A 57671-nucleotide genomic window follows, 5' to 3' on the forward strand; every position below is an offset into this window, starting at 1 on the left:
GCGCGACTACACCCCCATCGGTGCCCGCTGACCCGCAACGAACACCCGACGACGATCCCGGAGTCGAGGCTCGCGAACCGCGGTTCGCGAGCGACGGCTCCGGGATCGTCGCGTGTTCGGGGCAGCGGGGCGGGCGGGTTCGCCCGCCCCGCGCTCAGCCGTTGGTCCCGGCCGACGGGCCCTTGCCGGTGACCGCGTCCAGGACGTACAGGTGGCGGTCGGCGCTGCCCACGAAGAGCAGGCCGTCGGCCACGATCGGGGACGTCACCCGACCGCCGGTGGTGAACCGCCAGCGGGGCTCGCCGCCCATGCCGACCGCGAGCACCGAACCGTTGCTGCTGCCCGCGTACACCATGTCCTCGGCGACCACGGGCGAGGTGACCCAGCCCTCGGCGCCGTAACGCCAGACACAGCGCGTGGTGTTGACGTCGACCGCGTACAGGCCGCCGTCGCCGCTGCCGAAGAAGGACAGGTTGCCCGAGGTCGCCGGTTGGGCGACCGGGCCGCCCGCGCCGAACCAGCCGCGCATCGCGCCGTCGCCGGCGTTGAGCAGGTACAGGTACTGGTCGGTGCTGCCGACGTGCACGATCCCGTTGGCCACCGTCGGCGAGGACACCCAGCCGCCGGTGGGGAAGCGCCAGCGACACCAGCCGGTGGCCGCGTCCAGCGCGTAGACGCAGCGGTCGCTGGAGCCGAAGTACACCGTGCCGTCCACGACGGTGGGCGAGGTGGCCCAGCCGCCGGTGGGGAACCGCCAGCGACAGCGCCCGGTGGCGGCGTCCACGGCGTAGAGCGCGTTGTCGCTGGACCCGAAGTAGACGGTGCCGTCGGCGACCACCGGGGCGGCCACGACCTCGCCGCCGGTGGGGAAGCTCCAGCGCCACTGCCGCGAGGTCAGCTCCAGGGCGTAGACGTGGTTGTCCTGGCTGCTGAGGTACATCAGCTCGCCGTCCACGGCCGGCGGGTGCGACCAGCCCGAGGAGTCGAACCGCCACTCGCGTGTGGCCAGATGCAGGGTGTGCAGCCCGTTGTCGTTGCTGTGCACGTGTACGCGGGCGGTCCGCCCGGAGCCCGCGCGCACCGGCGGGGTCAGGATCTCGCCGGTCGCGGCGAACCGCCACACCGGTGCGGCCTCCATGCCGCCGGTGGGGGTGCGCGGCGGCGTGGGGTGCTGGCGGGGCACGTCGGGACCGCTCTCCGGCCACGTGACCGGAGAGTTGGGTATCGGGGCGGGCGGCCGGGCCACCCGCTCGGTCGGCAGCGCCGGCGAGGGGGAGGACGTGGACACCGGTCGTCCCGAGACCGGTCGCGAGCCGCCCGGCGGGCCGCCCGTCGGCGAGTTCGTCGGCGGGGCCGGCGGCCGGGGCGGCGGCTTGCGGGTCGGGTTCGTCGGCGGACGTTGTGGCGGCGGTGGCCGGTGTGTCTCCGGGCGCGGCGCCGGACGCGACTCCTGGCGCACCTGGTTGGGCAGTTTGCCCATGTTGTTCGGGTCCGGGCGCACGTTCTCCGGCAGTTCGGGCGGCTGCCCCCCGTCGGGCTCGACGAGTTCGCGGACCGGCGGCGTGCGCGGGCCCATCGTCGGTCGGTACTGGCTCTCGAACCGCTGCACCATCGCCGACGCGTTGTCGGGCAGCTGGCTGTCCGCGTCGCTGTCGTCCAGGAGCGGGGCGAGCTGGTTGAGCAACTGGGTCGGGCTCGGCCGGTGTTCGGCGGCGCGCTGCATGCACAGGTTGACCAGGCCGGTCAGCTCGGTCGGCAGCCCTTCCAGGTCCGGCGAGCCGGTGACCAGGCGCAGCAGCGCCTCGGCGGGCTTGCGGTCGGGGTAGGGCGAGTGCCCGGTGGCCGCGTACACCAGCGTGGCGCCGAGCGAGAACATGTCGCTGGCGGGGGTGATGTCGCGCACGCCCTGTGCCTGTTCGGGCGACATGTACGCCGGGGTGCCGACGGCGACGCCGGTCATGGTGAGCGAGCCGAAGTCGGCGGCGCGCGAGATGCCGAAGTCGATCACCTTGGGGCCGTCGCTGGCGACCAGCACGTTGGACGGCTTCAGGTCGCGGTGCACCAGGCCGGCGGCGTGTACGGACTCCAGCGCCTCGGCGATGCCGGCGGCCATCCAGCGCACCGCGCGCGGCGGCAGCGGGCCGCAGGCGCGGACCAGCGACTCCAGCGAGGGCGCGGGTACGTACGCGGTGGCCAGCCACGGCACCGCGGCGTCGGGATCGGCGTTGACCACGGCGGCGGTGAACACGCCGCTGACCCGGCGGGCCGCGGCCACCTCCTGCGCGAAGCGCGCGCGAAAGCCCGGATCGCCGCCCAGCTCCGAGCGGATGGTCTTGATCGCGACCAGTCGCCCGAAGGGCGAACGCCCCAGATAGATACGGCCCATGCCGCCGGCACCGAGTCGGCCGAGCACCGCGTAGGGGCCGATCCGTTCCGGATCCCCCTTGGCCGGTGGCTCACCCGGCCATCCGTGTTCCGTCACAATCCCCCCGAAGTCGCTCCACCGCCCATCATCCCCGCCGAGCGGCTGTTTCGACAGGAACAGGCGGGAGGAGTGCCACGGCGCCGGTCGTCCCGTCGTCGCGATAGAGGTGCCCCGGGGCGGAGCACCCGCTGCCTGTCGCAGGGTACCCGCCTGCTCGCTCCGCCGCCCACGCCGCGTCCCGCTTGGACCGAAACACGGGGGAATCCCCCAGGCGTCGATCACGAAGAGTGGCCGCCGAAGCGGAAATTACTCCATTGATCGGTTCTTTTCGGGCGTGTCGTACTCCCGGACCGCGAACACCCGGGCCGGTTCGCGGGAACCGGTCCGGGTGTCGAGGTGTCGACGGGCGAGCGGAGGACCGCCCGGCGACGACGGCTAGTGCAGGCCACCGGTGGTCTCGGCGGGCAGCTCCGACTTGTCGACCCGCAGCACCGCGACCGCGATCACCGCGGCGACGGCGAGCAGGATGCCGGCGGTCATGAAGCCCGCCGTGTAGCCCTCGGTGAGGGCGACCTTGATCGTGTGCAGATCCGGGGCCTTGCCGCCGAGCTTGGCCACCTCGTCCCGCAGCTTGTCGTCCTTGGCGCTGGAGTAGATCGTGGTCAGCACCGCGATCGCCACGGCGCCGCCCACCTGCTGGGTGACGTTGAGCATCGCGGAGCCGATGCCCGCGTCCTCCGGGGCGATGCCGGCCACCGCGGTGGCCATGATCGCGACGAAGATCAGGCCCATGCCCAGACCGAAGATGATCATCGCGGGCAGCAGGCCGGTGACGTAGCTCGAGTCGACGTCGAGCATCGCGTAGTAGAACAGACCGACCGCGGCCAGGACCGGACCCACGGTCAGCAGCACCCGCGGGCCGATCTTCGGCAACATCACGCTGGTGAACTGGGCCGAGACCATCACGCCCGCGCACAGCGGGAGATAGGCGAGACCGGACTTGATCGGCGAGTAGCCCGCGACGAGCTGCATGTAGAGGGTGATGAAGAAGAACGAACCCATCATGCCGCCGGCGGCGAGCGCCATCACCACGTAGCTGGCGGAGCGGTTGCGGTTGTGGAACAGCCGCATCGGCATGAGCGGTCGCTCGACCTTGAGCTCGATCACGATGAAGGCGGCGATCAGCACTGCGGACAGGGCCAGCGAGCCGATGGTCAGCCCGTCGCCCCAACTCTTGTCCGCGGCCCGGATCACGCCGTAGACCAGCGCGGTCACACCGAGGGTGGAGGTGAGCGCGCCGGGGATGTCCAACCGGCCGCGCCAGATGGCCTTCTCGCCGGTCTTCGCGTCGTCCGGGATGGCCAGCGGCAACGCGGCCACCAGGGCTATGCCGATCGGCACGTTGACGAACATGACCCAGCGCCAGGACAGGTACTCCACGAGCAGGCCGCCCATGAGCAGACCGACCGCCGAACCCATGCCCGACACCGCGGCGTAGACCCCGAACGCCTTGTTGCGTTCCGGCCCTTCCTCGAAGGTGGTGGTCACCAACGACAGGACCGCGGGGGCCACCATCGCGCCGCCCACGCCCTGGAGGGCCCGCGAGGCGAGCAGCATGGCCTCGTTGCCGGCGAACCCGCCGAGCAGGCTCGCGACCGTGAACACGATCAGGCCGAGCGCCAGGAGGCGGCGTCGGCCGAAGAGGTCACCGAGCCGACCACCGAGCAGCAGCAGGCCGCCGAAGGTCAGCATGTAGGCGTTCATCACCCAGGAGAGCGATGTTTCGCTGATGTCGAGCGCCTTGCCCATGTCGGGAAGCGCGATGTTCACGATGGTCGCGTCGAGCACGATCATCAACTGGGCCCCTGCGAGCAGGGCCAGGGCCAGTCCGCGACGCGCGTGCGGCGCCTCGGCGGACGGGGATCCGGTCGAACCGGCCACCTCGGGAGGTGCCGTCGTCATGGATTGCCTCGCATTACTAGTGGACGTGAGCGTTCTCTACGTGAATCTAGAGCTTATGCCTTAGAGAACGCAAACGTTTTCTGTAGCATGGCAGCCGGAGGTGACAGTGAGCACAGGAGTACGCGCCGGTCAAGTCGAGACAGCCCTGCTGGTCACCGACTACCGACAGCGCCCCCGCAAGCGCGGCGTCACGCTGGAGCGGGCGATCACCGAGGCCGTGGTCGCCGAGCTGGGCGAACGCGGCTACGCCGGAGTCACCTTCGAGGGAGTCGCGGCCCGGGCCGGGACCGGCAAGTCGGCGCTGTACCGGCGCTGGCCGGACAAGGTGGGCATGGTCGCCGACGCGCTCTCCGCCACGCTGCCGGACCCGGAATCCCTTTCCTTCCCGGGCGTGTTGCGCGGCGACCTGATCGTCTACCTGGAGGCCATCGCACGCAGCATGCTCGGCCCGCTGGGCCTGGGCACGCGCATGCTGTGCGGCGAACTGAGCCGGCACCACGAGTTCGCCGAGATGTGGGAGCAGCGGGTGGTCGCCCCGTGGACGTCGCTGCTGACCGACGTGATCGCCGACGCCATCGCCCGCGGCGAGGCCCGCCAGGGCGCCCTGGCCCCGGAGTGCGTGCTGGCCGGACCCACGTTCCTGTGCCAGCGCTTCACCGTCTCGGGCATACCGATGACCAGCGCCGAGATCGAGTCCCTGGTGGACAACGCGCTGATCCCGATGCTGGCCTTCCGCGACTGAGGACGGTCGTGTCCCCGGCCGGCGACACGACCGCCGGAAGGCGCCGACCGGATCGATGGTCGACGCCTTCCCTTGTCGCCGCGCCGCGGGCGCGGACCGCACGCCCCGGCTACTTCGCCGGGTCGACCCCGAACGTGCGGGCCAGGTCGTCCAGGATCACGTCCGCGCCCTGGAGGGACACCGCGGTCATCCAGCTCTCGTCCTTGACCTCGTACACGTGCCCGGCCTGTACGGCCTTCAGGCGCTGCCACAGCGGGTTGGCCAGGAACTTGTTCTTGCGCTCCTCGCCGCCGGAGAAGGTGGTCATGAAGATGTGGTCGGCGTCGGCCTGCCCGATCTGCTCCTCGCTGAGTTCGATGTTGAACTTCTCGGGGTCGCGCTGGTTCTCGGGGCGGGCCAGGCCCATGTCGCTCAGGATGATGCCGCTGAACGTCTTGCCGAGGTAGATGCGCGTCGGGCCGTCCACGAAGCGCACGATGGACACCGTCGGCTTGTTTGCCTTCGCGTTGATCGCGTCGCCGACCCTGCGGGCCCGCGTCTCGTACGCGGTGAGCTTGGCGTTGGCCTTGTCGTCCTCGCCGAGCGCCCGGCCGACGAGCTTGACGTTGTCCTAGCTCCTGGCCCTCGGCCTGTGCGGGCGGCTCAACGCCCTCGCCCTGGGCGACGACCTCGCCTCGACCCTCGGCGTCAAGGTCGGCGCCACCCGCGCGCTCGGCGCCCTCGCGGTCATCCTGCTCGCCGGCGCCGCGGTCGCCGCGGCCGGCCCGATCACCTTCGTCGGCCTGGTCGTTCCGCATGTGGTGCGGGCCTTCACCGGCCCGGACGCGCGCTGGCTCGTGCCCTGTTCCGGCCTCGCGGGCGCGACCCTCACCATCGGCGCCGACGTCATCGGGCGGGTGGTGGCGCGCCCCGGCGAACTCGAGGTGGGCGTGGTCACCGCGATCCTCGGCGCGCCGTTCCTGATCGCGCTGGTCAAGCGCGGCAAGCTCAAGGAGCACGCCCGATGAGAGTCGAACTCGGCCCCGTCGGCCTGTCCGTACGCCCGCGCGTCGCGATCGTCACCACCACGCTGCTCGCGGTCATCGCGTGCACCCTGGTCGCGTCGGTGTCCATCGGCACCTACTCCATCCCGATCCGCGACGTCGTCGACTCGCTGCTCGGCGTCGGCTCCGGCGACGCCGACCTGATCGTGCGCGAGCTGCGGCTGCCCCGCGCCCTCACCGCACTGCTGGTCGGCCTCGCGTTCGGGCTGGCCGGGGCGATCTTCCAGGCCGTCACCCGCAATCCGCTGGCCGGACCGGACCTGATCGGCATCTCCGCCGGCGCGAGCGCGGGCGCGGTCGGCACGATCCTGCTCGGCGGCGTCACCTCGGCGGGCGCCGCGTCCTTCGGCGCCGTGCCCTTCGGCGCGCTGGCCGGGGCGCTGCTGACCGCGGCCCTCATCTACGTGATGGCCTTTCGCGGCGGCACCATCACCGGCTACCGCTTCGTACTGGTGGGCCTGGCGATGCACGGCGTGCTGATGGCGCTGACCCGCTGGATGCTCGCGCGCGCCGACATCGACCAGGCGTCGCGGGCCATGGTGTGGCTCACCGGCAGCCTCAACGGGCGCGACTACGCGCACGTGCGCTGGGTGGGCCTGGCGCTGCTGGTCCTGGTTCCGCTCGTACTCGCGCTGGCCCGCCCCTACCAACTCCTCCAGTTCGACGACGACACCGCGCTCAGCCTCGGCATGCCGCTGCGGCGCGCCCGGATCGCGCTGCTCGTGGTGGCCACGTGCCTGGCGGCGGTGGCGGCGGCCTCGGCCGGACCGGTCGCCTTCGTCGCGCTCGGCGCGCCCCAGATCGCCCGCCGCCTGACCGGCACCGCCGGCATCCCGCTGATCGCGAGCGGACTGGTCGGCGCCGCGACCCTGCTCGCCGCGGACCTGGCCGCCAGACTCGCCTTCTCGCCGACCGAGTTGCCGGTGGGCATCGTCACCGGCGCGGTCGGCGCCCCGTACCTGATGTGGCTGCTCGCCCGAACCAACCGGGCCGGAAAGGGAGGCTGACATGACCGCCGGCGCACTCGACACCACGGGACTGTCCGGCCGCGGCCTGCGGCTGGGCTACGGCGACCGCGTCGTCGCCGACGACCTCGACCTGCGCATTCCCGCCGGCAAGGTCACCGCGCTCGTCGGCCCCAACGCGTGCGGCAAGTCCACCGCGCTGCGCGCCCTGGCCCGCCTGCTCAAGCCGGCGGCCGGTGTCGTCCACCTGGACGGGAGCGACATCGCCGACCTGCCCGGCCGCGAACTCGCGCTGCGCCTGGCCCTGTTGCCGCAGACGCCGAGCGCGCCCGACGGGATCGCCGTGCGCGATCTCGTCGCCCGCGGCCGGACACCCCACCAGCGCTGGTGGCGGCAGTGGTCCTCGGCCGACGAAGCCGTGGTCGATCGTGCCCTCGCGGTCACCGGCGCCGCCGCCCTCGCCGATCGCTCCATCGACGAACTCTCCGGCGGCCAGCGGCAACGCGTGTGGATCGCGATGGCGCTCGCCCAGGACACCGAGGTGCTCCTGCTCGACGAGCCCACGACCTATCTCGACCTCGCCTACCAGGTCGACGTGCTCGAACTCGTCGCCGACCTCAACCGCACCGACGGGCGCACCGTGGTGATGGTCCTGCACGAGCTCAACCACGCGTGCCGCTACGCCGACCATCTCGTCGCGATGCGCGCCGGCCGGGTCGTGGCGGCGGGCCCGCCCGCCGACATCGTCACCCCCGAACTGGTCCACGAGGTGTTCGACCTGCGCACGTCGGTGATCGCGTGCCCGGTCTCGGGTGTCCCGCTGGTGATCCCCCTGGGCGGTCGCCGAGAGGTCGCCGAACCGCCCGGCGAGGCGTAGGGCTCGGCCGCTACTCCCAGGGCAGGTCGGCGAGGGCCGGGGCGGCGTCGCCGCGCCGGACCGTGCCCTCGATCAGGCCGTACGGCCGGTCCGTGACCTGGTACACCTCCCCCGGGTTGGGTTGGCCGAACGGGCTCAGGTCGACCTCGACGTGGTGGTGGTTGGGCAGCGTCAGGCGTACCTCGGCCAGGTGCTCCTGCTCCGCCAGGACCGCCTCGCCCATCGTGTACAGGGTCTGCTGGAGCGAGAGGCTGTGCGTCTCGGCGAAGGTGCGCAGCAGGGTGTCCCGGGCGGCGCGGAACGAGGCGTCCCAGTCGGCCGGTGCGGCGCCGTCGCGGCGATGGCGCCAACCCGCCCGCACGGTCGTGGCCAGGATCCGGTCCCGGGTCGGCGCGAGCGTCGTGTAGCGGTCCGTCGAAAAGCCGTGGAACTCGGACCCGGTGGATTTGAGCACGGACACGTCCGCCAGACCGGAGCAGACCTCGACGCCCTCCGGCCCGCGCACGACCCCGGCACGGCGCACCCCCGCCGCCCGGGTCCACGCGTGCGGGTGCGGACCGTGCGTGCCGGCGATTCGCACCCAGGGGTATTCGAGCAGGCGCACCCTCGCGGTGTCGATCGAGGCGTGCGCGTCCACGAAGTGTCGGGCCAGGCGCAGGCCGAACTCCTCGATCGCGGGCAGCGGTCGGTCCTGCGCGAAGGCGTACACCACGGCGCGCATCGTGTCCGTGGGCACCACCCGGGCGTTGTCGCCGCGCAGATGGGTGTCGGCGAGGTCGCCGGACAGGGACACCGAGACGTCGAGATCGCACAGTTCGTGATCGGTCGCGGTGGTCCGGGTCACCCGGGCCACGCGCACCTCCGCCTTGCCATATCGATTCGGCCCCAGAACGATCGCCATCGGTCCGACTCCCTCGTCGCATCGGCGTGTGGTCGCCGCGAATCCAGTGTGCCCACTCGGGCCGGCAGAACGGTGGAAGCCGGACATGTCCCGGTGTTCCGGCGCCCGTCCGGAGTCGGTAACAGGAGATCGACGGGGCGGTCCGGGTCCTCGGTGACACCTCGACCCGAAGGGTAGGCTGCGGCGAAGTCCGCGGGGAGGCGAGACCGACAGGGCCGTCGGCATGCCCTGGGGCCACTCCCTGCCTTGGCACAGAACGCACGTACGTGGAGGGGGCGGCAGTCATGGATCCGCTGAAGCCGGGCGATCCCGGGGTTGTCGGGCGGTACCGACTGTCGGCCCGGCTCGGTCGGGCCGGCCTGGGGACCGTGTTCCTCGGTCGAGCGCCCGGTGGTGAGCAGGTCGCGGTCAAACTGGTGCGGTCGGACCTGGCGGCCGACAAGAAGTTCCTCGAACGATTCCGCACGGACATGGCGGCCGCGCGCGAGGTCGGCGGTACGCATGTCGCCCACGTCCTGGACGCCGACGCCGACGGCACGCCGCCGTGGCTGGTGGTCGAGCATGTCGCGGGCCCGTCCCTGGAGGCGGCCGTCGAGGCGCACGGGGCGTTTCCGGAGCGGACGTTGCGCGCGCTGGGCGCCGGGTTGGCCGAGGGCCTGGCGGCCGTGCACGAGGCGGGTCTGACGCACCGTGACCTGAAGCCGGCCAATGTCCTGCTCGCCGCCGACGGGCCCCGGGTGGCGGACTACGCGCTGGCTCGGGCGCTGGGTACGGCCGGGCTGAACCGGACCGGCGTGGTGGAGATACCGGGGCTGCCGGCGCCGGAGCAGGTCACCGGCGGGTCCATCGGTCCGGCGATCGACGTCTTCGCCCTCGGCGGCGTGCTCTGCCATGCGGCGGGCGTGGCGCCGTTCGGCACGGGGTCGGCGGCCGAACTGGCCCAGCGGGTGGTCCGGGAGACGCCGGACCTGACCGAACTCCCGGACTGGCTGCGCGAGATCGTCGCCGACTGCCTGAAGAAGCGGCCCACCGCACGGCCCGACGCGGCCGACCTGGTGGCCCGCTTCGCGGCGGCCGACCCGGCGACGGACTGGCTGCCGAAGGCGACGGCGGCCCTGCTCGCGACCCACGCGGCGGAGGCGGCGTCGGCCTCGGCCAAGCGGGTGGAGATACCGGACGCCGACGAGGCGGACACGGTGGAACCGGGCGACGCGGACGGCGCGGACGCGGACGGCTCGGACCCGGCGGAGGAGCCGGAAACGGCCGAGGTCGCGGCGTCGGCCGCGCTCGCGACACCCGCGGCGGCGCCGGCCGTGGTGGCCTCCGGGGCCAAGGCGACCAAGAAGACCAAGCCGCGCACCGGCACGGCGGCGGCTCGAAAGACGGACGCGGCCGGCGCGGACGACGAGGCGGATCGGTCCGAGACGGCGGCCGACGACACCGAGGCGAAGCCCGCTCGACCGGCGGCCGAGGGCACGAAGGCGAAGCCGGGCGGCCCGGCGACGACCGACGGCGACGCGGACGACGCAACTCCCGTGACCACCCCGGCGATCCGCGGCGCCAAGCCGGGCAGGCCCACGGCGGCCGCGCGTTCCGCCGCGGACACTCCCGAGGACGACGCGACGCCGGTTGCCACCCCGGCGGCACGGGGCGGCAAGGCCAAGGCCACCACCGACGCGGGCTCGGCCCCGGAAGCCCCCGAGGACGACGCGACCCCCGTATCCACCCCGGCGGCACGGGGCGGCAAGGCCAAGCCCGCCACCGAGGCACGTTCCGACACGGACGACGCCGAGGACGACGCGACGCCCGTGGCCACCCCGGCGGCACGGGGCGGCAAGGCCAAGGCCAAGTCCACCACCGACGCGGGCTCGGCCCCGGAAGCCCCCGAGGACGACGCGACCCCCGTATCCACTCCGGCGGCGCGGGGCGGCAAGGCCAAGCCCGCCACCGAGGCACGTTCCGACGCCGACGACGCCGAGAACGACGCGACACCGGTGGCCAACCCGGCGGCGCGGGGCGGCAAGGCCAAGCCCGCCACCGAGGCACGTTCCGACGCCGACGACGCCGAGGACGACGCGACACCCGTGGCCACCCCGGCGGTACGGGGCGGCAAGGCCAAGCCCGCCAAGCCCGCCGCCGAGGCGGGCTCGGACGTGGACGACGCCGAGGACGACGCGACCACCCCCGTAGCCGTGCCCGCCGCCCGCGACGACAAGCCGAAGGGCAAGGCGGGAGCCAAGGGCGCGCCGAAGGCCGCCGAGGTGGCGGAAGACGACGTGACAACCCCCGTGGCGGTGCCCGCCGTCCGCATCGGCAAGGACGAGGACGACGCGCCGGCCGCCGATCCCGCGCCCGAGTCGGGCAAGCCGGAGGAGCGCTACGACGGTGGCGCGCCGGTCAAGGTGCCGGTCATCCGGCGCGGCGGCAACGCCGAGACGGTCAAGGTCCCGCGCAAGCCGGACGGTCCCGCGCCGGCGGGGGCCGGGGCCGAGACGGTCAAGGTGCCGCATCCGGCCGCGAGCCCGGTCGGCGCGACCACGGTGCTGCCCGCCCCCGCGGCGCCGATCGCCGCACCGCCGCACCCGACCACGACTCCCGCGGCCGCCGCGACGGCGGCCCCGCAGCCGGGCTCCGGCATACCCTTCCCGCTCGGTCTGACCGAGCAGCGCCCCACCCCCGAGCAGCGCCCGGCCAATCCGCTGCTCTGGCACGCGGTGATCGCGCTGCTCGGCGTGACCGCCGTCGGGATAGGGCTGTTCCGGCTCACCGACTCCGCGTGGCGCGACGCCCAGAACATGATCCTGGGCGTGGTGCTCCCCGGCATCTCGGTGCTGGCCGGCCTCGCCGGCCTGGGCACGCTCGTCCTGGCCGTCGTCGACGCCCGCAAGCCCACCCCCCAGGGCGCGCCCCCGCTCGGCGCCACCCCGCAACACCTCCCCGCAGAGGCGGACTCACCCCGCTAGCCACACATCGCCCACGGTCCGCCGGTCGTCCACCCGACGACCGGCGGAGCCGGTTCCGGGCTCAGTACGATCCGGCACAACTGCCCGACATGTCCTGATAGCTGCCGGCGTTGTAGCTCTTGCCCAACGTGGGGTTGTAGCCGCTGCTCGGGTCGTACGAATTCCGACCGCCCTCGTGCGCCGGGCGCTTTCGGCGTTTCCCCTCCCGCAGCCGCCGGATCCGCAGGTCGGACACCCGGAAGGCGGCGCCCGTGTCGGCGTCGTGCAAGGCGCGTCGCCCGAACAGCGCCGCTGCCCCGATCACGTCGGGCGGGCCCTCCGCCGCCCAGTCGGCCCGGCCCCACTCCCGGCGTGCCGCCCCCAGGCACCGCACACCGGCCGGCGTCACCGTCGCCGCCCGCCGGGCGAACGGTCGCGGCACCCGCCGCATCAGTCCGGCCGCCACCAGCCCGTCCCGCACCGCGAGGATCGCCGGATCCCGGGCCGCCGCGAGCCGTACCTCGGTGAGATCGGCTCCGCTCTCGGCCGGCACCAGGGCCAGGATCGTGTCCTCGATCGGCCCCTCCCCCGTGCGCGCCGTCGCGGTCAGCCGGCCGTCCCGGGCCACGAGCAGCAGTTCCCGCACCCGCAGGCCGACGATCGTGGTGTCCACGACCCGTTCGGGGCCACCGGCCAGGAAGGCGAGTTCGCGGACGCCGACAAGGACGGGAACCGACACGGAGGGCTTCATGGATCAGGTGTACCGCGTCGATCGCCGTTCTCGGACATGCGATCGAGCATCGTGGGCAACTCCCTCACCGTGCCCACGCGTTCAGGCGCGGGCCGAGCCCGGGGGCCACACCACGTGGACCCGCCTGCCGGCCGCGCGGGCCCGGGTCACCGCCTCGGCGGTACTGCCTCGGTTGTCGTCGGGCCTGCCGTCCCAGACGGCGAGGAGCACGTCGGCCGCCGCGACCAGGCTCTCGTTGGCCGCCGCGTAGGCGTCCCGGGAAGCGTGCGGGTACGGCATCACCCGAACCTCGTCGGCCGCCGCGAGCAGGTGGTCGAAGGTCGTGCGATAGGCCGCGCCGACCCTGGACTCGCCGTAGTCGGCCGACGGGAGCAACACCACCAGTCGGCCGCCCAGATCGAGCACGACCCGGGCGAAGATCGCGTCCGCGCCGGCCGCCAGGCAGCTGTAGCCGACCAGTTCGTCCGCCGCGACACCGGCGAGCAGATCCCGGAGCGCACGGTCGACCAACGGCGCGGTCCCCGCCGCGAGGTTGATGTGCCCGGTGATGCCATAGCTGGTCACACGTGCTCCAAAGTAGATCGATCACACCGAGGGAACCCCCCATTGTTTGGGCAACCGGTCCGGATTTCCGGCGGATCCGATCGATAATCGGACCGCACCGGCACTCGGGAACACCGGCTTACGGGGAGTGGCATGCACTGGGGAGCCCGCCGCACGGCGACCGCGGCAGCAGCCGTCGCCCTGGCCGTCACACTGGCGGCCTGTACCGGCTCGTCCGGCGCGCCGCCGGCCCGGGTCCGTACCGCCGCCGACCCGGTCGTCTCGGGGGCGCATCCGGCCGGCCCGGACGACTACCCGAAACCTTCCACCGCCGCGCCGTGCGACCCGCGCCGGAGCCTGACCCCGCCCGACCCGCTGCCCGCCGGCGGTCGCATGCCCGCCGGGTCCACGATGGAGACCATCCAGCGGCGCGGCTACCTGATCGTCGGGGTGGACCAGAACACCCGCTACTTCGCCGAGTTGGATCGGCGCAGCGGCGAGATCCGGGGCTTCGACATCGAGATGGCCAAGACCCTCGCGCGGGCGATCTTCGGCGGCCCCGACGACTCCGCGCACATCCGGTACAAGGTGATCACCCAGGCCCAGCGGCCCGAGGTGCTCCGGTCCGGGGTGGTCGACGTGGTGATCGACACGATGACCATCACGTGCGAGCGCAAGCTGGACGTGGCGTTCAGCAGCGACTACTACACCGACGGCCAACGGGTGCTGGTCCGCCGCGACTCCGACGTGCGCACGCTCGCCGATCTGCGCGGCAGGCGGGTGTGCACGGTGCGGGCGACCACCTCGATCGTGTTCCTGCGCGACGATCCGGCGGGCGTGCTGCCCTACGCGGTGGAGAACTGGACGGACTGCCTGGTCGCGTTGCAGCAGGGCGAGGTGGACGCGGTCTCGACGACCTCCGCGCTGCTGCACGGACTTCGCGCGCAGGACTCGGACACCGTCGTGGTCGGGCCGGCGTTCAGCGACGAACCGCACGGCATGGCCTTCCCGTTGGCGCACGAGGACTTCGTGCGCTTCGCCAACGGGCTGCTGGAGCGGATGAAGCGCGACGGTTCGTGGCAGCGGTTGTACGACATCTGGCTGGCCGCGCCGTTGGGCCCGCAGTCGCCGCCGCGCGCGTCCTACGCGGGCTGATCGCGACATCCGGGTCCGCCGGGCCTACTCGTCGACGAGTGTCGGTCGCAGGGCGTCGAGTACGGCGGGATCCTCGATCGTGGACGGCGGTTCGGGGTGTTTGCCGTCGGCGATGTCGCGCATCGTGCGGCGCAGGATCTTGCCGGACCGGGTCTTGGGCAGCGCGGGGACCACGTCCACCCGGCGCAGGGCGGCCACCGCGCCGATCGTGTCCCGGACCCGGCGGACCAACTCCGCGGCCACCTCGGCCGGTTCCCGGTCCACGCCGGCCTTGAGCACGACCAGGCCGCGCGGCACCTGGCCCTTCAGCTCGTCGGCCACCCCGATCACCGCGCACTCGGCCACGTCCGGATGGCCCGCCAGGACCTCCTCCATCGAGCCGGTGGACAGCCGGTGTCCGGCCACGTTGATCACGTCGTCGGTGCGGCCCATCACGTAGACGTAGCCGTCGGCGTCCTTGCGCCCGCCGTCGCCGGTGAGGTAGTGCCCGGGGAAGGCGGTCAGGTAGGAGGCGACATAGCGCGCGTCGTCGCCCCACAGGCCGGTCAACGTGCCCGGCGGCATGGGCAGTTTGAGCACGACGGACCCGTCCGTGCCGGGCGGGACCTCGACGCCGTCCGCGTCCAGGATCCGCACGTCGTAGCCGGGTACCGGCAGGGTCGGCGAGCCGGGCCGGGTCGGCTGCGGCTCCAGGCCGATCGGGTCGGCCACGATCGGCCATCCGGTCTCGGTCTGCCACCAGTTGTCCACCACCGGCACGCCGAGCAGGTCGCCGGCCCAGCGGTAGGTCTCCGGGTCGAGGCGTTCGCCGGCCAGGAACAGGGCGCGCAGGGCGGACAGATCGTGTCCGGCGAGCAGTTTCCCCTCCGGGTCCGCCTTGCGGATCGCGCGGAACGCGGTCGGCGCGGTGAACAACATCGTGGCCCGGTGCTCGGCGGCCACCCGCCAGAACGCGCCCGCGTCGGGGGTGCCGACCGGCTTGCCCTCGTACAGCACGGAGGTGCAGCCGGTGAGCAGCGGCGCGTAGACGATGTACGAGTGGCCGACCACCCAGCCCACGTCGGAGGCGGTCCAGCTCACCTCGCCCGGCCGCACGCCGTAGATGTTCTCCATCGACCAGCGCAGCGCCACCGCGTGCCCGCCGTTGTCCCGGACGATGCCCTTGGGCGGGCCGGTGGTGCCGGAGGTGTAGAGGATGTAGAGCGGGTCGGTGGCCGCCACCGGCACACACGCGACCGGCTCGGCGCTCGCCATCGCGGTGTCCCAGTCGACGTCGGTGTCCGTCGGTTCGGCGGTGAGTGGCGGGCGTTGCAGGATCACCACGTGGTCCGGGCGGTGTGTGGCCTCGGCCAGGGCGGCGTCCACGAGCGGTTTGTAGGCGATGGTGCGGGTCGGCTCGATGCCGCAGGACGCGGCCACCACCACGGTGGGCCGGGCGTCGTCGATCCGCACCGCCAACTCGTGGGCGGCGAATCCGCCGAACACCACGGAGTGCACCGCGCCGAGCCGGGCGCAGGCGAGCATCGCCACCACGGCCTCGGGCACCATCGGCAGGTAGAGCACGACCCGATCGCCCCGGCCGACCCCGAGTCCGCGCAACACGCCGGCGAACCGTGCGGTCAGGTCGAGGAGTTCGGCGTAGCTCAACCGGCGCCGGGTGTCGGTGACGGGCGAGTCGTACAGGATGGCCGCCTGGTCGCCGCGGCCGGCCGCCACGTGCCGGTCCAGGGCGTTGAAGCAGGTGTTCAGCTCCCCGTCGGGGAACCAGCGGTACAGCGGCGCGGCGGAGTCGTCCAGGGCCCGGGTGGGCGGGGTGATCCAGTCGATCGCCTCGGCCGCCGCCAACCAGAATCCTTCCGGGTCGTCGAGGCTTCGCCGATACGCCGACGCGTACGCCCCGCCCTGGTCGCGACTCATCCGCGGTTCCTCTCGGTGGTTGCGGCAGGGCGCGGTGTGACGATGCCGCCCCGCCGGCAGGATCCCGACGGAGCGGCACGAAGTCAAGACGCACGAACGGGCGTTCGGACGCACGTCGGCGGGTCGGGGCGGCCGGCTTGGGCGACCGGCTCGGGTCGCCCGTGCGAGCCGCCGGTTCGGGCCGCTTCGGGTCGCCGGTTCAGGCCACCGGGTTCAGCGTGGTGACGATGCTGGACGGGGTCGGCATGGCGTCCTTCCCGCTCTGCTTGCCGGCGTCGATCGCGGCGTCGAGGTCGTAGCCGTCGCGCGCGCCGAGTTCGTTCTCCACCAGTTGGGACAGCAGTTCGTTGGCGGTGCCTTCGAGGGCGGCGACGGCGGGTGCGGTGGCGATCTCGATCACCCGGGCCATCAACTCCTCCTCGAGTTCCTTGAAGATGCGTTTGACCGCGGTGCGCACGATGGCGACCTCGGCCAGGCCGGCGATCGCGGACAGGCCGAGGGTGAAGGTGGCCGCCGCCGCGGCGGCGGCGATCGCCTCGGCCAGGATGATCAGTTGGGCGATGGCTCTGCCCTTGGCCACCTCGATCACCACCGCGGCCGCGTCCAGCGCCTTGGCCAACATCCGGGCGCCCTCGGCCAGATCGTGCAGATGTTCGTTGTTCAGCTTGCCGTAGTGCGCCTCGAACGCCTCGGCGGCCATCCCGCTGGTGCCGGAGAGGATCCAGGCCGCGCCGTTCTTGCCGTCCGCCCGCGCCTCGTCGATTTCGTCGGCGAACTCGCGGTAGGCGACCGCCAGTTCCTTGAACTCGTCCTCGTCGAGGTTGGGCCAGTCGACCCCGATGACGTCCAGTGCCGTGTCCAGATAGCCCGGTACGGTGATGCCCACAGTCGACCCCCGTCGTCGTCGCCCACGCCCGAACCGGCCGGGCGCGTCCTGTCGACGCTACGCACCGATTCCGGGCTTGTACATCTTTTTCGGGCCCGATGGGCCCGTCCCGCGCCCGCGCCCGCGCCCGCGCCGAACATCCGAGCATCCGTCATCCGGCGGGTCGTTCGAGGCGGAGGCCGATCACCCCCGCGGCCGTGCCCAGCACGATGTGGCCCTCCACCGACACCGCGATCCCGGTCACCGGCAGACCCGGGTTCAGGTCCACCGTCGTGTCGTCGCCCGGTCGGCGCAGTCGGACCGGGCCGTCCGCCCAGGCCACCGCGATCAGCAGGCCCTCGGTGGTCTGTTCGCAGGCGAGCGCGGTCACCGGGGCGGCGCGCGCGTCCAGCGCGTCCGGGCCCGGCTCGGCGCCCGGGCTCCACATCCGCACCCGGCCGTCGCGCCCGCCGCTGATCACCAGCGTCGGCGCTCCGGCGGTGCCGGTGCGGACCGCGCCCAGCGCGGTGACCGGGCCGGCGTGCAGCGGCGCGGAGAACACGCCGCGCGGCGGCGGCTCGTCGCCGGCCGGGGTCGAGGTCGGGGTCGGCGCCGGGGCGTAGCACCACACGGCGCCCTCGGCGTCACCGAGCGCGGGCAGCGGGTGCGCGCAGAGCACGGTCGGTTCGGCCCCGCAGGTGTTGACCAGGCGCCGGAATCCGGCCTCCAGGGCGCCGCGCGGGCCGTGATAGGCCGCGTCCAGGACGTCCACGCCGCCCCATCGGTTCAGCGTGGCCACCCGGCCGCCGTAGGTGCTCGCGAGGGCGCGCAGCGGAATCGGCCCGAAGGAGGCGCCGACCCGGCCGACGATGCCGCCGTCGGCGCCGCGCACGGTGCGGATCGTGCCGGTGTCGTCGACCAGGAGTGCCTGTCCCGCCAGCGCGCCGCGGCCCGATGCGGCGGCGAGCACCGGTCCCGGCCAGCGGTCGGGCCGCAGCGGGTCGCCCTCGCCCCACCGGGCCCACTCGGCCCGCCAACCCGGTGCCGCGGCCCGGGCCGCGAGTCGGCGCGCGGCGTCGTCGTCGCGGCCGAGTCGGTGCATGGCGAGCAGGGCCGCCCGCGTCCCCGGCGCGGGCTCCGCGACCAGCGTGCCGTACGCGCCGCGAAACGCCGCCTGCGCCGGGTCCGCCCACTGCCCGGTGGCCACCAGCGCGCCGGCCACCACGTGCGGCCGGGCCAGCGCCTGCACGATCGGGTCGACCGCGAGCGCCGCCGCGTCCCCGATCCGCACGCTGTGCTCCAGGATCGCCGAAAGCCGCTCCTCCCCCGCGTCGTGGAGCCCGGCCAGGTCCACGATGCCCGCGTCCGCGTCCCGCCGCAGTGCCGCGTGCACCCGGGCCGCCCGGCCGGGATCGAGGCATTCCCCGCGCCGTCCCGCCACGAAGTCGGCGAGCGGCCCGGCCGGCAGCGCCCAGGTGTCGCCGCCGTCGAGCAGCGGGGGCAGCGCGCGGGTCGCCGCCGCGATCGGCGCATCCGTCGCGGCGCCGTCGGGACCGGGCGCCGGACCCGGATACAGGGTCGAACAGGCGATCGCCCACTGCCGGGCGGTCAGCGGCAGGTCGAGCCCGTACAGGGCGGCCACGGCCGAGCGCACGTCCTCGCCCAGGCCCGCCCACCACGCCCGGTGGATCCGGGCGAACCGCTCCGACGGGCCGCCCGGGTCGGCCGCCGAGACGGGCGCGGGGTCCGGGGCCGCCGACGGCGACGACGCCGAGGCCCCGTCCACCCGGGCGGCGAGCCGGGCCAGGCCGGGGTGCGGGTAGGCCGCCTCGGCGGCCGGGGGCGACGTGCCGGGCGCGGCGACGAGCAGTTCGGCGTACCAGCGGGCGAACCGGCCCGGGTGGGTCCACCTGGGTTCGTCGAGATCGAGCGCGGCCGGCCCGGCGACCCGGGTGAACGCGGCCCGGGTCGCGGCGTCCGTGCACTCCACCAGGAGTCGTACGTGCGGCAGGTCGAGCAGCGGGTCGAGCAGGTCGGTGACGATCCGGGCGCCCTCCCCGGGGCTTCCCGGCACGCCGGCGTGGTCGAGATCGGCGATCGTGATCACCGTGCGCCGGGGGTCCAGGGCCGCCCAGGCGACGAGGTGGCGGGGTGTCCGGGCCGCGACCCCCAGGTGCCGGGCCAGTTCGACGGTGACTCCGGGCAGGGTCGATCCGCCGGCCGGGACGAACGCGTGCAGTCGGCGGGCGGGCGGCGTGCCCTCCCCGGCGGTGGCCGCGTACAGCCAGGCCAGCAGGTGCGACTTGCCCGCCCCCGGCGAGCCGCCGACCAGGCACAACCGGGGCGAGCGCGGATCGTCGAGCCACCCGAGCAGCGCGCGGGCGGCGAGGTGCCGCCCACCCGTCATGTGCGGCAGCCGATGCCCGTCCTGGTCGACCACGGTCTTCCGTCCCCCGATTCCTACCGCTCGTGCCGTGCCCGGTCGATGTGGCGCTCCGTCAACGGTTTCCCGCCTGCTCGGCGATGTGCGTCATCAGCGCCCGCACGCCGTCCTCCCGGGACTGCGCGGTCGCCCCGTAGCCGAAGCCGTGGGTGAACTCGGCGTCGGGGAACAGGCGGCCCATCCAGAGCGCGCAGTAGTGTCCGGGCATCAGGCAGGGTTCGAGTTCGCAGTAGACCCGCCGGACGTCCTCGGCCTCCACTCCCCCGGCCGCCAGCCGGTACCACAGCAGTTCCTCCGGATGCGGCAGCCCCGGGCGCGACGACTCGGTCAGGATCCGCGGTTCGCCGCCGGCGTCCACGACCTCGAAGGCGGCCGAACTGCCGATGTTCAGCGGGAGTCGCACGTCGTCCAGGACCCTGGGCCACCAGGCCTCGCGCTCGACGAACGCGGCGGGATCGGCCGCCGTCAACGCCTCGCGCAATTCCCGGTACAGCGGGAACCCCTCCACCGGCTCGTCCACGGCGGCGATCCGGGGCAACATCTGATCGAGCGTCAACAACCCGTCGGCGAACGCCTCCACGCTGCTCGCCACGGCCATCGCGGGCAGGTCGACGCCGAGGAACAGGGCCCGCACCGACCCGTCGCCGGCGACGTACAGCTCCGCGCCCTGATCGGTCCCGAGCCGAACCCGGTCGCGCAGTCCGGCATCGGGCAGCGTCTCACCGACCGCGTCGGCGAACGCCCCCATCGTGAGCGGGTGTTCGTCCTCCGCGGCGATGAAGTACGCGCCGACCTGCACGGGCATCGGCAGGCCGTCCAGGTGCGGCGACGCGTACGTGCGCAGTCCGTCCCGGCCGAAGCGCTGGTGGAGGGCGGCGGAGAGGTCGACGTTCATGGTGGTGCGGGTTTCCTTCCCGATCGCTCGGCGCGGTCGCTCAGCTCAGTGGATACAGGCCGTCGACGTACGAGCCGAAGTAGAAAACCCACAGGCCGTCCCCCTGAAAGGGAAGCGGGTCGCGCGGCTCGATCCGGGCCCGGACGGAGTCGGCCACACGGGCGTATTCGTCGTTGCTCGGCCCCCGGGTGCCCGGTGCGGTGCGCGGAGTCTCCTTTTCCAGCAGGCACAACATGGTGCACAACGAGGAAAGATCCCCGTTGATCGTGCAGTATTCCGCCCCTTCCTCCGGAAACGCGTGGATCCGGCCGGTTTCCAGGTGCAGGAAGACGTACCAGTGCTGGATTCCGCCCAGGAGGAGTACCGGGCCGACGCCGTCCAGCTCGGGCAGGTCCACACCCTCGTCCGGGTCGCCGAGATCCAGCAGCCGCGACGGCTGCGCGCCCTCCTCGCCGGCCAGCGCGGGGGCGATCTGGAACAGCCCCTGCGGCAGACCCGCGTCGCACAGGAAGTCCAGATCCTCGGCCCGACCCTCCACCTCGGCGAGTGCGGCGCGCGAGGCACGCACGACCCGCCGCTCGGGAAACGCCTCCAGGAGCCGGCCCCGGTCGATGTCGAAGATCATCCATTACTCCAGCGTCGGGCTCAGGGATACCGGTACGTGTATACACCGGCGAGCGGACTCGTGTTGCCGGCCCGGTGGTGCTGCTCCAGGTCGAACATGTAGCGGTTGAACGGGCCGTTGCGGTCCGCGCCGTCGAGCCGACTCGAATCGAAGTCCGCGACGTGGCTCACCTCCAGCGGGGAGTTGCGGCCCGGGCCGTTGAGGTGCATGTCGACCCACAGGTCACAGCCCGCCCCGCCGGTCTGCGGAAAGACCTGGCAGGGCGCGCGTTCGGTATACAGCCGGGTCACGTCGTTCTGCATGCCGTTGTGCACCATCGGCAACCCGATGGCCCGTTCCGAGTGACCGCCGTTCTGGCCGCTGCTGCCCACCAGGATGAAGTCGCCGCCGGCGTGTCCGGAAGGGTCCTGATAGTACAGCGACGCGTAGTTGTTCCCGCCGTAGTCGTTCCCCGCCCGGCGCACGTCCTCCACCGCCTGGGACAGGTCCGTGGGGTGTTGCAGGGGCTGCGATTGCACGGGAGTGCGCGGACTGGCGCTGTCGTTGTCCGCCTGCTCCTTCTTCGAGAATCGGTCGTATCTCCCCTTGCCGCCCGGCACCGGGACCCGTTTCGGTTTTCCCTTGGGGGTGACCTCGGGATTGCCCTTGGCGTCGGTCTTGATGTTGACCCTGATCGTGCCGTCCGGATTGAGCACCCGGTCGATACCGCTGTTGGTGCCTCCGTGGGTGACCGGCACGAGTTGGCCGTTCACCAACTGGTGGACCCGGCCGTTCTCGTCGACGAAGTACACCGGTGTGCGGTTCGGGCCGGGCTTTTGCGCGGCGTTGCCCGATGGGCCCTTGCCGTCGCGGTCGGCGTCGCCGATCTTCTTCGGGTCGCCGTCGATCCGCTGCCCGAACTTCTTGAGGTTGGCCTCCTCGGTGGCGGCCGTCTTCTTGGCGCTGACCCGCACGTTCCCGGCGGTCTTGGCGACCGCCTGCTGGAGCGCCCCGCCGGCCCGGGTGTGGCCGGTGGACAGCGGCTCGAAGACCTTGCCGAAGGTCTGCCCCAGGCTGTCCTTGTTCCAGAACGAACCCTTGGCCTGGAGGACGCCCGACAACTTCGTGTGCGCGGCCTCGATCCGGGCGGCGGAGGCGTCGATGCCCCGGGCGCCCGACTCCACGTGTTCCGGTTTGTGGCTGAAGCCGTTGCCGCCCCTGGGCGGCGGCCCGGCGGGCCCACCGGTCTTGGAGGTGGTGGTCGCCGGCGGGCCCCCGGGTGGGCCGCCGGTGTCGCCGCCGGGACGTTTGGGCGCCTTCGGCACGGTCGCGGTCGGTGCCCCGCCGCTCGGCTTGGTCGTGTCGTGGCCGGTGCCCGAGGCGCCCGAATCGCCGCCTTTCGGGCCGGTCTTCGTCTTGCCCATCCCCGATCGCCTCCCCGTAGGACGTCGTGTGCGTACGACGTTCCGGGAGAAGGCGAACCGAGGCCGCCGGGGCCGACGCGAGGCGCGCCCGCCCGTTCGATGCGGGGCGACCCGCGTGCGGTCGCCGCGCGCCACTGCCCCCGTAGTGATCGAACGACGTCGACCAACCTACGTTCGGTGCGCGCCGGAACCAACCGGATTCGGGTCAAGTAATGGAAATCCTGGGGCAGTCGAGGGTGTTCCCGCAGGGCCGCGTCGATCGACCCGGCGGGGTTGCGACCTCAACCGCGCTCTCCCGCCGGGCGGTTCATCAGGACCAGGGCCGCCGCGACGGTGGCCGCGCCGATCAGGACGAGCGCGAACACCGTGGTTCCGGTACGCAGGCCCACGGCGTCGCCGAGATAGCCGACGGCGACCGGGAGCAGGCCGGCGGGCAGGTAACCGCCCACGCTCAGCGCCGCGTTGGCCTCGGCGGCGCGCTCGCGCGGGACGTGCGCGCCGAGGAGGGTGAGGCCGCCGAGTTGGCCGAGGCCCTGACCGGCGCCGGCGAGGATCGCGGCCGTGATCAACAGGGGCGCGGACGCGAGGTATACGGCGGCGAGCAGCACGATCATGCCGGCGGCGATCGTGGCGGCCCCGGCGAGCAGCACCGTCCGCACCGCCCATCGGCGCACCGCGAACTGCACGCCGGTCGCGGCGGCGAACATCACGAACGCCGTGGAGCCCGCGACGATCCGGCTCGACGTGTCGAGAAGGTCGGCCAGGAGGGCGGGGCCGAGCGAGAGCACGAACGAGGTGGCCGTGATACCGGGGGCGAACACCGCGATCCCCAGGAGCAGTTGACCGCGATTGGCGGCGGGCACGGAGGGCACGCGGAACCACCGGGCGGCGGTGGTGGGGGCGGCGGCCGGTCGGGCGAGCGGCAGCCGGTACACGACCACGAACGCCGTGGCGAGCAGCACCGCCTCCACCGCGAACACGGTGGTGGTCGGCCCGGGCGCGGTCTCGGACAACACGCCCGCGAGCATCGGCCCGAGTCCGGCGCCGAGCACCATCGCGGACGAGGCCGCCAACGCCCCGAGCCGCCGGTGCGCGGCCCCGGCGACGTCGGCGACCGCGGCCATCCCGGCCGACACGGTCGCGCCGACGGCGATGCCGGTGAGCAGGCGCGCGACGACGAGCGCGGGCACCGACGCGGCGGTGGCGAAGAGGAGGCAGGCGAGCGCGGCCAGACCCAGCGCGGGCAGCAGTACCGGTTTGCGGCCGATCCGGTCGGAGAGCGCGCCGGCGACGGTGAGCGCGCCGAGCAGGCCGACGATGTAGGCCGCGAAGATCACGGTCGACGTGCCGGAGGAGAAGCCGAGTTCGCGCCGCCAGACGACATAGAGCGGGGTCGCGGCGTTGGAGAGCACGAAGACGGCGGTCACCGGCCAGGCGGCGAGCCGGATCCGGGCGGGCGACCCGGACGCGGGTGACCCGGGCGCGGGCGGGCGGGAGGTGGGCGCGGCGGGCACGGGCGCGTGGCGGACGTCGGTCGGTGGCATGGAACCCCCAGGACACGGCTGTACGAATCGAGTCGTACTGACTGTACGAGTCGATTCGAACATGAAGTGCAGTACGATGCAACTCGTACAGCAGCGGCCGGCGGCGGTCGCCCACGGCGAGGAGAGATGCCCAGTGGCCCACAACGCGGTCGTCCGCCCGGTCCCCGACGACGCCCCCGAGCCGCTGCCGGAGCCCGCGATCGGGGAGTTGCGCCTCGAAACGGTCATGGGCGCGCTCGGCACCCCGCTCCGGATGGGCATCGTGCGCACGCTGCTCCTGGACTCGACCGAGTTCGACCACACGTGCGGCTGGTTCGGCCTCGGCCGACCCAAGTCCTCGCTCACCCACCACTTCCGCGCCCTGCGCGAGGCCGGCCTGATCCGGCAGCGCCAGTACGGCCTGGAACGCCGCAGCCACGTCCGCGTCGACGACCTGGACCACCGCTTCCCGGGCCTGCTGGACCTGGTCGCCGCCTGGACCCCCGCCCCCGAACCGACCGACGCCTGAACCCGGGCCGGGACCGGCTCTTCGCGGAAGGGCCTCCGGCCGGAGAATCGGGTGGGCCTCCGGCCGGAGAATCGCGGGGCGGGCGCTCGCCGCGTCGCCCCGCGCATACGCGCACGGACGAGCCGCCTCGGCCGGCCGCGACCGTACCACCACGCCCTAGAGGCGGTCGTACCAGCCCGGGTGGCTGTTGTGCAGGGCCGCGAGGGCCAGGAGTATCCGGCAGTCGGCGTGGCCCGGCGGCAACTCGTAGGAGTCCGTGGTGCCGACGCTGCCCAGGTATTCGAAGACGCGCCTGCCGTCGTGGCGCCAGATGGTGCGCAGCGGCAACCTCGGTGCCTTGCCGCCCAGTACGGCCACCGCCGTCATCAGCCCCCACAGCGGGGACAGCGCCCACCACGCGATCCACCCGAACGTGGTGCCCTTGGCCGCGTGCAGCGTCGGCCCCTCGGCCGGGCGGATCGTCCAGGACGTGCGGCGCAGTCGGCGGATGCTGCCCTGCTCGCGGTGCACCGTCGCCAGGTGTTCCCCGGCCGGTCCGGTGATGCTGTAGACCGCGTAGTCGGGTGCGGCGGAGTAGGTCCCCACCGCGGCGATCCGCTGTCGGCGGGCGCGGTCGGCCCACAGGACCAGATGCCGCGAGGGTGAGCTGCCCATGCCGTCGGTGGACGCCGCGTCGATGTACGCGATGTCCTCGTAGTGCCGTTCGCCCTGCGGGCGGACCCGGACGATCGGGCCGACCCACGTATGGGCGGGCACGTCCCTGGCTTCATCAGCCTGGAGTGCGCGGCGTACCTCGATTGCGGCACCCGCGCCGGTGTGAAGCGCGACGGTCATGTGCGTCCAGAGTTCGGTAAACGGCCGGTCTGGACAGCAGGGTAGACAGCACGGAGGCCCTGTGGGGAACGTGGGAGCGAGATCCCCACCAAAGCGTGCACCGGTCGGGCGGAATGTCCGCCCGACCGGTGGGTCTGTACCCATCTGGGCCTCTGTGCAGGGGACTTACCCGAGCGGGGCGGCGAGTCCGGCGAAGTCCTCGCGGTGGTCCAGGGCCCAGGTGCGGAAGCTGCGCCCGGGCCGGCCGGTGATCGCCTCGGTGGTGCCGGAGACGGGCTCGGGGTCGACGGCGTGCTGCCACAGGTCGAGAAGGGCGTCGGCGTAACCCTCGTTCATGTGCCGGGTCAGACCCGCCAGCGCCTCCTCGCGGCTCACCTCGGTGAACGGCAGCGCGTGGCCGAGGACATCGGACAGGATCGCGATCTGCTCGGCGAAGGACATCGACGCGGGGCCGTTGAGGTCGAGCGTCTCGCCGAGGCGGTCGCCGGACAGCAGCACGGCGGCGGCGACGTCGGCGATGTCGTCCTCGTGGATCGGGGCCAGTTGGGCGTCGGGATAAGGGAGTTGGATGCTCCCGGCGCCGAGCAGCTGGTACTTCCAGCCGATCGTGTTGCCGGCGAACGCGCCGGGGCGCAACACCGTGTACGGGATGCCGGATTCGGCGACGGCGACCTCGACCGCGTGGTGGCTCGCGGCGAGTGGGTTGGCGGTGGGGTCGGGCGCGGCGGCCGAGGCGGAGGACAGCAGCACGATGTGCCGGACCCCGGCGGTGCGCGCGGCCTCCAGGAAGTCGGCGATGCCGGCGGCCTCGGCGTAGAGGAAGACGCCGTACACGTCGCGCAGCGCGGCGGCGGCGTCGGCGACGGGCTCGCGCAGCGACAGCCGGACGGCTTCGACGCCGGGGGGCGGGTCGAGGGCGGTCGGGTCGCTGCTCGCGATCCGCACGTCGCGGCCGGCGGCGAGGAGGCGGGTGACGACGCCGCGGGCGACACTGCCGCGGGCGCCGGTGACGAGGGTGGTCATGGTGATCGATGTCCTTGCGTACGTGTGGGGCGGGCGTGGCGCGTCGGCCTGGGGCCCATGCGCTCCGAACAGTGTTCGTTACGAACAACGTACGTTCCGAACAGTGTTCCGTCAAGGCGTTATGCTCGGACCATGTCGAACCCTCCCGGCGCACCTCGACGGTCCGCCCCCGCCGCCCCGGTCAGCCGCCGTACCCGCCCGGCCAAGGCCGCGCTCAGCGCCGACGCGCTCGTGTCCGCCGCGCTCGCGATCCTGGACGCCGACGGGCTGGACGCGGTGACGATGCGGCGGGTCGCCCAGGCGCTCGACACGGGCGCGGCGTCGCTGTACGTCTATGTGGCGAACCGGGACGAACTGCTGGCGCTGGTCTACGACCGGGTGGTGGGCGAGATCCCGCTGCCCGACGTCGGCCCGGTCGGCGCGCCGGTGCCGCACTGGCGGGCGCGGCTGACCACGCTGATCGGCGACGCGGTCACCGTCCTCGGCGGCCGGCGCGGCATCGCGTCGGTGGCCCTGGGCGACGTCCCGACCGGCCCCAACGCGCTGGCCCTCGCCGAGACGATCCTGGGTCTGCTGTCCGGCGCGGGCATCGACGACCTCACCCGCTCATTCGCCCTGGACCTGATCAACCTGTACATCACCGCCGCCGCGACCGAGCAGTCCGCCTACGTCGCCAAGGGCGAACAGGGCCGAACCGAGGAGAGCGAGGTGGCCGCAATGAACGAGACCTTCGCCCGCCTGTCCGCGACCGAGTACCCCCACCTGGTCGCCATGCGCCCCACCCTCACGGAGGGCTCCGGCGACGAACGCGACGCCTGGACGATCGAAGTCCTCCTCAACGGCATCCTCACCACCCCACCCCACCCCCCACGAACCCCCTGAACCGACCCCTCGTCGCAGCCGATCGCCGGCACGGCCGCCGTCGTCGTTCAGGCCACCCGAAACGACATGTCGCCGATGTTGACGGTGACGTCGAGCCGTCCGCCCAGCGCGGCCGCGTACGAGCGCAACGTCTCCAGTTCCATGGCCTCGAGGTCACCGGTCTCGATCTGGGACACGCGCGCCTGGGAAACCCCGAGGATCGCCGCCACCTCGGCCTGCGTCCGGCCCAGGGATTTGCGGAGTTCCTTCAGGTGGAAGCCGACGACATAGGCGTCCAGTTCCGCCCGGGCCCGCGACTGCACCCCGGGGTCGGCCAGGTCCGGGTTGACGCGGTGGGCATCGGCCTTGACGTCCTGCCAGCGCCGTGCGGGACTCATGATCGCTGCTCCTTCTGCTCCTCGCGGTACTCCTGATACCGGGCCTCGGCGAGCGGAATCGCTTCCTCATACCACCGTGACCACTGACCGGCCTTGTCGCCGGCCACGAGAAAGATCGCCTGCCGATCGGGATCGAAAACAAACAGTATGCGAATCTCGGTGCGGCGCCGGGAAGCCGGGCGCAACTCCTTGAGGTTCGGCAGGCGACTGCCCTGCAGGGTGTCCACGAGCGGACGGCCCAGAGTCGGCCCCCGCTGCGCCAACAGGTCGATCGCCTCCACGATGAGGGCCGCCGAATGCGCATCGGTTTCGCACAGCTTCAGGAACCAACTCTCCACAGGTTCAAGAAGGCAGATCTCCCATGACACGCGTCGAATATAACATGAGGCTTATATTGTCGAGGTGAAGCGCATGGCTGTGGAGGTGGTGTCCTGGGGCGTGAGGAGGGCCACCCGGCCAGGTGGTGTCGTGGCGGCTTTTCCGGTGGGCAGATCATCACAATGACCCTCATGGAAGATCTGGCCGAAACCGTGGCCCCGGCCCCACGTCCTCGCTCCGGCGGCGGTGCCGGTCGCACCGCCGCCGAGGTGGAGAAGTTGCGCGGGGTGCGGCGGATGAAGGTGATCGCGACGGGGTTCCTGCTGTTCGCCGTCGTGTTGTTCGTGCTGGCGCGGTGGGCCGAGGCGCGGGGGGCCGGCGCGTGGGCCGGGTACGTACAGGCGGCGGCGGAGGCCGGGATGGTCGGCGCGATGGCCGACTGGTTCGCGGTGACCGCGCTGTTCCGGCGCCCGCTCGGGCTGCCGATCCCGCACACCGCGATCATCCCGACCCGCAAGGACGCCCTCGGGCGCAACCTCGGCGAGTTCGTCGGCGAGAACTTCCTCTCCGACGCGGTGGTGCGGCAGCGCCTGGGCCGCATGGAGGTCTCCCGGCGCGCCGGCACCTGGCTGGCCGCCCCCGGGCACGCCGAACGGGTCACCGAACAACTGGGCGCGCTCGCCCGCGCCGCGCTGACCGTGCTGCGCGACGAGGACGTGCAGAACGTGTTCGGCCAGGCGATCACCCGTCGGGTCTCCGCCCAGGCCGTCGCCCAGCCGATCGGCGAACTGCTCGACCGGCTCGTGCGCGACGGCGCCCACCACGGCCTGGTCGACCTGGTGGCCGGCAAGGCGCACGACTGGCTGGAGACGCATCGCGAGGCCGTGTTGCGCGTGGTCAGCGAGGAGTCCCCCGACTGGTCCCCGCGCTTCCTGGACCGCCGGATCGCCGACAAGGTGCACCGCGAACTCGTGCGCTTCGCGGGCGCGGTGCGCGACGACCCGGAGCACACGGCCCGACTCGCCGTGGACACCTTCCTCGCCGACGTGGCCCGCGACCTCCAGCACGACCCGGCGATGATCGCCCAGATAGAGCGCCTGCGCGACCGCACCATCGCGCACCCGGCCGTGCAGGACCTGATCGCGTCGGTGTGGAGCGCCGCCCGCGCGATGCTGGTCGAGGCCACCGAGGACCCCGACAGCGCACTGCGCAACCGGGCCACCGACGCGATCCGCTCACTGGCGACCCGGCTCGCCGAGGACCCGCGCGTGCGCGGCAAGGCCGACCGCTGGATCGAGCAGGCCGCCGCCTACGTGGTGACCACCTACCGCGACGAGATCACCGCGCTGATCACCGACACCGTCGGTGCCTGGGATCCCAAGGAGACCAGCCGCAAGATCGAGATCAACGTCGGCCGCGACCTCCAGTTCATCCGGATCAACGGCACCGTCGTCGGCGCGCTGGTCGGCCTGCTGATCCACACCCTCACGCAGGTGCTCGGCTGAGCCGACCCCGACGACCCCGACGCCGCCGCGCTCAGCTGCTCGGCCGCGCCGACTCCGACAACTCCTCCGCCCGCGCCTTGGCCGCCCGCAGGTCCACCTTGCCCGCCGCCGTGCGCGGGATCGACTCGACGAAGTGGATGCGCTTGGGCGTCTTGTAGCCGGCGATCCGGGTCCGGGCGTGCGCGGTGATCGCGTCCGCCTCCGGGGCAGCGCCCTCGCGCAGCACCACGAGCGCGGTGACCGCCTGGCCGAAACGCGGGTCGGGGACACCGACCACGACCGCGTCGAACACGTCCGCGTGCGACTTCAGCGCGTCCTCCACCTCGTCCGGGTACACCTTCTCGCCACCGGTGTTGATGGTCGCGCTGCCCCGCCCGAGCAGCAGGATGCCGCCGTCCTTGTCCAGCTGCGCGTAGTCGCCCGGCAACACCCAGCGCCGCCCGTTCGCGTCCCGCACGAACGTGGCGCGCGTCTTCTCGTCGTCGCCGTGATACCCGAGCGGGATGTGCCCGCCGACGGCGAGTCGGCCCACGTCGCCCGAGCCCGGCTCGACCGGCACCAGGCGATCGTCCAGGACCGTCGTGGTCTCCGAGGAGGCGAACCGGGTGGCCGTGCCCGGCGCGCCGGTCTGGCGCATCGCGGCGCCGGTCTCCGACGCGCCGAAGCTGTCGATCACGAACATCCCGGCCTGTTCGAGCGCGGTACGCACCGCCGCGCTCATCGGCGCCCCGCCGTTGCTGATCGCCTTGAGCGCGGACAGGTCGTAGGTGTCGGGGTTGGCCGCCAGCCAGTCCGCGAGGGGCCGGCCCATGCCGTCGCCGACCACGGCCATCGACAGCGCCTTCTCCCGGGCCGCCAGCGCCATCACCGCGTCCGCCTCGAAGGCGCGCCCGGTCCACATCAGGAACGTGTTGCCCATGTAGAAGGTGTTCCACATCGACCACTGCCCGCCGCCGTGCATCATCGGCGCCAGGCCGAGCGTGGTCATTCCGGCCGACTCGCGCACCGTCTCCGCGAGTTCGCCCGGCGTACGCAGCTTGGGCCGGGCGCCGCGCCCGGCCTGGAGGGCGGCGAAGAAGATGTCCTCCCCGCGCCACAGCACACACTTGGGCATCCCGGTGGTGCCGCCGGTGTACAGGCCGTACAGATCGTCGTCGCTGCGCGCGCCGAAGCCGCGGGCGGGCGAGGCCGCGGCGAGCGCGTCCTCGTAACCCACGGTGTCCTCGGCCGGCTCGGTGGAGCCGTCCTCCAGGATCACCACGTGCCGCAGCGCCGGGAAGTCGGCCCGGATCGCCGCGGTCGCGCCGGCGAACGAGCGCTCGGCGATCACCGCGACCATGCCCGAGTTCTCGTACAGGTAGCGCAGTTCGGCCTCGACGTAGCGGTAGTTGATGTTGATCGGCACCGCCCGTGCCTTGTGGCAGCCGATCATCGCCTCGACCCACTCCGCGCGGTTCCACGCGTGGATCCCGACGAAGTCCCCGGGCCCGATCCCGGCCCCGAGCAGATGATGCGCGACCCGGTTGGCCCGCTCGTCCAGTTGACGGTAGGTCAGGCGTACCTCGCCCGCGATCATCGCGGTGCGGTCGGGGATCGCGTCCACCACGATCTCGAACAGGTCGGCGAGGTTGAACGACGGGCTGACGGGCGTCATGGTCGGCTCCCACGGCGGATGTACGGATGCTCCCGGTACCGGGGATCCGGGGCCGAGGCGGGGATCCCATCCGGTCGGAAGCAGGGTCGGGCCAACTTACCCTTGACTCGATCAAAAGAATAGCCGCGCCATGATCCGGCAAAGCACTGTCGGAACCCGCCCGCACGGCGGTACTTTCTCGCCACGAAAGCCCGGCAAATATCCCCGAACATACGAATTGCCGGAGTCGGTCGGGCACTGCGGGATGGGCGTGGTCCGGCGCGACGTGGACCGCGAACCGGGCCGCACCGTCGCCGGGTTGTCCCACCCGGGCGTCGCGACGCTGTACGACGTCGGCGAGGACAACACCGGCGCCGAGCCGATCCCCTTCCCGGTGATGGAGTTCGTCGACGGCCGCACGCCGGCCGAGGCGCTGCGCGAGGGCCCGCTGCCGATCGGCCGCAGCATCTCGATCGCGCACGACGCGTCCGACGCGCTCGTGCACGGCCACGGCCACGGCCACGGCGTGCCGACCTCGACGGGCGGGGTGAAGGTGCTCGACTTCGGCATCGCCAAGGTGCTCGCCGAGACCACCACCCGGCTGACCGCGACCGGGATGACGGTGGGTACGCCCGCACCGACCTGTACTCGCTCGGCGCGCTGATCCACGAACTGCTCACCGGCCGACCGCCGACCCCGCCGTCGGCGATGCGCCGGCAGGTGCCCGAGGAACCGGACGCGGTGGTGTTGCGGCTGCCGGCCAAGCACCCCGACGAGAGGTTTCCGACCGCGAGTCGGCTGCGCACGGCACTGGAGGACGTCCGGATCCGGGCCCACCGCCCCCGTACGACTTCGGCCCGCCGCCGGCATGGCGGCCCGATCCCCCGCCGTCCGTCGGCGCGACTGGCGGTGCTGCCGGTGTGGGGGCCGCTCGCGGTGTCGGCCGCCGCCCTGTTCGCACCGGCCTACCGCCGAAGCTACGGCGCGTCGGTCGTCACGCTCCGGGTCGCGCTCGCCGTGACGGCCTCGATCGAAGTGGCCCGCGAGGTGCGCTGCCGGCGCCCGCCCGCGATATCGCCGAAATTTTCCGGCCGACCGACGCAACCCGCGTGAGCGCACACGCGTCGAGATGATGAGGACCCGCCGGGGGATTGCCGTCCCTGACCCGGCGGGCCCGTTTCATGCCGAAGTTTTCCGATGGCACATCACGTGCCCTTGAACTCCGGGGTCTTCTTCTCCGCGAAGGCTCGCGGACCGATCTTGGCGTCGTCGCTCATGAATACCCGCATTCCGATCCGCGACTCCAGCTGGAACGCATCTTCCTCGGTCAACTGGTCGGTTTCACGCAGAACGCGCAGGACCGCCTGAACGGCCAGTGGACCGTTGGCCGCGATCTGGTGGGCGATCTCCTTCGCCTTCTCCAACGCGCCGCCGTCGGGTACGACATGCCCGATCAGGCCGAGCTCCTTGGCTTCGGGCGCCTTGATGTGGCGGCCCGTCAACAGCAGGTCGGCGGCGACAGTGTACGGAATCTGCCGGCGCAGGCGCACCGCGGACCCGCCGAGCGGGAACAGACCCCAGCGCACCTCGGAAACCCCGAAGCGGGCCGACTCGCCGGCCACCCGGATGTCGGTGGCCTGGAGGATCTCGGTGCCGCCCGCGATGGCCGGGCCCTCGATGGCGGCGATCAACGGCTTGGTGAGGGTGAAGCCCTTGAGACACCACTTCATCACGGACATGTCCATGGCCGGCCTGCCCTCGCCGCCCTTGAACGCGTCGCCGGGCGCGCGCCGGCTCATCGCCTTCAGGTCGGCGCCCGCGCAGAACGCGCCGCCGGCGCCGGTGAGGATGGCCACCCGGATCTCGGGGTTGTCGTTCACCTCGTCCCAGGCGGCCTCCAGGATCTCGACCATCTCGCCGGTGACCGCGTTGCGGGCCTCGGGGCGGTTCATCGTGATGACCAGGACGGGGCCGTCCCGCTCGACCAGGGCGTGCGGTTCGCTCATGTCTGTTCGTCTCCAGGAATCCGGGGAACACGGGATGCGGCGCCGGCGCGACCGCACCTGGGATGGGCTCGAACGAGCCGGCTCAGGCGAACTCCCCCGCCGGTGTGGCCGCGAAGCCGGCGCCGATCCGCAACGCCTGCTCGGTGGCGCCGCCGAGGGAGAGTTCGAGCTGCTTGGCGTGGTTGAAGTAGCGGTGCACGAAGTGCTCCTCGGCCACACCCATCCCGCCGTGCACGTGCACGGCGGCGTGCGCGACGCGGTGGCCGCCGTCGGCCGCCCAGAACTTCGCGGTCGCGATCGCCTCGGCGGGATCCAGGCTCTCGGCCACCCGCCAGGCCGCCTGCCACGTGGTCAACCGGATCGCCTCGACGTCGATGTACGCGTCGGCGAGCCGGTGCCCCACCGCCTGGAAGGAACCGATCGGCCGCTTGAACTGGACCCGCTCGCTCGCGTACTTCGCGGTCTCGCGCATCGCCTTCTCGGTCACCCCGAGCTGGGTCGCGCACAGCGCCAGCGTGGCCAGCTCGCGCAGATTCACCGCCGCGTCGGGGCCGCCGAGGGCGGTGCCGACGGCCCGCTCCAGGGTGACCAGGCCCGCGATCTCCTTGGCCGTGGTCAGCTGGGCCTCGATCCGCACGCCGGGCGCCTTCGGGTCGACCAGGAACACACCCGCGTGCCCCTCGCCGAGGTCCGCGGACACCAGGATCAGGTCGGCGACGGTCGCGGCCGGCACCGCGGTCTTGACCCCGTCGAGGTGCCAGACCCCGTCCGTGCGCACCGCCTTCGTCGCGGGCGCGGCGCCGTCCCGGCCGTACGGCTCGGCGAGCGCGTAGGTCAGGATCCGCGAACCGTCCACCGCGCCCGGCAGCCAGGTCGCCTTCTGCTCGTCGGTGCCCATCCGGCTCAGCAGCGACGCGGCGACCGCGATCGAGGGCCCGAACGGCACCGGTGCGAGCGTGCGGCCGATCTGCTCCAGGATCAGACACTGCTCGAACACGCCGTAGCCGGAGCCGCCGAACTCCTCCGGCAGGCCGATCCCGAGCAGGTTGGCCTTGGCCAGCTCCGCCCACAACTCGCGGTCGAGGCGCGGCGCGCCGTCCTGCTCGACCCGCCGGTCCAGCGCGGTCAGCGCCTCGTGGGTGACCCGCTCGCCGAGGATCCGCCCCGCCAGGCCCACCAGGTCCTGCTGTTCTTCCGTGTAACCGAAGTCCATTTCACCTGTCCTTGTCAGCGTGGTGACGGCGGGTCAGCGCGGCGGCCGGGGCAGCCCGAGGCCGAGCATCGCGATCATGTCGCGCTGTACCTCGTTGGTGCCGCCACCGAAGGTGAGGATGAGCGCCGTGCGGTGCATCTTCTCCAGCCGGCCGCGCAACACCGCGCCCGGCGAGTCCTGCTGGAGGTAGGCGTCCTCGCCCAGGCACTCCATCAGCAGCCGGTAGGCCTCGGTGGCGAATTCGGTGCCGAAGATCTTGGTCGCCGAGGCGTCCGACGGGCCGACCTTGGCGCCGTGGTCGACCGCCCAGGCGATCTTCCAGTTGACCAGTTTGAGGAACTCCACCTTGGCGTGCACCCGGCCGAGGTTGGCCTGGACGTGCTCGCGGTCGATCACGCGCGAGCCGTCCGGCAACACCGCCCGCTCGGCCCAGCGCCGGGTCTCGTGCAGCGCGAGTTGGATGCCCGCGGCCGAACACAGCGCCACCCGCTCGCGGTTGAGCTGCCCGGTGATCAGCTTCCAGCCGCCGTTGAGCTCGCCGACCATGGCCGACGCGGGCACCCGGACGTTCTCGTAGAAGGTCTGCGAGGTGGTCTGGCCGCCCATGGTCTTGATCGGGGTCCAGGAGAAACCCTCGGCGTCGGTGGGCACCAGGAACATGGTCAGCCCCTTGTGCCGGGGCGCGTCCGGATCGGTACGCGCGGCCAGCCACACGTAGTCGGCGACGTGGATCAGCGAGGTCCACATCTTCTGCCCGTTGATGATCCAGTCGTCGCCGTCGCGGACCGCCTTGGTGGTCAGCGCGGCGAGGTCGGTGCCCGCGCCCGGCTCGGAGTAGCCGATCGAGAAGTGCATGTCGCCGGCGAGGATCTTCGGCAGGAAGAAGTCGCGCTGCTCCCGCGTGCCGTACTCCATCAGGGTCGGGCCGACCGTGTTGATGGTCAGGAACGGCACCGCGGCGCCGGCCAGGGTGGCCTCGTCGGTGAAGATCAGCTGTTCCAGCATGGTGCGGTCCTGGCCGCCGTACTCCTTGGGCCAGCCGATGCCCAGCCAGCCGTCCTCGCCCATGCGCTTGACGACGCGGCAGTACGCGCCGTCCTTGCCCATCAGGCTGGTCTCGCCCGCGGCCTGCTCGGCCCGGATCTCGGGCGTCATGATCCGCGCGAAGTATTCGCGCAGTTCCCGTCGCAGGTCCTCCTGCTCGGGTGTGTAGGCGATGTGCACGTGGTCTCCCTGATAGCCGTGGACCTGGTTGGCCGTGGACCTTGCCGGCCGTGGACGCTGTCTGTCGGTCGCGGGACGCGGGGTCGCGGACCCCGGGCGGTCGCCGGGTTCACCCCCGGGGCAGGCCCAGGATGCGTTCGGCGACGACGTTGAGCTGGATCTCCCGGGTGCCGCCGCCGAGCAGGACCGAGGGCAGCGAGAGGTAGTCGGTGAGCGGTTCGCCGGCGGAACCGTCGAGGTGTGCGCCGGCGGGGCCGAACCGCTCCAGGCGGGCGGTGACCACGGCCCGCTGGTGCTCGGTGACCGCGAGCTTGAGCACGCTGGAGGCGGCGCCCGGGTTGAGCCCGGACAGGCGCTGCAGGGTCGAGCGCAGGGTGAGGGCGCGCAGCGCGAAGTTCTCCGCGGCGAAGGCGCCGAGCCGGGCGAGCGGCGCCGGGTCGGCGGCGGCGGGGTCTGCCGTGAGATCGGCGACCAGCTTGCCGAACGCCTGCATGCCCGGACCGCCGGCGATCATCACCCGTTCGTTGGCCAGCGTGGTGCGGGCGATCCGCCAGCCCCCGTTCACCTCGCCGACCACCCCGTCGTCGGGCACGAACACGTCGTCCAGGTAGACCTCGTTGAACTCGGACCGGCCGTTGGCCTGCTTGAGCGGACGCACGTCGATGCCGGGCGTGGCCATGTCCACCACGAAGTACGTGATGCCCTTGTGCTTGGCCGCGTCCGGGTCGGTCCGGGCCAGGCAGATGCCGAAGTGCGCCTCGTGCGCCTTGGAGTTCCACACCTTCTGGCCGTTCAGCCGCCAACCGCCCTCGACCCGGGTGGCCCGGGTGGCCAGCGCCGCGAGGTCGGAGCCGGCGCCCGGCTCGCTGAACAGCTGGCACCAGACGATGTCGCCGCGCAGGGTGGCCGGCACGTACGCGTCGCGCTGCGCCTCGGTGCCGTGCGCCATGATCGTGGGCAGCGCGAACTCGCCGATGACGGTGCTCGGCGGGGTCAGCCCGATCCGGGCGAACTCCTGCTGGATGACCACCTGTTGGGCCGGGTCGGCGCCGATCCCGTACGGCCTGGGGTAGTGCGGCGAGACATAGCCGAGTTCGGCGAGGCGCTGCCGGCGGGCGGGCTCGGCCAGTATGTTCGCCGCCGCCAGGTTCGCCGCCACCTCGGCCCGGAAGGCACCCGTGTCGCCTTCGTCGAGTTCGAGGTCGAAGCGCCGGGTGGGGCCGCCCGCGAGCGCGGCGCGGCCGAGCCGTGCGGCCCACTCCGGCGCCGCGCCGAGCCACTGGCCGAGGAAGATCGCCCGGCGCCAGTACAGGTGGATGTCGTGTTCCCAGGTGAAGCCGATGCCGCCGAGCATGGTGATGCAGTCGAGCGCCACCTCGCGGGCCAGGGGCAGGCAGACCACGGCGGCCTCGGCGGCGGCCAGGGCCAGCTGTTCCTCGGCGTCGGGGGCGGTGTCGTCGGCGGCCCGGGCCGCGTCCCAGGCGGCGGCGCCCGCGAGTTCGAGCCGGGTGAACAGGGTGGCGGCCTTGTGCTTGATCGCCTGGAACGAGCCGACCGCGACGCCGAACTGCTCGCGGACCTTGACGTAGGCCAGCGCGGTCTCGAAGCACCAGCGGGCCACCCCGACGGCCTCGGCGGCGGCCAGCACGGCGGCGAGTTCGCGCACCCGGGTGGTGGTGACGCCGGGGAGGACCTGGGACGCGGTGATCTCCAGGCCGTTCGTCCGCACCCGGGCCACGCCGCGGGACAGGTCGACCGGGTCGAGCGCGGTGACCTCGACGGCCGCGCCGGGTTCGACCACGAACCAGATCTCCTCGGCCCGGGCCGGGTCGGCGTCGGTCCGGGCGCCGAGCAGCAGATAGGTCGCGCCCGTCGCGCCCGGGACCGGCTCGACGACGCCGTGGATCTCCCAGCCGACCTGGGTGGCGCGGGCGGTCAGGCCCGGTACGACGGCGACCGCGCCGGTGGCGCCCTCGGCGAACGCCGGGAGCAGCGCCTTGGCCGGTTCGGGGCCGGCGTGGCGGGCCAGCACGGCGCTGGTCAGCACGCTGGGCAGGTACGGGCCGGGCAGCAGGCCGCGGCCGGTCTCCTCGACGGCGACGGCCAGTTCCAGCAGCCCGGCGCCCGCGCCGCCGTACTCCTCGGGCAGGTGCACGGCGGTCAGGCCCTGGCCGACCAGCGCGGCCCAGCAGTCCGGCGGGCCGCCGGCGGACAGCTGCCCGGCGGCGCGGCGGGTGCTCTCGATCGAGGCGTGGCGAGCGACGAAACCGGCTACCGATTCCGCGAACGCCCGATGCTCGGTGGCGAATCCGATCGGCACTGTAGTACTCCCTCACCAATACTTGTCTCGATCAAGTAAGCAGACAGGCTACCTGACTGGATCCTGGGTCGCCAGATCCGCGAGGCCGGGTGGCCGGCGGCGCGTGGCGGGCGGGCGCGGGCGCGCCGGGGTTCAGTTCGGGCGGGTGGACGGCAGGCCCAGCTTGCGGTGGTCCCAGGAGACGATCCGGTCCGGGACGACCTTGATCACCACGCGCTTGTTCAGCATCATCTCCACGGCCGGGCGCATCTCCTCGGTGTACGGCGCCGCGTAGCGGCCGAACACGCTCACCCCCAGCTCCCAGATCCGCTCCGGCTCCTCGACCACCTCGGCCTTGCCGACGATGGACACCCCGCGCAGTTCCTCGTAGTACTCGCCGGCCTCGACCAGGCAGGTGATGGTCGGGTTGCGCCGCACGTTCAGCACCTTCTGCGCGCGGGCCTTGCTCTCCAGGGCGACCTCGCCCTCCAGGAAGCCGTACCACATGCCGATCGAGTGGATGCTGCCGTCGGCGTTGAGCGTGGACATCGTCATCGAGTGCCGCCCGGCCAGGAACGCGGCGACCTCGTCGTCCGACATCCGGACCCGATCCCGCTGCTTGACGCCGTGGCCCATGTGCTCGCCCATCCCGCACTCCCCTTTTGATTGCCTGGGTCAACCATTTGTACACTGCCACGCCCGGGGCTCGATTGACAGACCGTCAGTTTCGGCACCACGCAGGCCCGGAACGACGATTGACACTGCGTCAGGTCCTGCCTAGCGTCGGCGCCATGACCCGAACCGACGACTCCGAGGTCCCCGACTACCCGGCCCGGTTCCGCCTCGACGGGCGCGGCGTCGTGCTGCTCGGAGCCGGCCAGGGCATCGGCCGGCAGACCGCGCACGCCCTCGCCCAGTGCGGCGCCCGGGTGTTCGCCGTGGACCGCGATCCGGACCTGGCCGCCGACATCGCGGAGGAGGTCGACGGCATCGCCTGGTCCGGCGACGCGACCTCCCGCGCCGACGCCACGCGCATGTGGGCCGACGTCGAGGAGCACCTGGGCCGGGCGCACGCGATCGTCGACATCATCGGCATGAGCCGCTACGCCGACCTGCTCTCGATCACCGACGAGGACTGGACCTGGCACCAGGACGTGGTGTTGCGCCACGCCCTGCTCGCGCTGCAACTGGGCGGCGCGCACCTGGCCGCGCACGGTGGCGGCGCGATCACCTTCGTCGCCTCGGTGTCCGGCCTCACCGGCGCCCCGATGCACGCGGCCTACGGCGCCGCCAAGGCGGGCCTGATCTCCCTGGTCCGCTCCGCCGCCGTCGAACTTGGCCCCCGCGGCGTCCGCGTCAACGCGGTCGCGCCCGGCATCGTCTGGACCCCCAGGGTCTCCGCCTACCTCGGCGAACCGGGCCGGAAGGCCAACACCGCCAACACCCCCCTCGACGACGTGGCCCTCCCCGCCGACATAGCCGGCCCCCTCCTGTTCCTCACCACCGACCTGTCCCGCTACGTCAGCGGCCAGGTCCTCACCGTCGACGGCGCGGTAAGCGCCAAATTCCCCTACCCCCTGCCCGACATGGACGCGGCACCGCACTGACCGACCGCCCGAACCGAACCGTCACCGCACCCACCGGACCTCGCGTGCGGCGCGTCGACGCGCGCCGAGCGGCACCTGAGAGGATGCGGGGAGGCGAAGACGGTAGCGAGTCGTGGAGCGAGGAGTACGCGGTGACCGATGTACGACGCGTAGGGGTGGTAGGGGCCGGGCTGATGGGGTCCGGGATCGTCGAGGTGTGTGCGAAGGCCGGTCTCGACGTGCTGGTGGCGGAGACCAACGCGGCGGCGGCCGAGGCCGGCCGCGCCCGGGTGACCAAGTCGATCGATCGTGGGGTGAAGGCGGGCAAGCTCGCCGAGGCCGATCGCGACGCCGCGCTGGCGCGGGTGGCCTACACCACCGATCTGGGCGAGTTCGCCGATCGTGACCTGGTGATCGAGGCGGTGGCCGAGATCGAGGAGGTCAAGACGCAGATCTTCGCCACCCTGGACAAGGTCGTGACGCGCGAGGACGCGATCCTGGCGTCCAACACGTCCTCGATCCCGATCATGAAGCTGGGCATGGCCACGTCCCGGCCGCAGCAGGTCGTCGGGATCCACTTCTTCAACCCGGTGCCGGTGCAGAAGCTGGTCGAGCTGGTGCCCTCGCTGCTCACCGACGAGAGCACGGCGGCGCGCGCCGAGGCGTTCGCGTCCGAGGTGCTGGGCAAGACGGTGATCCGCTCGCAGGACCGCGCCGGCTTCGTGGTCAACTCGCTCCTGGTGCCGTATCTGCTCTCCGCGATCCGGATGTTCGAGTCCGGCTTCGCCTCGGCCGAGGACATCGACAACGGCATGGTGCTCGGCTGCGCGCACCCGATGGGCCCGCTGCGGCTGACCGACCTGATCGGCCTGGACACGATCAAGGCGGTCGCGGACAGCCTCTACGACGAGTTCAAGGAGCAGCTCTACAGCTCGCCGCCGCTGCTGCTGCGCATGGTCGACGCGGGGCTGCTCGGCAAGAAGACCGGGCGCGGCTTCTACCAGTACTGAGCCCGGCCCCACACGCACCACGAGGGCGGTCCCGATCGGGGCCGCCCTCGTGGTGTGTGTGGTCCGACTACGGCGTGCGCGCCTCGACCTTGTCGATCCGTACCGGCTCGCGGCCCTGCGCCGGGCCCGCCTCCGCCCCCGGCTGCCGCCGGCCGTCGTTGGCCACCACGACCGCCTGGCCCGTCTGCAGCGGGACCTCCTTGATCAGCAGCACCACGATCAGCGCGAGCAGCCCGAACGGCGCCGCGAACAGGAAGATGTCGCCCACCGCGTGGCCGTAGGAGTTCTCCACGATGCCGCGCGCCGGCTCCCGCAGGTGGTGCACGTTCGGGATCCCGCCCCCGCCGCCGGTGCCCGACTTCAGCCCCGCGTCGGAGAGGTAGCCGGTGACCTTGGTCGCCATCACCGCGCCGAGCGCCGAGACGCCGACCGCGCCGCCCAGGCTGCGGAAGAACGCGACGACCGAACTGGCCGCGCCCAACTGGTGTACCGGCACCGCGTTCTGGACCGCGAGCACCAGGTTCTGCTGAAGCGCGCCGATGCCCATGCCGAGCAGGAACATGTACACCCCGAGCACCCACAGGTTCGTGTCCGCGCGGGTGGTGCTCATCAGGGTCAGCCCGATGGTCAGCGAGACGCCGCCCATCACCAGGTAGCGCTTCCAGAACCCGGTCGCGGTGATCAGCTTGCCGACCACCGTCGAGGCGATCACCAGGCCGCCGATCATCGGCAGCGTCATCAGGCCGGACACGGTCGGCGACTTGCCGCGGGCGATCTGGAAGTACTGGCTGAGGAAGACCGACCCGCCCATCATCGCCAGACCCACCGCGAGGCTCCCGAGCACGGCCAGCACGATGGTGCGCTGCTTGAACAACCACAGCGGGATGATCGGCTCCGCGGCCCGACCCTCGACCCGGATGGCCAGCGCGATCAGCAGCAGCGAACCGAGCACCATGGCCGCAGTCTGCCAGGAGACCCAGGCGTAGTTCTTGCCCGCCAGCGAGACCCACACCAGGAGCACCGACACACCGGCGCTGATCAGCGTCGCGCCCAGGTAGTCGATGGTGACCTCACGCTTGACCACCGGCAGCTTCAGGGTCTTCTGCAGGATGACGATCGCGGCCACCGCGAACGGGACGCCGACGTAGAAGCACCAGCGCCAGCCCAGCCACGGGGTGTCCACGATCACGCCGCCGATCAGCGGCCCGCCGACGGTGGCCAGCGCGAAGGTGGCGCCGAGGTAGCCGCTGTAGCGGCCCCGCTCGCGCGGCGAGATCATCGCGGCCATGATCACCTGCGCCAGGGCGGTGAGACCGCCGACGCCGACGCCCTGGATGACCCGACAGCCGATCAGCATGCTCGTGTTCTGCGACAGACCGGCCAGCGCGGAGCCCGCCACGTAGATCACCAGCGCGAGCTGGACCAGCAGCTTCTTGCTGGTCAGGTCGGCGAGCTTGCCCCAGATCGGGGTGGTCGCGGTCATCGCGAGCAGCGTCGCGGTGACCACCCACGTGTAGGAGGTCTGGCTGCCGTGCAGGTCGGAGATGATCCGCGGCAGGGCGTTGGACACGATCGTGGACGACAGGATGGCCACGAACATGCCCAGGAGCAGCCCGGACAGGGCCTCCATGATCTGCCGGTGGGACATCGGCTCCGCCGACGTCTGCGCGGCCGGTGCGTTGCTCATACCTACCCCTTCTACTGCGGATGCTCTGCGCCCGGACGCGGCTTCCCCACCCCCGACACTCGTTGCTTGGTACAACCATAGCAATCTTTGTTGCTGCAAGCAACTTTCAAGAGATGGTCAAGTCGGCGCGCCTCGAAGTGACCGGATGACTACGCGGATAGGATCCGCGGCATGGCAAAGACCCCTCAATCGGGCACTTCGGGCGGCAATGTCGGCGGTGTCTCGTACCGCACGATCGGCATCGCGGCGATCGTCGTCCTGAGCGTCTGGTTCGTGCTGGCCAACACCGGCTCGGTGAGCATCCGATTCTGGATCCCGACGCTGGAGGCGCCGCTGTGGATCGTCCTGGTCGGGACGTTCGCGGTGGGCATGTTGACCGGGTGGTGGGTGAAGGCCAACCGGCGCTGAGCCGCCCGATATCCTGGGCCGCATGCTTCGCTCCAGGCTGCGTCCGGCCGTACACGTGGCGAGCCTGTTGACCGCCGGCGTGCTCGTGGCCGGCTGTTCGAGCTCCGCCTCCCCCTCCGCCGAACCCTCCGCGATCACGCCCACGGGGTCGGAGACCACCCCCGTCGGCGACACGGTCTGCGCGGGCCTGCTGCCCACCTCGGCGGTCACCGCGTTGCTCCCGGCCGCGCCCGCGTTCACCGGCAAGGACCATGTGCCGCTGGCGCACTATCCCGTGCTGCGCTGCCAGGTGACGGCGGGCGAGCGCTCGTTCGTCGGCTCGGCGTACCTGTTCAACATGGCCGGCGCCGAGCGGGTGCAGTTGCCGGGGCTGACCACCGCGGAGTCGGCGCCGCTGGGCACGAGTACGAACGGGCTGTACGGGATGGCCGGTGCGGACGACGCCTGGCTGGTGCAGAACTGCAAGGTGCAAAACGTCGAGAACCCGGTCCCGATGCTGGTCCGGGCCCGCACCCTCGCCCCCGCCGGCACACCGGACCGGCCGGACCAGCGGCAGCAGTTGGCCGACCTCGCGGTGGACCTGGCCAACGGCGTGGCCAAGGCGGCCGGCTGCGAGTCGAAGCCCGCCCCCCGGCCGGAGGGGATCAAGCCCGCGAGCAAACCCGAGCCGATCACCGACGCCCCCGTCTGCGGCATGCTCGACCCCGCCGCGCTCGGCCCCCAGGCGGCCGGCGATCAGCGCGCGCGCTGGACGGCCGCCGCCACGCCGGAGGGGCCCGGTGCGATCCAGGGCTGCGACCTGTTCCTGGACAACCGGCGGGTGCTCTCCTTCGCGATCGTGCACGGCTACCTGGCCCCCGGCGCCGAGGCCCCGGGTGAGCGCTCCGTGCTGTCCGAGCGGCTGCCCACCGGCGGCATCGCCAACGACGCCCAACTCTCGGGCACCGTCGAGGGCAAGGTCATCGGCATGTGCGACGGCCACACCGTGGCCTACCAGCTCACCCGGCACAACGGCGAGGATCCCCCGGGCCGAACCCTGGGCCAACCCACCGAACAGTTCTTCCGGGCCTTCGCCGACGGCGCCTCGAAGTGGGGCCTCAGGTGCGAACCGATCAACCCCAAGACCCCCGAGGAGAACTGGAAGTTCCGCTCCTGACCCGACGCGGGCCGGCAACGCGAAGGAGGGCGCCGCGCGAACCTCGCGCGACGCCCTCCCCGAGCGGTGCCGTCAGCCGATCGCGTCACCCACGTGGGTGACCCGCGTTCAGGACACCTCCGCCCGCTCCCGCGTCCCCGCCGGAAGCGACTGCGGTTGGGCACTCTGCCCACCCTTGCCGCCGTCCTGCTTCGGCCGCTCGGTGCCGCCCGTCCCGGACGCGTCGCCCGCGGGCGGCAGTTCGCTGAGGAACTTCTTCTCCACGTCCGGGTTTTCCTTCAGGTACGCCTTCACGCCCTCGGCCGCCGCGTTCGGCTTGCCCGCGTAGTCGACGAAGACCTTCTTCTCCAGCGGACCGAGCACCGAGTCGTCCAGCTTCAGGTTCTTCACCCACGTATTGACGTCGGGGAAGTCCTCGGCGAAGCCCTTGCGGCCGATCGAGCTGATCCACCCCGGCGCGCCGTACGACTGCTTCGGGTCGGCCAGCGGCTTGATGTCGTACTTCGTGTACGCCCAGTGCGGACGCCACATCGTCACCACGATCGGCTTGCCGGCCGCCATCTGCCGGTCCAGCTCCGCGATCATCGCGGGCGTACTGCTCTTGACCAGGTCGAAGTCGAGCCCGTACTCCGGGATCAGCTTCTTCTCGGTCAGGTCCATGATGTTCGCGCCCGGCTCGATCCCGACGATCCGGCCGCCGAACTCCTTCTCGTGGCCCTTGAGATCCTCGACCGACTCGTACGGCAGGTTCTTCGGGATCGCGAGTTGCACGTCCACGTTGTTGTACCAGCGCCCGATCTCCTCGAGCTTGGACCCGTACTCGTCCAGGTACTTCTTGTGCAGCGTGGGCAACCACGCGTCCAGGAACAGGTCGATGTCGCCGCGCGCCAGGCCCTGGAACAGCGGGCCCACGTCGAGCTGCTTCATCGTGACGTCGTAGCCGCGCTTCTCCAACAACTGCTTGTACATGTTGGTGACCACGACGTCCTCCTCCCACGGGATCCAGCCGACCGTGATCTTCTTGCGACCACCGTCGGAGGCACCGAGGCCGAAGCCGCCGAGCAGCCCCGCGACCAGCGCGACGGTCACCACGCCGCCGACCGCCACGACCGGGCGCGGACGCCAGTCGAGCAGCCACTTCGGGGTGAAGCCGTCGGCGCCGCGCACGGCCTTGGCGCGCTTGGCCCGAGCCTCGGCCCGCTGTCCGGCCGCACCGACCGTACGGTCCAGGTAGATCGCGAGCACGACCACCGCGACGCCGGCCTCGACGCCCAGGCCCACGTTGTTGTTCGACAACGCGCCGAACACCTCGCTGCCCAGGCCGCCCGCGCCGACGATGCCGGCGGTGACCACCATCGACAACGACAACATGATGACCTGGTTGACCCCGGCCATGATGGTCGGCAACGCGAGCGGGAACTGCACGTCCTTGAGGATTCGCCACTCGCTCGTGCCGAACGCCTCGGCGGCCTCGACCATTTCGGCGTCGACGCTGCGGATGCCCAATTCGGTCATCCGCACCCCGGGCGGCAGCGCGAAGACCACGGTGGCCACGACGCCCGGCACCTCGCCGATGCCGAAGAACGTGATCGCCGGGATCAGGTACACGAACGCCGGCATCGTCTGCATGAAGTCGAGCACCGGCCGCAACACCGCGCCGACCGCACGACTGCGGGCGGTCAGGATGCCCAACGGGATGGCGACCAGCAGTGCGATCGCCGCCGAGACCAGCACCAGGGCCAGCGTGGACATGGCCGGCTTCCACATGTCCAGGCCGTCGATCAGCAGGAATCCCGCCGCCGCGACCAGCGCGAACACCGGCCCGCGCACGGCCCAGCCGATCACCGCGAACAACACCACCACGACCGGCAACGGCGAATCCGTCAGCCAGTCGGCCAGGTGGGTGACCGCGCCGCCGACCACGCTGCGGATGAAGTCGAACAACCAGGAGAAGTGGTCGCGCATGAAGTCGACCAGGCTCTCGGCCCAGTCGCCCAGATGGATCCTAGGCATCGTCGCGCACCTCGCCCTCGGCCCCGAGCCGCTCCACGACCGACTCCGCCGCCGGCGCCGGTATCCGCACCTCGACCGAGTCGACCGGCGCCGCCGCGCCGGAGCCGTCCACACCGGCCGCGCCTGCCGGGAGCAACTTCTCCCCCGGCCCCGCGGGCACCAGCATCTTCACGCTCCCGGTGTCGGTGACCCCGAGCGTGCCGCCGTCGGCCTCGCCCGAGCCCCCCGCGGCGTTGCCCAGCGCGGCCAGCAGGCTGACCCGGGGCACCACGCCGACCAGTCGCATGCCCTCGTCCACCACCGCGAGCGGCAACCTGCTCTCCGCGCACGGTGCGAACAATTCGGCGACCGGCGTCTGCGTCGTCACCGTGACCACGTCGAGGCCCGGGTCCGGCCGGACGGTGCGCTCACCGGTCCGCGCCGCCTCGGTGACGGCCGCGTCGGTGACCGCGCCGAGCAGCCGGCGGCCGTTCTCGCGTGTGTCCACCACGAACGCCGCCGTGGTCTGCGCCTCGCGCATCGTGCGCATCGCGACACGGGGCCCTTCTCCGCAGGTCACCGTGGCGCGCGAATCCTCCATGATGGAGCCCGCGGTCAACACCCGGGTACGGTCCACGTCCGCGACGAAGGACGCCACGTAGTCGTTGGCGGGGTCGGTCAGGATGTCCTCGGCGGTGCCGATCTGCACCACCCGGCCGTCGCGCATCACCGCGATGCGATCGCCGAGCCGCATCGCCTCGTTGAGGTCGTGCGTGATGAACACGATGGTCTTGTGCAACTTCTCCTGGAGTTCCAGGAGTTGGTCCTGCATCTCGCGGCGGATCAGCGGATCGAGCGCGCTGAACGACTCGTCCATCAGCAGGATGTCGGCGTCGGTGGCCAGCGCGCGGGCCAGGCCGACCCGCTGCTGCATGCCGCCGGACAACTCGCTCGGCGCGGACTCCTCCCAGCCGGCCAGCCCGACCAGGGCGAGCGCCTCGCGGGCACGCCGGTCGCGCTCGGCGGCCGGCACCCCCTGGACCGACAGGCCGTAGCCGGCGTTCTCCAACACCGTGCGGTGCGGGAACAGCGCGAAGTGCTGGAAGACCATGCTGATGCGCCGGGCGCGCACGTCGCGCAATTCCCTGGCGGGCAACGAGGTCAGGTCCCGGTCGTCGATGTAGACGGCGCCGGCGGTGGCGTCCAGGAGGCCGTTGAGCATCCTCAGCAGGGTCGATTTGCCGGAGCCGGACAGGCCCATCACGACGAAGATCTCGCCTTCGGCGACCTCGAAGGAGACGTCGATGACGGCGGGGACGGTGCTGCCCCCTCGTACGTCGTCGCGGCTTTCGCCGGCGCGCAGCCGGTCGAGCGCGTCGTCGGCTCGACGGCCGAAAATCTTGTACAGGCCTTCGGCCCGGAGTCTGGACACGGATACCTCGTCGTTCGGGCCGCGGAGGAACGGAACCGTTGATACCGGTTCCGGGCCGGAGCACCGCCGTGATGAGGGCGCCGGCGCCGCGGGCTGCTGGATGCGGGAGTACGGCCGGCGCAGAAACGTCACGGCAGCGGCGCACGTCCGGGGTCGAACGCCTTTCCCGAGTCCCCTCGGAAAAGTTGTATCCCGCATTTGTTACCGGGCGTGACTTGCCCGAGTCATTCCAACGGGAAACATATGGAGATTCACGTCTCATCAACGCGATGCCATATGTCCGAATTAATCCATTAATAACTGCATTCGACCCCTCCCTTTTCTTGTGATCCCTCGGTGATCATCGTGTGATCTCGGCGTGATGACACAGCCATGTCCATGACTCTCGGTCATCGAATGGCCACTCGACGACGCATTCCGCGCGTCGATCGCCGCGCACGGGCGCGCACTCCGGCGCCGTCGCCCGAATGGCCGTGGCGCGGGCGGGGCGCACATGCCCCATAGGGGTGACGTTCCCGCATTCTCCAGGTGACACAACGTCACCAGGCGGTAACGTCCCGGCGCGAGAACGCAAGCGGCGATCCCTCACTGTCGCACACCCCCCTACCGATGGAGCCTTCCGTGTCACGCTTGCTCGACGTCAGCCCCGAGGTCCGCGCCGAGATCGGCGACGACGAGGCCGCCCGCCTGGTGGCAGGGGAGACCGGCCCCCAGACCTACGCGTGCGCCTCGTGCCGCGGTGAGGGCGACACCACCTCCGTGGAGACCAGCGCGCTGTTGTACCTGGCCGAGGAGACCGCGGTGCTCGCGTTCGCGCACACCCGCTGCATCCCCTCCCAGGTGATCCCGGTGTCCGAGGCCGCGGTCGAGCCGCTGCTCGCGGCGCAGGCCAACCCCGGGCTCGCGGTGCAGACCGTGGTGCCGGGCGGCCCGGTGCCGATCTCGATCACCGGGAGCATGGTGGTGTGCGCGGGCGTGACCTACGCGGCGCTCGTGGTCGAACCCGGGGCGGCCGTGGCCCGTCCGGGCACGCCCGGCGCCCAGGACGAGTTCCTGTCGCTGCTCGGCGAGCGGGGGTTCGCGCCGATCGCCTCCCCCGAGGAGACGCTGCCGCCGCTGCTCGGCGGCTGGTCGGTACAGATGACCGACGGCTACCTGACCGCGGTGCTGTTCCCGGGGGCGGGCGGGCGCACCGAGGCGTGGTGGCAGGCGCAGTCCCCGGCCGAGGTGCCCGAGGCGTGGTTGAACGCGGCCAAGACGCACAGCGTCGTGCTGCTGTTCGCCGCCCCGGTCGGCACCATCGGCATCCACACCGGCAACGACGAGTTGGCCGCCGCGCTCGGCGAGGCGGGTCGGCGCAACCTGCTCGCGGCCGGATCGGTCCCGGTCAGCGGCATCTGACCGGCCGCGTGGCGGCCTCGACCGCGCACGGCCCGGGTCGGGGGGCGACCTGTACCGGGTCGCCCCCCGACGCTCCGATAGCGTGCCGAGCCATGGAGCACTACGACGCGGCCTACGGCGACGAACTGGTTTCCCAGGACCGGCGGCACATCTGGCACCCGTACGCGAGCACCGAGGGCGAAGCACCGCTGTTCCCCGTGGTCGGCGCCGACGGGGTCCGGCTCCGGCTCGCCGACGGGCGCGAGCTGGTCGACGGGATGTCGTCCTGGTGGGCCGCGATCCACGGCTACAACCACCCCGTCCTGAACGCCGCCGCGCACGCGCAGGTGGACACGATGGCGCACGTGATGTTCGGCGGGCTGACCCATCCGCCGGCCGTGCGACTGGCCCGGCGCCTGGTGGAGATCACCCCCGAGCCGCTGACCAAGGTGTTCTTCGCCGACTCCGGCTCGGTCGCGGTCGAGGTGGCGCTGAAGATGGCGCTCCAGTACCAGCGTGGGCGCGGCCGGCCCGAGCGCACCCGGCTGTTGACCGTGCGCGGCGGCTATCACGGCGACACGTTCGGCGCGATGTCGGTGTGCGACCCGGTCGGCGGGATGCACCACCTCTTCTCCGGCGTCCTGCCCACCCACCTGTTCGCGCCGATCCCGCCGGCGGGCTTCGACACCCCGCTGCGGGCCGAGGACACCGCCGGCGTCGAGGAGTTGCTGGAGCGGCACGGCTCGACGGTGGCGGCCGTGGTGCTCGAACCGATCGTGCAGGGCGCGGGCGGAATGCGCTTCCACTCCCCCGCCTACCTGCGCCGGATCCGCGAACTGTGCTCGCGGCACGGGGTATTGCTGATCGCGGACGAGATCGCCACCGGATTCGGCCGGACCGGGGAGCTGTTCGCGTGCGACCACGCGGGGATCGCGCCCGACATCATGTGCCTGGGCAAGGCCCTGACCGGCGGCTACCTGACCATGGCCGCGACGCTCTGCACCGACGAGGTGGCCCGAACCATCTCGCGCGGCGAGGGCGGCGCGTTCATGCACGGTCCGACCTTCATGGGCAACCCGCTGGCCGCCGCGATCGCCGCGGCCAGTGTCGACCTGCTGCTCGCCGAACCCTGGCGCGACCGGATCACCGCCCTGGCCGACGGCCTGCGCACGGGTCTGGCCCCCGCCCGCGACCTGCCCGGCGTGGTCGACGTCCGGGTCCTCGGCGCGATCGGCGTCATCGAACTCGCCGACCCGGTGGACATGGCGGCGGTACAACCCGCCTTCGTCGAACAGGGCGTCTGGATCCGCCCCTTCGGCCGCCTCGTCTACACGATGCCGCCCTACGTCACGACGCCGCAGGACCTGGCCACGATCACTTCCGCGATGGTCGAGGTGGTCCGCGCCCACACATGACCCGCGCGCCTCCCCCGCCCACACCGCGACCCCCGCCGGCACGAGCCGCCGCAAAAGGCTCATGCCGAATGGTCGCTCTGTGTGCCGGTTCGGTGACGGTTCGGGTTCGACCCCGCAACCGCCGTGGCTTTCGGTCGTTGGACCCGATGTGTTCAGTTTCGATGACTCCATCAGCAGCCGGGCCCTCGGCCACCCCGCCCTCTCCGTGGGGGTCCCCGCGCCGCCCGGCCACGACGTCCTGACACCGATCTACAACGCGCTGGAGACCGAGTGGCGGCGGATGTTCCGCGCGGTCCCGCACGAGCGTACGAACGAGGACTACGCCGCGAGCCGGCCCTCGTACGGGGCGCCCCCCGCGATCGGCCACGCCTACGCGCAGGACCCCCCGTTCCCGAACTTCTCGCTGCCCACCCAGGGCGGCTACACCGAGTACGGCCGGCAGCGGGGCGCGTCCCTGGTCCCCGCCCAACCGTCGCGCGCCCAGGGCCCGCACGGCCACCTGCCGCTCTAGCCCGAAGGTGCGCGCGCGAGGATCCCGGGACGGCGGAGACGACGAAGGGCCCGGACGCCGTGCGCGTCCGGGCCCTTCGTCGTCGTTCGTACGGTCGGCCGCGGTCAGCGACCGGTCTTGCGACCGCGCTTCTCCCTGACCTTCATCCGGATCTCGATCGGCGTGCCCGGGAAACCGAACTCCTCACGCAGCCGGCGCTCGATGAAGCGACGGTAGCCGGCCTCCAGGAAGCCGCTGGTGAACAGCACGAACCGGGGCGGCTTGGTACCCGCCTGGGTGCCGAACAGGATGCGGGGCTGCTTGCCGCCGCGGATCGGGTGCGGGTGCGAGGCCACCAGCGTGCCCAGGAACGCGTTCAGCTGCCCGGTGGGGATGCGCTTCTCCCAGCTGGCCAGCGCCGTCTCGATGGCCGGGACCAGCTTCTCCATGTGCCGCCCGGTCAGCGCCGAGACGTTCACCCGGGGCGCCCAGGTGACCTGGACCAGGTCCTGTTCGATCTCGCGTTCGAGGTAGTAGCGGCGCTCCTCGTCCATGAGGTCCCACTTGTTGTACGCGATCACGATCGCGCGCCCCGCCTCGACCGCGAGCGAGATGATCCGGGTGTCCTGCTCGGTCAGCCGCTCGCTGGCGTCGATCAGGATCACCCCGACCTCGGCCTTCTCCAGCGCGGCCGTGGTGCGCAGCGACGCGTAGAAGTCGGCGCCCTGGGTCAGGTGCACCCGGCGGCGGATGCCCGCGGTGTCGATGAACTTCCAGGTCTTGCCGCCGAGCTGGATCAGCTCGTCGACCGGGTCGCGGGTGGTGCCCGCGATCTTGTCCACGACCACCCGGGTCTCGCCGGCGACCTTGTTCAGCATGCTCGACTTGCCCACGTTCGGGCGGCCGAGCAGGGCGACCCGGCGCGGGCCGCCCTCGGTGACGCCGAAGCGCTGCGCGGGGGCCTCCGGCAGGATCGCGAGCGCCGCGTCGAGCAGGTCGCCGCTGCCGCGGCCGTGCACGGCCGAGACCGGCCAGGGCTGACCCAGGCCGAGCGACCACAGCGCGGCGGCGTCCGCCTCCTGGGCCATGTTGTCGACCTTGTTGGCGGCCAGCACGACCGGCTTGCCGGCCTTGCGCAGCACCCGGACCACGGCCTCGTCGCTGTCGGTGGGGCCGACGATCGCGTCGACCACGAACATCACCGCGTCCGCCGACTCGATCGCGTACTCGGCCTGGACCGCCACCGACAGGTCGATGCCGACCACGTCGCGCTCCCAGCCGCCGGTGTCCACGACGGTGAAGCGGCGGCCGTTCCAGGTGGCCTCGTAGTAGACCCGGTCGCGGGTCACCCCGGGGGTGTCCTCCACGACCGCCTCGCGGCGCCCGATGATCCGGTTGACCAGCGTGGACTTGCCCACGTTGGGTCGCCCGACGACGGCAAGCACCGGCAGCGGTCCGGACGCCTCCCCGTCGTGCCCGCCGCGGGCGGGGGCGTCCCCTTCGACGTCGACCCACTCGTCGGGGTCGTAGCCCGCCTCCCACGCCTCCGGGTCGAAGGCGCCCTCGGTGGTGGCGTCGGCGTGCTGCTCCATGGGGGTGTTCCTCGTTCGGGTAGCGGTTCGGGTGAGACTCGGGTGGGCTCGCGTGAGCTCTGGGTCAGCCGGCGCGACCGGTCATCCGCTCGGCCTCGCGCAGGTGCGCGGTGAGCCGTTCGACGATGCGGTCGGACGCGGCCTGGACGGCCTTGCGGGTGGCCCGGCGGTCGGCGTTCTCGACGGCCCGGAAGGGCTTGCCGTAGACCACGTCGATCCGGGAGCGCAGACCCGGCAATGCACCGATCGAGGATCCCCGCGCACCGGTGCCGAGGCAGGCCACCGGGACGATGGGTGCCCCGGAGCGCAATGCCAGATATGCAAGTCCATTGTGCACTGCCGAGAAGTCGGCCTGCCCCCGTGTGCCCTCGGGGAACACCCCGAGCGCGCCGCCGCCGGCCAGCACGTCGAGCGAATCGGTGATCATCCGGCGGTCCGCGACACCGCGCTGGACCGGGATGTGGCCGATCCCGCGCAGTATCGGGCCGAGCGCGCCGGCGAACATCTCGCGCTTGACCAGCACCTGTGTGGGTCGCGGGGCGAAGGCGAAGAGCATCGGCCCGTCGACGAAGTTGGCGTGGTTGCCCGCCAGGATCACCGGGCCGCTCGTCGGTACGTGCCAGGTGCCCAGCGCGCGCACCTTCCAGAAGCTGCGCAGCAGCGGCTCGCCGATGAAGTGCGCGGCGCCGGCGAGCGGGGGCCTGGCGGGTGCGGGCTTGGCGGGTACGGGCTTGGCGGTGGTGCCGAGGGTCGCGGTCACCGCACGTGTTCCGCGACCAGGGCGAGGAGGTGGTCGACCACCTGTTCGCGGTTCAGCTCGGTGGTGTCGACCAGGATCGCGCCCTCGGCCATCCCGGCGGGGGCGACCGCGCGGCCCGAGTCCAGCGCGTCGCGGCGGGCCAGGTCGGCCCGGGTGTCCTCGACGCTGGTGACCCGCGTACCGGTCAGCTCGGCGTTGCGGCGCGCGGCGCGGGCCGCCTCGGAGGCGGTCAGGTACACCTTGACCGGCGCGTCGGGGGCCACCACGCTCGCGATGTCGCGGCCCTCGACCACGATGCCGCCCGCACCGATCACCGCCCGCTGGAGGTCCACCAGGCGGGTGCGCACCTCGGGCACGGCGCTGACCGCGCTGACCGCCTTGGTCACCTCGTCGGTACGGATCGGGCCGGCCGCGTCCCGGCCGTCCACGGTGATGGTGGGCCCGTCCGGCGCGGTCCCGGAGAGGATCTGCGGCTTGTCCGAGGCCGCGGCCACCGCGGCCGGGTCGTGGATGTCGACGCCGTTGGTGAGCATCCACCACGTCATCGCCCGGTACATCGCGCCCGTGTCCAGGTAGCGCAGCCCCAGGCGGGCGGCGACCGCACGCGAGACGCTGGACTTTCCGGAACCGGACGGGCCGTCGATGGCGACCACGGCGGTCGCGAGCGGCGTACGGGCTTCCACGGTCGCCGACCTTTCACTTGTCTGGCTGTCTGCCGGCCGGGGGGCCGTCACGGGTATTGCCGAACCGGGCGGCGCTGCGGAGGCCGCGGGGCGATAGGACACCGCCCGAGGGTACCGTCACGGATAGCCTTGATCGGTTCCCCCATTATTCCGTCACCCGCCCCTTGGAGTTCCCGTCGTGCGTACCGCCGCCGTGGTCGGCACCGGACTGATCGGCACATCCGTCGCGCTCGCGCTGACCTCGCGTGGGGTCACGGTGTATCTGCGCGATCACGACAGGACCGCGGTGCAGACGGCGGCGGCGATGGGCGCGGGTCTCGACGCGGTGCCGGCCGAGCCGGTGGACCTCGCGGTGCTCGCCGTGCCGCCGGGGCGGATCGCGGAAACCCTGCGGCAGGTACAGGAGTCGCGGCTCGCGCTGAGCTACACCGACGTGGCGAGCGTGAAGGAGCAGCCGCTGGCCGAGATCGCCGCGCTGGGCTGCGACCTCGGGCGCTACATCGGCGGGCATCCGCTCGCCGGGCGGGAGCGTTCCGGGCCGCTGGCGGCGCGCGGCGACCTGTTCGAGGGTCGGCCGTGGGTGCTCACGCCCTCGCGGGAGACCGACACCGAGACGCTCAACCGGGCGCTGGAGATGGTGTCGCTGTGTCGTGCCGTGCCGGTGGTGATGAAGCCGCGCGACCACGACCACGCGGTGGCGCTGGTGTCGCACGCGCCGCACCTGGTGTCCGCGCTGATGGCCGCGCGGCTCGAACACGCGCAGGACACCGACACCCGGCTCGCGGGGCAGGGGGTGCGGGACGTGACCCGGATCGCGGGCTCCGACCCTCGGCTGTGGATCGACATCCTGGGCGCCAACGCCGACGCGGTGGCCGACGTGCTGGCGGGCCTCGCGGGCGATCTGGACGCCGTGGTGGGCGCGTTGCGCTCGCTGGCGGCCGACGACGCGGCCAAGCGCGAGGTGGGCACGCGCGGCATCGAGGCGCTGCTGCGGCGCGGCAACGCCGGCCACGCGCGGATCCCGGGCAAGCACGGCGAACCGGCCGCCGTCTACGAGGCGATCCCGGTGGTCGTCCCCGACCGCCCGGGCGAGCTGGCCCGCCTGTTCGCCGACGTCGGCCGCGCCGAGGTCAACATCGAGGACATCCGCATCGACCACGCCCAGGGCCGCCCGGCCGGCCTGGTCGAACTCCAGGTCGACCCCCAACGAGCCGACCCCCTCACACTCGCCCTACGCAACAGCGGCTGGACCGTACAACGCTGACCCACCCGGGAACACCACCGACGGCACACGGCTGCTCCCGACCAAGCACAAACAAGCCAGCCCACAGACCGAACCGAAACCCCTCGAACCACAAACCCCAGCTCATCCGACACCCAAGACCCAGCAAACCGCAGACCGAACCGAAAAGGCCCGAACCACAAAACCCAGCCCGTCCAGCGCCCGAAAACCAGCAGACCGCAGGCCGGTCGGGAACGCCCGGACCACGAAACCAGCCTGTCCGGCGCTTGAGGACCCGCAGGCCGCAGGCCGGCCAGGAACGCCGCCGCTCCGGCACCGAACACAGCCAAGCCGACACCCAGCTCGTCCGGCACCTGAGGACCCGCAGGCCGCAAGCCGAACCAGGAACGCCCGGACCACAAAACCCAGCCCGTCCGGCGCTTGAGGACCAGCAGGCCGCAGGCCGGCCGGGAACGCTACCGCTCCGGCGTCACGCACAAGGCAAGCCACCACCCAGCCCGTCCGGCGCATGAGGACCCGCAGGCCGGCCGGGAACGCTGCCGCTCCGGCGTCGCGCACAAGGCAAGCCACCACCCAGCCCGTCCGGCGCATGAGGACCCGCAGGCCGGCCGGGAACACCTCCCCCTTCGCGGTCAGCGGTGGGCGTTGAGGCGCGCGGCTCGGCGGGTCAGGTGGTCGCGTTCGGCGAGGTTGCCCGCCTTGTGGGCCGCCTCGGCGTACAGCCGTGCCGCCGTCGTCGGGTCGCCGTCGCGTTCGTGGAGGTACGCCGCCACCGCCGTGTGGCGCGGCAGCGAGTCGTCCAGCGTCGCGAGTGCCGCCAATCCGGCGCGCGGTCCGTCGGCCTCGCCCACGGCCACCGCGCGGTTGAGCCGGACCACGGGGTTGTCGGTCAGGCGCACCAGCTCGTCGTACCACTCGACGATCTGCACCCAGTCGGTCTCCTCGGCGGTCGGCGCGTCGGCGTGCAGCGCCGCGATGGCGGCCTGGGCCTGGTACTCGCCCAGCCGATCGCGGGCCAGCGCCGCCTGCAGGATCACCACGCCCTCGGCGATCATGCGGGTGTCCCACCGGTTCCGGTCCTGCTCGGCGAGCGGCACCAGGCCGCCGTCGGGCCCGGTCCGGGCGGCGCGCCGGGCGTGGTGGAGCAGCATCAGCGCGAGCAGGCCCGCGACCTCCGGGTGGTCGATCGCGGCGGCGAGCTGCCGGGTGAGCCGGATGGCCTCGGCGGCCAGGTCCACGTCGCCGGAGTAGCCCTCGTTGAAGACCAGGTACAACACGCGCAGCACGGTGGCCACGTCGCCGGGCCGGTCGAACCGCACGCCGGAAACCGTGCGCTTGGCCCGGCTGATGCGCTGCGCCATGGTCGCCTCGGGCACCAGGTACGCCCGGGCGATCTGTCGCGTGGTCAGCCCGCCGACGGCGCGCAGCGTGAGCGCGACCGCCGAGGACGGGGTCAACGACGGGTGGGCGCACAGGAAGTAGAGCCGGAGTGTGTCGTCCGCCCCGGGCGTGGGCCCGGGCGCCGGCTCCTCGTCGACGATGTCCTCACGCCGGCGCCGGGCCGCGTCCGCGCGGGTCGCGTCGAGGAACTTGCGCCAGGCCGCGGTGACCAGCCAGCCCTTCGGGTCCCGCGGCGGGTCGGTCGGCCAGACGCGGATCGCCTCGACCAGCGCGTCCTGTACCGCGTCCTCGGCCGCCGCGAAGTCGGCTCCGCGGCGGACGAGGATCCCGAGCACGCTCGGTGTGAGGCCGCGGAGCTGTGCCTCGTTCATGCCGGTGGTCACGTCACTCCGCGATGGTGTGCTGCGAGGCGCTCATGAACGGGCGCACCTCCAGCCACTCGTGGATCGGCTTGCCGCCCGCGCCGGGCGCGGCCGACAGTTCCCCGGCCAGCTCGACGGCGCGCTCGTAGGTGTCGACGTCGATGATCATCCAGCCGGCGATCAGGTCCTTGGTCTCGGCGAACGGGCCGTCGGTGACCGGCGGGCGCCCCTCGCCGTCGTAGCGGACCCAGGCCCCCTGCGGGGTCAGCGCCTGACTGTCGACGAACTCGCCGGTCTCCTTCAGCCGGGCCGCGAAGTCGTTCATGTATCCCAGGTGCGCGGAGATCTCCTCCGGCGTCCAGCGGTCCATCGGCACGTCGTTGACCGAGGCCGGAGCGCCGCGGTAGTGCTTGAGCAGCAGGTACTTGGCCATGATGGTTCTCCTCGGTACTGGTGCGCCCATTGTGGTCGCGCTCACCCCGGGGACGAAGCCGCCCACGCGATCTCGACATCGCCGGCCGAATCTTTTTCCGAACCACCTCGCACAAGCCGAGCAGGCCCCTCCCACCACACCCGCCCCCGTACCGCCGGCCGGTCCCCACACCGATCCGCACCGGGACGAACACCCGCATCCACCCACCCGGCAACCTCACGAACCGCCCCCGAAACCACCCGCCCCGTACGCCGCCGACGCGCCCCGACCACACCCAAATCACACCGCAGCCGCACGCCACCCCACAGGTCCACGGCCCACGCCCGGCCCCACCACCCGGCCCGCCGACGCGCCGCAGCCCACCCCCGCCTCACCACACCGCGGCAACCCACCGCGCCACGACCAACCACCTCGACCCATCGCCGCGCCGCAACCCGCCACCCCGCCGGGCCACGGCCACACCGTCGCCGCCCACCACCCGGCTCACCGCGCGGCGGCCGTCCCCGATCCCACCGCCGCGCTGCGGGCCACCAGCCCACCCCCGGCGCCGGGAGGCTTCAGCGGGGTGGGTTTTGTTCGGACCAGCGGCGGCCGAGTTCGGTGCGGAAGTCTTCGCCCCATTGGCTGTTGAGGAGGATTTCCTCGATCAGCGGGTTCGGGGAGCGGTCCCGGCGGTCGGAGAGCACGCAGATCGCGATCTGGCGCAGCACCCCCTTCGTGTCGGTCTTGGGGGCCAGCACCACCACGAGGAGTTGTTCGAGCAGCTTGCGGGTACGTTTCTCGCCCGCGCCGGCCGCCTCCAGACGGTCCCCGAACTGTTC

49 protein-coding genes and 3 pseudogenes (2 of these 52 only partly in view) are annotated in these 57671 nt (G+C 72.4%); 20 read left to right on the forward strand and 32 right to left on the reverse strand.

Annotated elements, in window-relative coordinates:
• Window positions 1-31, forward strand: partial view of a citrate synthase gene (locus EMA17_RS39835; RefSeq protein WP_126642115.1) — the end only. 1259 nt of this gene lie to the left of the window's left edge; the window shows 31 of its 1290 coding nt (coding positions 1260-1290); its start codon lies off the left edge, out of view; it ends in the stop codon at window positions 29-31.
• 123 nt (window positions 32-154) lie between these two features.
• Here EMA17_RS39835 and EMA17_RS39840 read toward each other — a convergent pair whose 3' ends face one another.
• Complete coding sequence (locus EMA17_RS39840; protein WP_126642116.1) at window positions 155-2482, reverse strand: serine/threonine-protein kinase; 2328 nt, start codon at window positions 2480-2482, stop codon at window positions 155-157.
• A 378-nt stretch (window positions 2483-2860) separates the two neighbouring features.
• Window positions 2861-4387 carry an MFS transporter gene (locus EMA17_RS39845; RefSeq protein WP_126642117.1) on the reverse strand — a complete coding sequence of 509 codons (1527 nt, stop codon included), beginning with the start codon at window positions 4385-4387 and terminating at the stop codon, window positions 2861-2863.
• Between the two features lie 106 nt (window positions 4388-4493).
• On the opposite strand from EMA17_RS39845, the gene EMA17_RS39850 reads away from it, so the two are divergent.
• Window positions 4494-5129, forward strand: a complete 636-nt coding sequence (locus EMA17_RS39850) for a TetR/AcrR family transcriptional regulator (protein ID WP_160161731.1) — start codon at window positions 4494-4496, stop codon at window positions 5127-5129.
• A gap of 109 nt (window positions 5130-5238) precedes the next feature.
• Here the strand turns inward: EMA17_RS39850 and EMA17_RS39855 are convergent.
• Window positions 5239-5727: pseudogene (locus tag EMA17_RS39855) on the reverse strand (ABC transporter substrate-binding protein); the annotation flags it as partial.
• A gap of 19 nt (window positions 5728-5746) precedes the next feature.
• Here EMA17_RS39855 and EMA17_RS39860 point away from each other — a divergent pair.
• The 3 genes and pseudogenes from EMA17_RS39860 to EMA17_RS39870 all read left to right on the forward strand — a co-directional run.
• A pseudogene (locus EMA17_RS39860) lies at window positions 5747-6136 on the forward strand (FecCD family ABC transporter permease); the annotation flags it as partial.
• Window positions 6133-7179 carry a FecCD family ABC transporter permease gene (locus EMA17_RS39865; RefSeq protein WP_126642119.1) on the forward strand — a complete coding sequence of 349 codons (1047 nt, stop codon included), beginning with the start codon at window positions 6133-6135 and terminating at the stop codon, window positions 7177-7179. The pseudogene EMA17_RS39860 and the gene EMA17_RS39865, both read left to right, overlap by 4 nt.
• A gap of 1 nt (window position 7180) precedes the next feature.
• Complete coding sequence (locus EMA17_RS39870; RefSeq protein WP_126642120.1) at window positions 7181-8014, forward strand: ABC transporter ATP-binding protein; 834 nt, start codon at window positions 7181-7183, stop codon at window positions 8012-8014.
• Window positions 8015-8024: 10 nt separating this feature from the next.
• Here the strand turns inward: EMA17_RS39870 and pucL are convergent, their stop codons facing one another.
• Window positions 8025-8915 (reverse strand): factor-independent urate hydroxylase, encoded by an 891-nt coding sequence (pucL, locus tag EMA17_RS39875; RefSeq protein WP_126642121.1) that lies wholly within the window; start codon window positions 8913-8915, stop codon window positions 8025-8027.
• A gap of 284 nt (window positions 8916-9199) precedes the next feature.
• Between pucL and EMA17_RS39880 the strand changes: the two genes are divergently transcribed.
• Entirely contained in the window at window positions 9200-11878 is a 2679-nt protein-coding gene (locus EMA17_RS39880; protein ID WP_126642122.1) for a serine/threonine-protein kinase, read from the forward strand.
• Window positions 11879-11939: 61 nt separating this feature from the next.
• On the opposite strand, the gene EMA17_RS39885 is transcribed toward EMA17_RS39880, so the two are convergent.
• The gene (locus EMA17_RS39885) at window positions 11940-12608 is read right to left on the reverse strand and encodes a TIGR04222 domain-containing membrane protein (protein ID WP_126642123.1); all 669 of its coding nucleotides are present in this window, start codon (window positions 12606-12608) and stop codon (window positions 11940-11942) included.
• An 81-nt stretch (window positions 12609-12689) separates the two neighbouring features.
• Window positions 12690-13172, reverse strand: coding sequence for a hypothetical protein (locus EMA17_RS39890; RefSeq protein ID WP_126642124.1), 483 nt, complete (start codon window positions 13170-13172; stop codon window positions 12690-12692).
• 132 nt (window positions 13173-13304) lie between these two features.
• Between EMA17_RS39890 and EMA17_RS39895 the strand changes: the two genes are divergently transcribed.
• Window positions 13305-14306, forward strand: coding sequence for a glutamate ABC transporter substrate-binding protein (locus EMA17_RS39895; RefSeq protein ID WP_126642125.1), 1002 nt, complete (start codon window positions 13305-13307; stop codon window positions 14304-14306).
• A 24-nt stretch (window positions 14307-14330) separates the two neighbouring features.
• Here EMA17_RS39895 and EMA17_RS39900 read toward each other — a convergent pair whose 3' ends face one another.
• The 7 genes from EMA17_RS39900 to EMA17_RS39930 all read right to left on the reverse strand — a co-directional run bounded on the left by EMA17_RS39900 (window position 14331) and on the right by EMA17_RS39930 (window position 23998).
• Window positions 14331-16223: a propionyl-CoA synthetase gene (locus tag EMA17_RS39900; protein ID WP_126642126.1), complete on the reverse strand. Its 1893-nt coding sequence runs from the start codon at window positions 16221-16223 to the stop codon at window positions 14331-14333.
• A gap of 199 nt (window positions 16224-16422) precedes the next feature.
• Window positions 16423-17109: a WXG100-like domain-containing protein gene (locus EMA17_RS39905; RefSeq protein WP_126642127.1), complete on the reverse strand. Its 687-nt coding sequence runs from the start codon at window positions 17107-17109 to the stop codon at window positions 16423-16425.
• A gap of 151 nt (window positions 17110-17260) precedes the next feature.
• Window positions 17261-19528, reverse strand: a complete 2268-nt coding sequence (locus tag EMA17_RS39910; RefSeq protein ID WP_126642128.1) for a hypothetical protein — start codon at window positions 19526-19528, stop codon at window positions 17261-17263.
• 58 nt (window positions 19529-19586) lie between these two features.
• Complete coding sequence (locus EMA17_RS39915) at window positions 19587-20426, reverse strand: nucleic acid/nucleotide deaminase domain-containing protein (RefSeq protein WP_126642129.1); 840 nt, start codon at window positions 20424-20426, stop codon at window positions 19587-19589.
• A gap of 40 nt (window positions 20427-20466) precedes the next feature.
• Window positions 20467-21051: an SUKH-4 family immunity protein gene (locus EMA17_RS39920; protein ID WP_126642130.1), complete on the reverse strand. Its 585-nt coding sequence runs from the start codon at window positions 21049-21051 to the stop codon at window positions 20467-20469.
• 20 nt (window positions 21052-21071) lie between these two features.
• Entirely contained in the window at window positions 21072-22454 is a 1383-nt protein-coding gene (locus EMA17_RS39925; protein WP_126642131.1) for a hypothetical protein, read from the reverse strand.
• Between the two features lie 281 nt (window positions 22455-22735).
• Window positions 22736-23998 (reverse strand): MFS transporter, encoded by a 1263-nt coding sequence (locus EMA17_RS39930; protein WP_126642132.1) that lies wholly within the window; start codon window positions 23996-23998, stop codon window positions 22736-22738.
• Window positions 23999-24059: 61 nt separating this feature from the next.
• Between EMA17_RS39930 and EMA17_RS39935 the strand changes: the two genes are divergently transcribed.
• A complete protein-coding gene (locus EMA17_RS39935; protein ID WP_246127204.1) occupies window positions 24060-24506 on the forward strand; it encodes a helix-turn-helix domain-containing protein in 447 nt (148 codons plus the stop codon).
• Window positions 24507-24662: 156 nt separating this feature from the next.
• On the opposite strand, the gene EMA17_RS39940 is transcribed toward EMA17_RS39935, so the two are convergent.
• The gene (locus EMA17_RS39940) at window positions 24663-25340 is read right to left on the reverse strand and encodes a hypothetical protein (RefSeq protein ID WP_126642133.1); all 678 of its coding nucleotides are present in this window, start codon (window positions 25338-25340) and stop codon (window positions 24663-24665) included.
• A 165-nt stretch (window positions 25341-25505) separates the two neighbouring features.
• Entirely contained in the window at window positions 25506-26363 is an 858-nt protein-coding gene (locus tag EMA17_RS39945) for an SDR family oxidoreductase (RefSeq protein ID WP_126642134.1), read from the reverse strand.
• A gap of 132 nt (window positions 26364-26495) precedes the next feature.
• Between EMA17_RS39945 and EMA17_RS39950 the strand changes: the two genes are divergently transcribed.
• The gene (locus EMA17_RS39950; protein ID WP_126642135.1) at window positions 26496-27245 is read left to right on the forward strand and encodes a TetR/AcrR family transcriptional regulator; all 750 of its coding nucleotides are present in this window, start codon (window positions 26496-26498) and stop codon (window positions 27243-27245) included.
• Between the two features lie 47 nt (window positions 27246-27292).
• On the opposite strand, the gene EMA17_RS39955 is transcribed toward EMA17_RS39950, so the two are convergent.
• Both EMA17_RS39955 and EMA17_RS39960 read right to left on the reverse strand, forming a co-directional pair.
• Complete coding sequence (locus EMA17_RS39955) at window positions 27293-27622, reverse strand: helix-turn-helix domain-containing protein (RefSeq protein WP_126642136.1); 330 nt, start codon at window positions 27620-27622, stop codon at window positions 27293-27295.
• Entirely contained in the window at window positions 27619-27990 is a 372-nt protein-coding gene (locus EMA17_RS39960) for a type II toxin-antitoxin system RelE/ParE family toxin (RefSeq protein ID WP_126642137.1), read from the reverse strand. The genes EMA17_RS39955 and EMA17_RS39960 overlap by 4 nt, the downstream gene beginning before the upstream one ends.
• A gap of 132 nt (window positions 27991-28122) precedes the next feature.
• On the opposite strand from EMA17_RS39960, the gene EMA17_RS39965 reads away from it, so the two are divergent.
• On the forward strand, window positions 28123-29445 hold the full coding sequence (locus tag EMA17_RS39965; protein ID WP_371863115.1) for a DUF445 domain-containing protein: 1323 nt from the start codon (window positions 28123-28125) through the stop codon (window positions 29443-29445).
• Window positions 29446-29476: 31 nt separating this feature from the next.
• Here EMA17_RS39965 and EMA17_RS39970 read toward each other — a convergent pair whose 3' ends face one another.
• Window positions 29477-31099 carry an acyl-CoA synthetase gene (locus EMA17_RS39970; RefSeq protein WP_126642138.1) on the reverse strand — a complete coding sequence of 541 codons (1623 nt, stop codon included), beginning with the start codon at window positions 31097-31099 and terminating at the stop codon, window positions 29477-29479.
• 217 nt (window positions 31100-31316) lie between these two features.
• Here EMA17_RS39970 and EMA17_RS39975 point away from each other — a divergent pair, with 217 nt between their 5' ends.
• Entirely contained in the window at window positions 31317-31742 is a 426-nt protein-coding gene (locus EMA17_RS39975) for a protein kinase family protein (RefSeq protein ID WP_126642139.1), read from the forward strand.
• 56 nt (window positions 31743-31798) lie between these two features.
• Window positions 31799-32191, forward strand: coding sequence for a serine/threonine-protein kinase (locus EMA17_RS39980; RefSeq protein ID WP_126642140.1), 393 nt, complete (start codon window positions 31799-31801; stop codon window positions 32189-32191).
• A gap of 92 nt (window positions 32192-32283) precedes the next feature.
• Here the strand turns inward: EMA17_RS39980 and EMA17_RS39985 are convergent, their stop codons facing one another.
• The 5 genes from EMA17_RS39985 to EMA17_RS40005 all read right to left on the reverse strand — a co-directional run bounded on the left by EMA17_RS39985 (window position 32284) and on the right by EMA17_RS40005 (window position 38468).
• Complete coding sequence (locus EMA17_RS39985; RefSeq protein ID WP_126642141.1) at window positions 32284-33084, reverse strand: crotonase/enoyl-CoA hydratase family protein; 801 nt, start codon at window positions 33082-33084, stop codon at window positions 32284-32286.
• An 82-nt stretch (window positions 33085-33166) separates the two neighbouring features.
• The gene (locus EMA17_RS39990) at window positions 33167-34297 is read right to left on the reverse strand and encodes an acyl-CoA dehydrogenase family protein (RefSeq protein WP_126642142.1); all 1131 of its coding nucleotides are present in this window, start codon (window positions 34295-34297) and stop codon (window positions 33167-33169) included.
• Window positions 34298-34330: 33 nt separating this feature from the next.
• Entirely contained in the window at window positions 34331-35521 is a 1191-nt protein-coding gene (locus EMA17_RS39995; RefSeq protein ID WP_126642143.1) for an acyl-CoA dehydrogenase family protein, read from the reverse strand.
• Window positions 35522-35630: 109 nt separating this feature from the next.
• Entirely contained in the window at window positions 35631-37841 is a 2211-nt protein-coding gene (locus tag EMA17_RS40000) for an acyl-CoA dehydrogenase family protein (RefSeq protein WP_126642144.1), read from the reverse strand.
• A 132-nt stretch (window positions 37842-37973) separates the two neighbouring features.
• A complete protein-coding gene (locus EMA17_RS40005; RefSeq protein ID WP_126642145.1) occupies window positions 37974-38468 on the reverse strand; it encodes a pyridoxamine 5'-phosphate oxidase family protein in 495 nt (164 codons plus the stop codon).
• 143 nt (window positions 38469-38611) lie between these two features.
• On the opposite strand from EMA17_RS40005, the gene EMA17_RS40010 reads away from it, so the two are divergent.
• Together EMA17_RS40010 and EMA17_RS40015 are read left to right on the forward strand one after the other, a co-directional pair.
• Complete coding sequence (locus tag EMA17_RS40010; RefSeq protein ID WP_126642146.1) at window positions 38612-39427, forward strand: SDR family NAD(P)-dependent oxidoreductase; 816 nt, start codon at window positions 38612-38614, stop codon at window positions 39425-39427.
• Window positions 39428-39558: 131 nt separating this feature from the next.
• A complete protein-coding gene (locus EMA17_RS40015; RefSeq protein ID WP_174861505.1) occupies window positions 39559-40416 on the forward strand; it encodes a 3-hydroxybutyryl-CoA dehydrogenase in 858 nt (285 codons plus the stop codon).
• 100 nt (window positions 40417-40516) lie between these two features.
• Here the strand turns inward: EMA17_RS40015 and EMA17_RS40020 are convergent.
• Window positions 40517-42064, reverse strand: a pseudogene (locus EMA17_RS40020) (MDR family MFS transporter); the annotation flags it as partial.
• 210 nt (window positions 42065-42274) lie between these two features.
• Here EMA17_RS40020 and EMA17_RS40025 point away from each other — a divergent pair.
• Together EMA17_RS40025 and EMA17_RS40030 are read left to right on the forward strand one after the other, a co-directional pair.
• Window positions 42275-42511 (forward strand): LapA family protein, encoded by a 237-nt coding sequence (locus tag EMA17_RS40025; RefSeq protein ID WP_174861506.1) that lies wholly within the window; start codon window positions 42275-42277, stop codon window positions 42509-42511.
• A 22-nt stretch (window positions 42512-42533) separates the two neighbouring features.
• The gene (locus tag EMA17_RS40030; RefSeq protein WP_126642149.1) at window positions 42534-43667 is read left to right on the forward strand and encodes a hypothetical protein; all 1134 of its coding nucleotides are present in this window, start codon (window positions 42534-42536) and stop codon (window positions 43665-43667) included.
• A 108-nt stretch (window positions 43668-43775) separates the two neighbouring features.
• Here EMA17_RS40030 and EMA17_RS40035 read toward each other — a convergent pair whose 3' ends face one another.
• Both EMA17_RS40035 and EMA17_RS40040 read right to left on the reverse strand, forming a co-directional pair.
• Complete coding sequence (locus EMA17_RS40035; RefSeq protein ID WP_126642150.1) at window positions 43776-45680, reverse strand: ABC transporter permease/substrate binding protein; 1905 nt, start codon at window positions 45678-45680, stop codon at window positions 43776-43778.
• Complete coding sequence (locus tag EMA17_RS40040) at window positions 45673-47091, reverse strand: quaternary amine ABC transporter ATP-binding protein (protein WP_126642151.1); 1419 nt, start codon at window positions 47089-47091, stop codon at window positions 45673-45675. Before EMA17_RS40040 ends, EMA17_RS40035 begins: the two co-directional genes overlap by 8 nt.
• Window positions 47092-47712: 621 nt before the next feature.
• Here EMA17_RS40040 and EMA17_RS40045 point away from each other — a divergent pair.
• From EMA17_RS40045 to EMA17_RS40055, 3 genes are all read left to right on the forward strand, one after another.
• Window positions 47713-48492, forward strand: coding sequence for a DUF8842 C-terminal domain-containing protein (locus EMA17_RS40045; RefSeq protein WP_126642152.1), 780 nt, complete (start codon window positions 47713-47715; stop codon window positions 48490-48492).
• A 92-nt stretch (window positions 48493-48584) separates the two neighbouring features.
• A complete protein-coding gene (bioA, locus tag EMA17_RS40050; RefSeq protein WP_126642153.1) occupies window positions 48585-49886 on the forward strand; it encodes an adenosylmethionine--8-amino-7-oxononanoate transaminase in 1302 nt (433 codons plus the stop codon).
• Between the two features lie 148 nt (window positions 49887-50034).
• Window positions 50035-50397, forward strand: a complete 363-nt coding sequence (locus EMA17_RS40055; protein ID WP_126642154.1) for a hypothetical protein — start codon at window positions 50035-50037, stop codon at window positions 50395-50397.
• A gap of 104 nt (window positions 50398-50501) precedes the next feature.
• Here EMA17_RS40055 and der read toward each other — a convergent pair whose 3' ends face one another.
• From der to cmk, 3 genes are all read right to left on the reverse strand, one after another.
• On the reverse strand, window positions 50502-51968 hold the full coding sequence (gene der / locus EMA17_RS40060) for a ribosome biogenesis GTPase Der (protein WP_126642155.1): 1467 nt from the start codon (window positions 51966-51968) through the stop codon (window positions 50502-50504).
• A gap of 64 nt (window positions 51969-52032) precedes the next feature.
• Entirely contained in the window at window positions 52033-52728 is a 696-nt protein-coding gene (locus tag EMA17_RS40065; protein WP_126642156.1) for a lysophospholipid acyltransferase family protein, read from the reverse strand.
• Entirely contained in the window at window positions 52725-53411 is a 687-nt protein-coding gene (gene cmk, locus EMA17_RS40070) for a (d)CMP kinase (RefSeq protein ID WP_126642157.1), read from the reverse strand. Before cmk ends, EMA17_RS40065 begins: the two co-directional genes overlap by 4 nt.
• Before the next feature lie 178 nt (window positions 53412-53589).
• Between cmk and EMA17_RS40075 the strand changes: the two genes are divergently transcribed.
• Window positions 53590-54675, forward strand: a complete 1086-nt coding sequence (locus tag EMA17_RS40075; RefSeq protein ID WP_126642158.1) for a prephenate dehydrogenase — start codon at window positions 53590-53592, stop codon at window positions 54673-54675.
• A gap of 611 nt (window positions 54676-55286) precedes the next feature.
• Here EMA17_RS40075 and EMA17_RS40080 read toward each other — a convergent pair.
• From EMA17_RS40080 to EMA17_RS40090, 3 genes are all read right to left on the reverse strand, one after another.
• Complete coding sequence (locus EMA17_RS40080; RefSeq protein ID WP_126642192.1) at window positions 55287-56426, reverse strand: RNA polymerase sigma factor; 1140 nt, start codon at window positions 56424-56426, stop codon at window positions 55287-55289.
• Between the two features lie 13 nt (window positions 56427-56439).
• Window positions 56440-56850 (reverse strand): YciI family protein, encoded by a 411-nt coding sequence (locus tag EMA17_RS40085; protein WP_126642159.1) that lies wholly within the window; start codon window positions 56848-56850, stop codon window positions 56440-56442.
• A 557-nt stretch (window positions 56851-57407) separates the two neighbouring features.
• A protein-coding gene (locus EMA17_RS40090) for a hypothetical protein (protein ID WP_126642160.1) crosses the window boundary here: on the reverse strand, window positions 57408-57671 show its end. 1872 nt of this gene lie beyond the right edge of the window; 264 of the gene's 2136 nt are visible here — the last part of the coding sequence; the start codon falls outside the window, past its right edge; the stop codon is at window positions 57408-57410.

Source organism: Embleya hyalina, from assembly GCF_003967355.1.
GTDB classification, from domain to species: Bacteria; Actinomycetota; Actinomycetes; order Streptomycetales; family Streptomycetaceae; genus Embleya; species Embleya hyalina.

Coding starts and splice junctions, on each gene's coding strand:
- EMA17_RS39845 (WP_126642117.1), bottom strand. CDS start 4,387: ATGACGACGGCACCTCCCGAGGTGGCCGGTTCGACCGGATCCCCGTCC.
- EMA17_RS39865 (WP_126642119.1), top strand. CDS start 6,133: ATGAGAGTCGAACTCGGCCCCGTCGGCCTGTCCGTACGCCCGCGCGTC.
- EMA17_RS39870 (WP_126642120.1), top strand. CDS start 7,181: ATGACCGCCGGCGCACTCGACACCACGGGACTGTCCGGCCGCGGCCTG.
- pucL (WP_126642121.1), bottom strand. CDS start 8,915: ATGGCGATCGTTCTGGGGCCGAATCGATATGGCAAGGCGGAGGTGCGC.
- EMA17_RS39880 (WP_126642122.1), top strand. CDS start 9,200: ATGGATCCGCTGAAGCCGGGCGATCCCGGGGTTGTCGGGCGGTACCGA.
- EMA17_RS39885 (WP_126642123.1), bottom strand. CDS start 12,608: ATGAAGCCCTCCGTGTCGGTTCCCGTCCTTGTCGGCGTCCGCGAACTC.
- EMA17_RS39895 (WP_126642125.1), top strand. CDS start 13,305: ATGCACTGGGGAGCCCGCCGCACGGCGACCGCGGCAGCAGCCGTCGCC.
- EMA17_RS39900 (WP_126642126.1), bottom strand. CDS start 16,223: ATGAGTCGCGACCAGGGCGGGGCGTACGCGTCGGCGTATCGGCGAAGC.
- EMA17_RS39915 (WP_126642129.1), bottom strand. CDS start 20,426: ATGAACGTCGACCTCTCCGCCGCCCTCCACCAGCGCTTCGGCCGGGAC.
- EMA17_RS39920 (WP_126642130.1), bottom strand. CDS start 21,051: ATGATCTTCGACATCGACCGGGGCCGGCTCCTGGAGGCGTTTCCCGAG.
- EMA17_RS39925 (WP_126642131.1), bottom strand. CDS start 22,454: ATGGGCAAGACGAAGACCGGCCCGAAAGGCGGCGATTCGGGCGCCTCG.
- EMA17_RS39930 (WP_126642132.1), bottom strand. CDS start 23,998: ATGCCACCGACCGACGTCCGCCACGCGCCCGTGCCCGCCGCGCCCACC.
- EMA17_RS39935 (WP_246127204.1), top strand. CDS start 24,060: ATGAAGTGCAGTACGATGCAACTCGTACAGCAGCGGCCGGCGGCGGTC.
- EMA17_RS39940 (WP_126642133.1), bottom strand. CDS start 25,340: ATGACCGTCGCGCTTCACACCGGCGCGGGTGCCGCAATCGAGGTACGC.
- EMA17_RS39945 (WP_126642134.1), bottom strand. CDS start 26,363: ATGACCACCCTCGTCACCGGCGCCCGCGGCAGTGTCGCCCGCGGCGTC.
- EMA17_RS39950 (WP_126642135.1), top strand. CDS start 26,496: ATGTCGAACCCTCCCGGCGCACCTCGACGGTCCGCCCCCGCCGCCCCG.
- EMA17_RS39955 (WP_126642136.1), bottom strand. CDS start 27,622: ATGAGTCCCGCACGGCGCTGGCAGGACGTCAAGGCCGATGCCCACCGC.
- EMA17_RS39965 (WP_371863115.1), top strand. CDS start 28,123: ATGACCCTCATGGAAGATCTGGCCGAAACCGTGGCCCCGGCCCCACGT.
- EMA17_RS39970 (WP_126642138.1), bottom strand. CDS start 31,099: ATGACGCCCGTCAGCCCGTCGTTCAACCTCGCCGACCTGTTCGAGATC.
- EMA17_RS39985 (WP_126642141.1), bottom strand. CDS start 33,084: ATGAGCGAACCGCACGCCCTGGTCGAGCGGGACGGCCCCGTCCTGGTC.
- EMA17_RS39990 (WP_126642142.1), bottom strand. CDS start 34,297: ATGGACTTCGGTTACACGGAAGAACAGCAGGACCTGGTGGGCCTGGCG.
- EMA17_RS40005 (WP_126642145.1), bottom strand. CDS start 38,468: ATGGGCGAGCACATGGGCCACGGCGTCAAGCAGCGGGATCGGGTCCGG.
- EMA17_RS40010 (WP_126642146.1), top strand. CDS start 38,612: ATGACCCGAACCGACGACTCCGAGGTCCCCGACTACCCGGCCCGGTTC.
- EMA17_RS40025 (WP_174861506.1), top strand. CDS start 42,275: ATGGCAAAGACCCCTCAATCGGGCACTTCGGGCGGCAATGTCGGCGGT.
- EMA17_RS40030 (WP_126642149.1), top strand. CDS start 42,534: ATGCTTCGCTCCAGGCTGCGTCCGGCCGTACACGTGGCGAGCCTGTTG.
- EMA17_RS40035 (WP_126642150.1), bottom strand. CDS start 45,680: ATGCCTAGGATCCATCTGGGCGACTGGGCCGAGAGCCTGGTCGACTTC.
- bioA (WP_126642153.1), top strand. CDS start 48,585: ATGGAGCACTACGACGCGGCCTACGGCGACGAACTGGTTTCCCAGGAC.
- der (WP_126642155.1), bottom strand. CDS start 51,968: ATGGAGCAGCACGCCGACGCCACCACCGAGGGCGCCTTCGACCCGGAG.
- EMA17_RS40080 (WP_126642192.1), bottom strand. CDS start 56,426: ATGAACGAGGCACAGCTCCGCGGCCTCACACCGAGCGTGCTCGGGATC.
- EMA17_RS40085 (WP_126642159.1), bottom strand. CDS start 56,850: ATGGCCAAGTACCTGCTGCTCAAGCACTACCGCGGCGCTCCGGCCTCG.